Origin of the sequence: Rugamonas brunnea (assembly GCF_014042345.1) — a bacterium.
Lineage (GTDB): Bacteria > Pseudomonadota > Gammaproteobacteria > Burkholderiales > Burkholderiaceae_D > Rugamonas > Rugamonas brunnea.
The window spans coordinates 1-43,989 of sequence record NZ_JACEZT010000027.1; the positions used below are offsets into that span (position 1 = coordinate 1).

General features: G+C 65.7%; 42 protein-coding genes and 1 pseudogene. 17 read left to right on the forward strand and 26 right to left on the reverse strand.

What is annotated here, in order from left to right; all coding sequences use genetic code 11:
- Positions 1–804, reverse strand: an 804-nt coding sequence (gene tssA / locus H3H37_RS24175; RefSeq protein WP_182167347.1) for a type VI secretion system protein TssA, incomplete at its 3' end; no start/stop codon positions are given.
- Between the two features lie 354 nt (positions 805–1,158).
- On the reverse strand, positions 1,159–1,938 hold the full coding sequence (locus tag H3H37_RS24180; RefSeq protein ID WP_182167349.1) for a serine/threonine-protein kinase: 780 nt from the start codon (positions 1,936–1,938) through the stop codon (positions 1,159–1,161).
- A gap of 98 nt (positions 1,939–2,036) precedes the next feature.
- On the opposite strand from H3H37_RS24180, the gene H3H37_RS24185 reads away from it, so the two are divergent.
- The 6 genes from H3H37_RS24185 (at position 2,037) to H3H37_RS24210 (ending at position 9,851) form a co-directional block, all read left to right on the forward strand.
- Positions 2,037–2,975 (forward strand): 5'-nucleotidase, encoded by a 939-nt coding sequence (locus H3H37_RS24185; protein WP_182167351.1) that lies wholly within the window; start codon positions 2,037–2,039, stop codon positions 2,973–2,975.
- 127 nt (positions 2,976–3,102) lie between these two features.
- Positions 3,103–6,546, forward strand: coding sequence for a transcription-repair coupling factor (mfd, locus tag H3H37_RS24190; RefSeq protein WP_182167353.1), 3,444 nt, complete (start codon positions 3,103–3,105; stop codon positions 6,544–6,546).
- Between the two features lie 39 nt (positions 6,547–6,585).
- Entirely contained in the window at positions 6,586–7,428 is an 843-nt protein-coding gene (serB, locus tag H3H37_RS24195) for a phosphoserine phosphatase SerB (RefSeq protein WP_182167412.1), read from the forward strand.
- Between the two features lie 157 nt (positions 7,429–7,585).
- Positions 7,586–7,948 (forward strand): DUF4870 family protein, encoded by a 363-nt coding sequence (locus H3H37_RS24200; protein WP_182167355.1) that lies wholly within the window; start codon positions 7,586–7,588, stop codon positions 7,946–7,948.
- A gap of 126 nt (positions 7,949–8,074) precedes the next feature.
- Complete coding sequence (locus H3H37_RS24205; protein WP_229219021.1) at positions 8,075–8,884, forward strand: transporter substrate-binding domain-containing protein; 810 nt, start codon at positions 8,075–8,077, stop codon at positions 8,882–8,884.
- A complete protein-coding gene (locus H3H37_RS24210) occupies positions 8,868–9,851 on the forward strand; it encodes an AraC family transcriptional regulator (protein ID WP_182167357.1) in 984 nt (327 codons plus the stop codon). Before H3H37_RS24205 ends, H3H37_RS24210 begins: the two co-directional genes overlap by 17 nt.
- An 80-nt stretch (positions 9,852–9,931) precedes the next feature.
- Here H3H37_RS24210 and H3H37_RS24215 read toward each other — a convergent pair whose 3' ends face one another.
- The gene (locus tag H3H37_RS24215) at positions 9,932–11,098 is read right to left on the reverse strand and encodes a cystathionine beta-lyase (protein WP_182167359.1); all 1,167 of its coding nucleotides are present in this window, start codon (positions 11,096–11,098) and stop codon (positions 9,932–9,934) included.
- 136 nt (positions 11,099–11,234) lie between these two features.
- Entirely contained in the window at positions 11,235–11,675 is a 441-nt protein-coding gene (locus H3H37_RS24220) for a cupin domain-containing protein (protein ID WP_182167361.1), read from the reverse strand.
- 189 nt (positions 11,676–11,864) lie between these two features.
- Here H3H37_RS24220 and H3H37_RS24225 point away from each other — a divergent pair, with 189 nt between their 5' ends.
- Positions 11,865–13,157, forward strand: coding sequence for a hypothetical protein (locus tag H3H37_RS24225; protein ID WP_182167362.1), 1,293 nt, complete (start codon positions 11,865–11,867; stop codon positions 13,155–13,157).
- A gap of 85 nt (positions 13,158–13,242) precedes the next feature.
- Here H3H37_RS24225 and rimO read toward each other — a convergent pair whose 3' ends face one another.
- Positions 13,243–14,643: a 30S ribosomal protein S12 methylthiotransferase RimO gene (gene rimO / locus H3H37_RS24230; RefSeq protein WP_182167363.1), complete on the reverse strand. Its 1,401-nt coding sequence runs from the start codon at positions 14,641–14,643 to the stop codon at positions 13,243–13,245.
- A 221-nt stretch (positions 14,644–14,864) separates the two neighbouring features.
- On the opposite strand from rimO, the gene H3H37_RS24235 reads away from it, so the two are divergent.
- The gene (locus H3H37_RS24235) at positions 14,865–16,070 is read left to right on the forward strand and encodes a cyanophycinase (protein ID WP_182167364.1); all 1,206 of its coding nucleotides are present in this window, start codon (positions 14,865–14,867) and stop codon (positions 16,068–16,070) included.
- Here H3H37_RS24235 and H3H37_RS24240 read toward each other — a convergent pair whose 3' ends face one another.
- The 3 genes from H3H37_RS24240 to phaC form a co-directional block, all read right to left on the reverse strand.
- Positions 16,071–16,391, reverse strand: coding sequence for a PilZ domain-containing protein (locus tag H3H37_RS24240; protein WP_182167365.1), 321 nt, complete (start codon positions 16,389–16,391; stop codon positions 16,071–16,073).
- Positions 16,392–16,532: 141 nt separating this feature from the next.
- On the reverse strand, positions 16,533–17,084 hold the full coding sequence (phaR, locus tag H3H37_RS24245) for a polyhydroxyalkanoate synthesis repressor PhaR (protein ID WP_182167366.1): 552 nt from the start codon (positions 17,082–17,084) through the stop codon (positions 16,533–16,535).
- A 230-nt stretch (positions 17,085–17,314) separates the two neighbouring features.
- Entirely contained in the window at positions 17,315–19,057 is a 1,743-nt protein-coding gene (gene phaC / locus H3H37_RS24250) for a class I poly(R)-hydroxyalkanoic acid synthase (RefSeq protein WP_182167367.1), read from the reverse strand.
- 45 nt (positions 19,058–19,102) lie between these two features.
- On the opposite strand from phaC, the gene H3H37_RS24255 reads away from it, so the two are divergent.
- Positions 19,103–19,339: a hypothetical protein gene (locus H3H37_RS24255; RefSeq protein WP_182167369.1), complete on the forward strand. Its 237-nt coding sequence runs from the start codon at positions 19,103–19,105 to the stop codon at positions 19,337–19,339.
- Between the two features lie 17 nt (positions 19,340–19,356).
- Here the strand turns inward: H3H37_RS24255 and pgeF are convergent, their stop codons facing one another.
- Positions 19,357–20,172: a peptidoglycan editing factor PgeF gene (gene pgeF / locus H3H37_RS24260; RefSeq protein WP_182167371.1), complete on the reverse strand. Its 816-nt coding sequence runs from the start codon at positions 20,170–20,172 to the stop codon at positions 19,357–19,359.
- Positions 20,172–21,236, reverse strand: coding sequence for an RluA family pseudouridine synthase (locus H3H37_RS24265; protein ID WP_182167373.1), 1,065 nt, complete (start codon positions 21,234–21,236; stop codon positions 20,172–20,174). Before H3H37_RS24265 ends, pgeF begins: the two co-directional genes overlap by 1 nt.
- A gap of 66 nt (positions 21,237–21,302) precedes the next feature.
- Here H3H37_RS24265 and H3H37_RS24270 point away from each other — a divergent pair, with 66 nt between their 5' ends.
- Entirely contained in the window at positions 21,303–22,100 is a 798-nt protein-coding gene (locus tag H3H37_RS24270; RefSeq protein WP_182167375.1) for an outer membrane protein assembly factor BamD, read from the forward strand.
- A 96-nt stretch (positions 22,101–22,196) separates the two neighbouring features.
- Here the strand turns inward: H3H37_RS24270 and yaaA are convergent, their stop codons facing one another.
- A complete protein-coding gene (yaaA, locus tag H3H37_RS24275) occupies positions 22,197–22,967 on the reverse strand; it encodes a peroxide stress protein YaaA (RefSeq protein ID WP_182167377.1) in 771 nt (256 codons plus the stop codon).
- Between the two features lie 36 nt (positions 22,968–23,003).
- Here yaaA and H3H37_RS24280 point away from each other — a divergent pair, with 36 nt between their 5' ends.
- The 3 genes from H3H37_RS24280 (at position 23,004) to H3H37_RS24290 (ending at position 25,876) form a co-directional block, all read left to right on the forward strand.
- The gene (locus H3H37_RS24280; RefSeq protein ID WP_182167379.1) at positions 23,004–23,441 is read left to right on the forward strand and encodes a putative toxin-antitoxin system toxin component, PIN family; all 438 of its coding nucleotides are present in this window, start codon (positions 23,004–23,006) and stop codon (positions 23,439–23,441) included.
- Between the two features lie 100 nt (positions 23,442–23,541).
- A complete protein-coding gene (locus H3H37_RS24285; RefSeq protein ID WP_182167381.1) occupies positions 23,542–24,720 on the forward strand; it encodes a pyridoxal phosphate-dependent aminotransferase in 1,179 nt (392 codons plus the stop codon).
- A 58-nt stretch (positions 24,721–24,778) separates the two neighbouring features.
- The gene (locus tag H3H37_RS24290) at positions 24,779–25,876 is read left to right on the forward strand and encodes an HD-GYP domain-containing protein (RefSeq protein ID WP_182167383.1); all 1,098 of its coding nucleotides are present in this window, start codon (positions 24,779–24,781) and stop codon (positions 25,874–25,876) included.
- A gap of 27 nt (positions 25,877–25,903) precedes the next feature.
- Here H3H37_RS24290 and H3H37_RS24295 read toward each other — a convergent pair whose 3' ends face one another.
- From H3H37_RS24295 to H3H37_RS24365, 15 genes are all read right to left on the reverse strand, one after another.
- Positions 25,904–27,142 carry a tetratricopeptide repeat protein gene (locus H3H37_RS24295; protein WP_182167385.1) on the reverse strand — a complete coding sequence of 413 codons (1,239 nt, stop codon included), beginning with the start codon at positions 27,140–27,142 and terminating at the stop codon, positions 25,904–25,906.
- Entirely contained in the window at positions 27,139–28,032 is an 894-nt protein-coding gene (locus H3H37_RS24300; RefSeq protein ID WP_182167414.1) for an ExeA family protein, read from the reverse strand. Before H3H37_RS24300 ends, H3H37_RS24295 begins: the two co-directional genes overlap by 4 nt.
- 2 nt (positions 28,033–28,034) lie before the next feature.
- Entirely contained in the window at positions 28,035–29,807 is a 1,773-nt protein-coding gene (gene mshL, locus H3H37_RS24305) for a pilus (MSHA type) biogenesis protein MshL (protein WP_182167387.1), read from the reverse strand.
- Positions 29,808–29,815: 8 nt separating this feature from the next.
- A complete protein-coding gene (locus tag H3H37_RS24310) occupies positions 29,816–30,193 on the reverse strand; it encodes an MSHA biogenesis protein MshK (protein WP_182167388.1) in 378 nt (125 codons plus the stop codon).
- 80 nt (positions 30,194–30,273) lie between these two features.
- Positions 30,274–31,080: a type II secretion system protein M gene (locus H3H37_RS24315; RefSeq protein WP_182167390.1), complete on the reverse strand. Its 807-nt coding sequence runs from the start codon at positions 31,078–31,080 to the stop codon at positions 30,274–30,276.
- Entirely contained in the window at positions 31,077–31,796 is a 720-nt protein-coding gene (locus H3H37_RS24320; RefSeq protein WP_182167392.1) for a hypothetical protein, read from the reverse strand. Before H3H37_RS24320 ends, H3H37_RS24315 begins: the two co-directional genes overlap by 4 nt.
- Positions 31,793–32,620, reverse strand: a complete 828-nt coding sequence (locus H3H37_RS24325; protein WP_311197586.1) for an agglutinin biogenesis protein MshI — start codon at positions 32,618–32,620, stop codon at positions 31,793–31,795. The genes H3H37_RS24320 and H3H37_RS24325 overlap by 4 nt, the downstream gene beginning before the upstream one ends.
- A 248-nt stretch (positions 32,621–32,868) precedes the next feature.
- Entirely contained in the window at positions 32,869–33,351 is a 483-nt protein-coding gene (locus H3H37_RS24330; RefSeq protein WP_182167396.1) for an agglutinin biogenesis protein MshP, read from the reverse strand.
- Entirely contained in the window at positions 33,348–34,235 is an 888-nt protein-coding gene (locus H3H37_RS24335; RefSeq protein WP_182167398.1) for a type II secretion system protein, read from the reverse strand. Before H3H37_RS24335 ends, H3H37_RS24330 begins: the two co-directional genes overlap by 4 nt.
- Positions 34,235–34,858, reverse strand: coding sequence for a prepilin-type N-terminal cleavage/methylation domain-containing protein (locus H3H37_RS24340; RefSeq protein ID WP_182167400.1), 624 nt, complete (start codon positions 34,856–34,858; stop codon positions 34,235–34,237). Before H3H37_RS24340 ends, H3H37_RS24335 begins: the two co-directional genes overlap by 1 nt.
- Positions 34,848–35,447 carry a pilus assembly FimT family protein gene (locus H3H37_RS24345; protein WP_182167402.1) on the reverse strand — a complete coding sequence of 200 codons (600 nt, stop codon included), beginning with the start codon at positions 35,445–35,447 and terminating at the stop codon, positions 34,848–34,850. The genes H3H37_RS24340 and H3H37_RS24345 overlap by 11 nt, the downstream gene beginning before the upstream one ends.
- 48 nt (positions 35,448–35,495) lie before the next feature.
- Positions 35,496–36,026 (reverse strand): type II secretion system protein, encoded by a 531-nt coding sequence (locus H3H37_RS26185; protein WP_311197588.1) that lies wholly within the window; start codon positions 36,024–36,026, stop codon positions 35,496–35,498.
- A 70-nt stretch (positions 36,027–36,096) separates the two neighbouring features.
- Positions 36,097–36,552, reverse strand: a complete 456-nt coding sequence (locus tag H3H37_RS24355; RefSeq protein WP_182167404.1) for a type II secretion system protein — start codon at positions 36,550–36,552, stop codon at positions 36,097–36,099.
- A gap of 68 nt (positions 36,553–36,620) precedes the next feature.
- Complete coding sequence (locus H3H37_RS24360; RefSeq protein ID WP_182167406.1) at positions 36,621–37,856, reverse strand: type II secretion system F family protein; 1,236 nt, start codon at positions 37,854–37,856, stop codon at positions 36,621–36,623.
- Position 37,857: 1 nt separating this feature from the next.
- Positions 37,858–39,561 (reverse strand): GspE/PulE family protein, encoded by a 1,704-nt coding sequence (locus H3H37_RS24365; RefSeq protein ID WP_182167408.1) that lies wholly within the window; start codon positions 39,559–39,561, stop codon positions 37,858–37,860.
- Between the two features lie 210 nt (positions 39,562–39,771).
- Here H3H37_RS24365 and H3H37_RS24370 point away from each other — a divergent pair, with 210 nt between their 5' ends.
- The 4 genes and pseudogenes from H3H37_RS24370 to H3H37_RS24385 all read left to right on the forward strand — a co-directional run.
- A complete protein-coding gene (locus H3H37_RS24370; RefSeq protein ID WP_182167409.1) occupies positions 39,772–40,488 on the forward strand; it encodes an ABC transporter ATP-binding protein in 717 nt (238 codons plus the stop codon).
- A 10-nt stretch (positions 40,489–40,498) separates the two neighbouring features.
- The gene (locus H3H37_RS24375) at positions 40,499–41,512 is read left to right on the forward strand and encodes an ExeA family protein (protein ID WP_182167410.1); all 1,014 of its coding nucleotides are present in this window, start codon (positions 40,499–40,501) and stop codon (positions 41,510–41,512) included.
- A 91-nt stretch (positions 41,513–41,603) separates the two neighbouring features.
- On the forward strand, positions 41,604–43,517 hold the full coding sequence (locus tag H3H37_RS24380; protein ID WP_182167411.1) for a pilus (MSHA type) biogenesis protein MshL: 1,914 nt from the start codon (positions 41,604–41,606) through the stop codon (positions 43,515–43,517).
- Positions 43,514–43,989, forward strand: a pseudogene (locus tag H3H37_RS24385) (hypothetical protein); the annotation flags it as partial. The gene H3H37_RS24380 and the pseudogene H3H37_RS24385, both read left to right, overlap by 4 nt.

The following is a 43,989-nucleotide window of genomic DNA, read 5'->3' on the forward strand; positions in this document are numbered from 1 at the left end:
CGCGCCATCGGCCGGCGCGGCGGCCGCGGCGCCGCCCGATTCGTCGGCCGCCGGCGCGGGCGCCTCGGCCTCGGGCAAACCGGCGTTGGCGAAATCGCGCGCGCGGCGCAGGTACTTGACCAGCACATCGAGGTTGAGCGCCTGCGAGGACCCCACCTGGCGCACCAGCAGGGCTTCGATGTTGACGGCGCTGTCATGGGCCTGGGACAGGGCCGCGCTCAGCGCCTGCACCCGCTCCGGGTCGGCGTCGCGCAGGGCCGCTTCGATCGACGACAGTTCGATCTTGGCCTCGCCCTCGGGCGGCGGCACTTCGCCGCTGGCGATATCGAGCGTGCGCAGGCTCACCGGGCCCAGCGCCGGCAGCACGATCAGCGGCGCCTCCTTCAGTTCACGCAGCAGCGTGGCGCCATCAGCCAGCACGGCCAGCGAATTGATGCGCAACATGGGATCGTTGTCGTCGTCCGGATCGAGCTGGGGATGGACGCTGTCCCAGCGCTGCACCAGCAGGCATTCGATCAGGCGCAGGCCGTCGGCGCAACCCGTCATGCCCTGCAGCGCCAGCTGGGCGCGCAGCATGGCCACGGCCAACCGCAGGTCGCGGCTGCGATCCAGCAGCTCGCTGGCCAGGCGCTGCACATGCTTCCAGTCCGGCGGCACGGCCGGGGTGATGGTGTCGCCGTACTGGACTTCGGGCTTGCCCTGCAAGGCCTGCTCCAGCTCCAGGAAAGCCGGGTCATACTCAAGATTGGGACCGCACGGATTGGCGGGGTCCACCTCCTGCAACAGCGCATCTATATTCAACATACCCATCTTGATCCAGAACCTCGCGTTGACGACGATCAGAATTGCGGAATGAAGCAGCGAAACAGAAACCGGACGACAGAAACTGGTGGAACAGAAGCGAATACTGGAACGAATACCACCGCCTCACCGGGCACGTGGTCCGGCGGGCGAAGCTTGAAGGCGGGTGAGGCTGAAACTGGTGAGGCTGTGTTCGCCTGTCAAGTTTTCAACAATGTGTTCGACTATACTCGAAAACCCAATAAATATCGGAAAAATAATTTTAGGTCGATTCAACTGGCTTGTGTGTCAGTGTTGTAGAAAGGTAACTCCCTCATCCAGGGGAGGCCGGGCGGGCCGTACTGCGGCGCAGCAAATTCAGGCCGCGGCTATTTCAGAGATCGCCGCGGCGAACTGGCTGGCGCTCTGGAAACGCTGCCCGGGGTCGCGCGCCAGTGCCCGCGCCAGCACGCCATCGAAACGGCAGCCCAGCGCCGGATGCCGGTGCGACGGCGCCGGCGGCGCGGCAGGTGCGGCGGCCAGCACCTGCTGCACCACGGCGCCGGCGTTGCCCTCGAACGGCAGGCGCCCCGTCAGCAACTGGAACAGCACCACGCCGGCCGCATACAGGTCGGCGCGGGCATCGGCCGGCGCGCCGCGCATCTGCTCGGGCGCCATGTAGGCCGGGGTGCCGGCCGCGCTGCCGCCCTGCCCTGCGCGCGCCGCCAGGCCAAAATCGGTGACGACTAGCTGGCCGTCCGGCGTGATCAGCAGGTTGGCGGGCGTGATGTCGCGGTGGACGATGCCGGCGCCATGCAGGCACGCCAGGGCCGCCAGCAACTGCGCCATCCAGGCCAGGGCCTGAACCTGCGGCGGCACGCCATCGGCCAGCACGGCGCGCAGCGGCCGGCCCGCCACCCATGCCAGCGCCGACCAGGGCTGGCCGTGTTCCTCGCCGGCCGCCAGCACGGCGGCCAGATGAGGATGACGCAAACCGCCCAGCAGCGCGTCGCCGGGGCTGCCCAGCTTGAGCAGCAGCGGCGCGCCCGTGGCCGGGTCGGCTCCCGCGCAGGCGCAGCGCCCCGCCCGCGCTGCCAACAGCGCTGTGACGGGGAAGCCGCCGATGGTGGCCGGTGGCGTGAACGGGGGAACAGGCATGGACAACGCGCTGGGTGCAGGGTGCGAGGTTGGGGTCGCCCCATGATAGCCCGGATTTGCTTTACACTTGGCCTTTTCGACAAGCTTAACCGCGCTCCATGGTTTATCCGATCCAGCATAAACTCGTCATCGGCATCGCCTCCAGCGCCCTGTTCGACCTGACCGATTCGCACCAGGTCTATCTGGAACAGGGCGAGGAAGCCTACCGCAAGTACCAAGAACAGCACCACGACGTCATCCTCGGCAAGGGCGTGGCCTTTCCCTTCATCCGCCGTTTCCTCAACATCAACAAGCAGTTCGCGCGCCAGTTGCCGGTCGAGGTGGTGCTGTTCTCGCGCAATTCGCCGGAGACGGGCCTGCGCGTGATGCACTCGATCGCCCACTATGGCCTCGATATCACGCGCGCCTGCTTCGTCACCGGCAAATCGGCCCACGCCTACCTGCCCGCGTTTAACACGGCCCTGTTCCTGAGCGCGAACGAGGACGACGTGCGCAGCGCGCTGGCGGCCAACCACCCGGCCGGGCTGGTGCTGCCGTCGCGCACGGAGGACGACGAGGCCGACGGCGAGCTGCGCGTGGCCTTCGACTTCGACGGCGTGATCGCCGACGACGAGGCCGAGACCGTCTTCAAGCGCAACAACGACGTGGACGAATTCCACGCCCACGAACGGCGCCACGTGGCCATCCCGCACCGTCCCGGCCCGCTGGCCGACCTGTTCCAGAAGCTGGCCCTAATGCAGCGCATGGAGGAAAAGCAGCTGCGGCGCGACCCGGGCTACCGCAAGATCCTGCGCATCGCCATCATCACGGCCCGCAACGCGCCCTCGCACGAGCGCGTCGTCACCACGCTCAAGAGCTGGGGCGTGTCGGCCAACGAGACCTTCTTCCTGGGCGGGATGGAAAAGGCGCGGGTGCTGGAGGTGTTCCGGCCCCATATCTTCTTCGACGACCAGCTCAGCCACCTCAAGTCGGCCGGCGGCACCATCCCCATGGTGCACGTGCCGTTCGGCGTGGCCAATCTGCGCCGTCCCGCCTGAGCCGGTCGCCGCACTGGCCGGACTACGCCGCCCGGGCGACGGGCCAGGGTAGCATCGTCTATAATGTCGCCTGCGGCATTGCCACGGTCGGCAGTGCGCCTAACCGTACTATTGTGTTGCAGCCTGCATGTCCTTCGACCTGAAAAAATCCCTTCCCAAGTCCGGCACCCGCTTCGCCCTTCCCGCCCTGCATGGATCGTCCGATGCGTACGCGCTGGCGCAATGCGCGCTTGAGCTGAAGGCGCAGGGCCGCATGCTGGCCGTGGTGGTGGCCGCCGCTAGCGACGGCCAGCGCCTGCTGGACGAGATGCCGTGGTTCGCCGAAGGCCAGCTGCGCTGCCACCTGCTGCCCGACTGGGAAACCCTGCCCTACGACGCCTTCTCGCCGCACCAGGACCTGGTGTCCGAGCGCCTGGCCACGCTGCACGAAGTCAGCGCCGGCCAGTGCGACGTGCTGATCGTGCCGGCCACCACGGCGCTGGTGCGCATGGCGCCGCCCTCGTTCCTGGCCGCCTACACCTTCTTCTTCGAGCAGGGCGAAACGCTGGACGAGGCGCGCCTGAAATCGCAGCTGACGCTGGCCGGCTACGCCCACGTGGCGCAAGTGATGTCGCCCGGCGAATACTCGGTGCGCGGCGGCCTGCTCGACCTGTTCCCCATGGGTTCGGCCCTGCCCTACCGGCTCGACCTGTTCGGCGACACCATCGAATCGATCCGCACCTTCGACGCCGACACCCAGCGCTCGCTGTACCCGGTCAAGCAGGTGCGCCTGCTGCCGGGCCGCGAATTCCCGATGGACGACGCGGCCCGCACCACCTTCCGCAGCCGCTGGCGCGAGCAGTTCGAGGGCGACCCGTCGCGCGCCGTCGTCTACAAGGACATCAGCGCCGGCATCGCCTCGGCCGGCATCGAATACTATCTGCCGCTGTTCTTCGAGCAGACGGCCACCCTGTTCGACTATCTGCCCGACGGCGCCCTGGTGGCCACGGTGGGCGACATCGACAGCGCCATCGGCCGCTTCTGGACCGACACCAGCTCGCGCTACCGCTTCCTGAAGGCCGACCGCGAGCGTCCCATCCTGGCGCCGGAAGCGCTGTTCCTGTCGGACGAGCAGTTCTACACGCTGGCCAAGCCCTTCGGCCGTCTCGCCATCGCGCGCGAAGCGGGCGCGCCCGCCTCCGAGCTGTCCGCGCCGGTGCCCAACATCGCCGTCAACCGCCACACGGAAGACCCGCTGACCAACCTGCGCGCCTACCTGCTGCAGGCCGGGCGGCGCGTGATGATCTGCGCCGAATCGAACGGCCGGCGCGAAACGCTGCAACAGTACTTCAACGAATACGACCTGGCGCTGACGCCGGTAGAAGGCTACGCCGGCTTCCTGGCGTCGGACGCCAAACTGGCGCTGGGCGTGGCGCCGCTGCATGCCGGCTTCGAGCTGTCCACGCCGGACGAGAACCTGATCTTCATCACCGAGACGGAACTGTACGCGGGCTCCGGCCGCCGCGCCGGCAAGAAGAAGCAGGAAGGCGTGACCCAGGTCGAATCCATGGTGCGCGACCTGTCGGAGCTGAAGATCGGCGACCCGGTGGTCCACATCAACCACGGCATCGGCCGCTACATGGGCCTGACCAGCATGGACCTGGGCGAAGGCGAAACCGAGTTCCTGCACTTGGAATACGCCAAGGACACCAAGCTGTACGTGCCCGTGTCGCAGCTGCACGTGATCTCGCGCTACTCGGGCGCCTCGCCGGAGGACGCGCCGCTGCATTCGCTCGGCTCGGGCCAGTGGGAGAAAGCCAAACGCAAGGCCGCCGAGCAGGTGCGCGACACGGCCGCCGAGCTGCTCAACCTGTACGCCCGGCGCGCGCTGCGCCAGGGCCACGCCTTCGAATACTCGGCCCACGACTACGAGCGCTTCGCCGACAGCTTCGGCTTCGACGAGACGCCGGACCAGGCCGAGGCCATCAGCAACGTCATCAAGGACATGACCTCGGGCAAACCGATGGACCGCCTGGTGTGCGGCGACGTCGGCTTCGGCAAGACGGAAGTGGCGCTGCGGGCCGCCTTCATCGCCGTCATGGGCGGCAAGCAGGTCGCCATCCTGGCCCCCACCACGCTGTTGGCCGAGCAGCACGCCCAGACCTTCGCCGACCGCTTCGCCGACTGGCCCGTGCGCATCGCCGAAATGTCGCGCTTCCGCACCGGCAAGGAGATCGCGCAGGCCATCAAGGGCATGGCCGATGGCACGCTCGACATCGTGATCGGTACCCACAAGCTGCTGTCGGACGAGGTCAAGTTCACCCGCCTGGGCCTGGTCATCATCGACGAGGAACACCGCTTCGGCGTGCGCCAGAAGGAGGCGCTCAAGGCGCTGCGGGCCGAGGTCGACGTGCTGACGCTGACGGCCACCCCGATCCCGCGCACGCTGGGCATGGCGCTCGAAGGCCTGCGCGACTTCTCCGTGATCGCCACGGCGCCGCAGAAGCGGCTGGCCATCAAGACCTTCGTGCGCAGCGAGGGCGAGGCCATCATCCGCGAAGCGTGCCTGCGCGAGCTGAAACGGGGCGGCCAGGTCTACTTCCTGCACAACGAGGTCGAGACCATCGAGAACCGCATGGCCATGCTGACCGAACTGCTGCCCGAGGCCCGCATCGCCGTGGCCCACGGCCAGATGCACGAGCGCGACCTGGAGAAGGTGATGCGCGACTTCGTGGCCCAGCGCTTCAATATCCTGCTGTGCACCACCATCATCGAGACCGGCATCGACGTCCCCACGGCCAACACCATCATCATGCACCGCGCCGACAAGTTCGGCCTGGCCCAGCTGCACCAGCTGCGCGGGCGCGTGGGCCGCTCGCACCACCAGGCCTATGCCTACCTGCTGGTGAACGACGTGCAGGGCCTGACCAAGCAGGCGCAGCGCCGGCTGGACGCGATCCAGCAGATGGAAGAACTGGGCAGCGGCTTCTACCTGGCCATGCACGACCTGGAAATCCGCGGCGCCGGCGAAGTGCTGGGCGACAGCCAGTCCGGCGAGATGACCGAAGTCGGTTTCCAGCTGTACTCGGACATGCTCAACGAGGCCGTGCGCGCGCTCAAGAACGGCAAGGAGCCGGACCTGGCCGCGCCGCTGTCGACCACCACCGAGATCAACCTGCACGTGCCGGCCCTGCTGCCGGCCGACTTCTGCGGCGACGTGCACGAGCGCCTGTCGATCTACAAGCGCCTGGCCAACTGCGAAGCCCCGGGGAAGATCGACGACATGCAGGAAGAATTGATAGACCGCTTCGGCAAGCTACCCGACGCCGTCAAAGCGCTGGTGGAGACCCACCGCCTGCGCATCGCCGCCCGCACCGTGGGCATCGTCAAGATCGACGCCCACGGCGAGGCGGCCACGCTGCAATTCATGCCCAAGCCGCCTATCGACCCGATGCGCATCATTGAGCTGATCCAGAAGAACCGCCAGATCAAGCTCAATGGCCAGGACAAGCTCAAGATCACGGCCGCCATGCCGGACCTGGCCGCGCGCGTCACCCACATCAAGAACGCCATCAAACAACTGACCGCCTAGCGCGAACGAACTGACTTTATGACCGACGCCACCACCTCCATGAACCTGGTCCTGCAAGGCCTGGACGACTGCAAGGCCCGCCTGGAGCGCATCGCCGCGCTGACCGCCCCCACCAACCTCACCTGGCTGAGCGACCGTGCCGTGCGCTGCGAGGGCATCGCCTTCTCGCCCGCGCTGCGCCAGACCATCGAAGTGGCGGCCCACGCCGCCCAGCTCGACGCCACCTACATGGTCGGCATCCGCCACCTGAGCGAATTCAAGCTGGTGGCGATGGACATGGACTCGACCTTCATCACCATCGAATGCATCGACGAGATCGCTGACATGCAGGGCCTCAAGCCGCAGGTGGCGGCCATCACCGAGGCGGCCATGCGCGGCGAACTCGATTTCTCGGCCAGCCTCACGCGCCGCGTGGCCCTGCTCGAAGGGCTGGACGCGTCGGCCCTGGAGCGCGTGTACGAGGAGCGTTTGCGCCTGTCGCCGGGCGCCGAGACCATGCTCAAGGCGGTGCAGGCGGCCGGCCTGAAGACGCTGCTGGTGTCGGGCGGCTTCACCTTCTTCACCAGCCGCCTCAAGGCCCGCATGGGCCTGGACTACACCCACGCCAACGAACTGGAGATCGTCGACGGCAAGCTGACGGGCAAGGTCCTCGGCGGCATCGTCGACGCCGACGAGAAGAAGCGCACCGTGGAGCGCGTGTGCGCGGAGCTGGGCATCGCGCCGGCCCAGGCCATCGTCATGGGCGACGGCGCCAACGACCTGAAGATGATGGGCATCGCCGGCCTGTCGGTGGCGTTCCGCGCCAAGCCCGTGGTGCGCGAGCAGGCCAGCGTGGCCCTGAACTTCGTCGGCCTGGACGGCATCCTGCCCCTGCTGGCCTGAGGCCGCGACCGGCGGCGCAAGCGATAACGGCGGCGTGGCGCGCCCGCGCCGCCGCGGCGACCGGCCGCCCCAGGGACGCGCCCCACGGTGACGCCCCTTTGCCGCGGCCCGCCATTGTGAGAAAATAAAAATTGTTCATCTCACCAAGGAAGCCGCCATGTCGCAACAACTGATCCTCGACGACCGCCTGGACGCGGCCAAGAACCTCGCCTGGTGGCTCTACCTGGGCCACGCGCTCAGCTTCCTGTTCTCGCTGGGCGCGTTTTCCTTCATCCCGCTCATCATCAACTACGTCAAGCGGCCCGAGACGGAAGGCACCTTCGTGCACAGCCACCACAGCTGGCAGATCCGCTCGTTCTGGTGGTATCTGATCTGGATGGCCGTGGGCGTGGCCCTGTTCCTGACCATCATCGGCATCCCGCTGGCCTGGCTGGTGTGGGTGGGCGCATGGCTGTGGAAAGCCTACCGGCTGATCGCCGGCATCAGCGCCCTGAACCAGAACCGTCCCATGCCCGAGTGAAGCGGACCGCGCGCGCCGCCGCGGCACCGTGCCAGCCGGCCGGTCTGCGGCATAGCGTGCCAGGGGAACGTGCTGTCCGAAAGCGCATATAATTCATGCAATTGATTGCCTGAGCGTCCGCGCCGTATGTCTCGCCTGTTCCCGACCGCCCTGCTTTGCCTTGGCCTGCTCTCCCTTGCCCTGTGCAGTACCGGCGCCCGCGCCGCCTGCGCGCCGCTGCGCATCGCCTATCCCGACCAGCACTATCCGCCCTACTGGCTGGGCAACGGCGACCAGGTGCCCGAACCACCGGGCGCCGGCGCGGAATTGCTGCGCAGGTTCGGCGCCAGCGCCGGTTGCCCCGTCACGCTCAAGCGCTTGCCGAACGGCCGCATCCTGCCTGCCCTGATGGAAGGCCAGGTCGAATTCGCTCCCCAGGGCGCGACCAGCGCCAGCCAGCCCGAACTGGCCTTCCCGCGCGACAAGGCGGGCCAGCTGGACCAGGAACGGTCGCTGCCGCAACTGCTGGTGGTGTTCGTGCGGGCGGCCGACGGCCCCGGACGCGACGCCGATCCGGCACTGTATTTCCGCGACCATGTGCTGGCCAGCGTGCTCAGTTCCGCCTATCTGCCGCGCATGCGGCGCGACGGCCTGCGCGTCGACAGCGGCGCCACCAACATCACCAGCAATCTGGAAAAGCTGCGCCTGCGCCGCGTCGATGGCGTGGCCGTGTCGATGATCTCGGCCGGCGATATGGACAACTTCATCGCCACCCACTACGGCACGGCGCTGGTGCGGCTGAACCAGTCGCTCTACAGCGACCGCGTGTGGCTGGCCGCCCATGCCCCGTACTACGCGGCCCACCAGGTCCAGGTCGAAACCATGTGGACCTGGCTGGCCGGCCCCGGCAAACAGCAATTTGCCCGCCTGCTCAGGAAATATGCCGACCATCCCTGAATCGCCAGCCGCCAGCCGCGCCGAATACGCGCGCCGCATCAACCTGGTGCTCGACTACATCGACCGCCACCTCGACACGCCGCTGGAACTGGCCACGCTGGCCGACGTCGCCCACTTCTCGCGCTTCCACTTCCACCGCATCTTCACCGCCTGGATGGGCGAGACCGTGGGCGACTACGCGCGCCGCCGCCGGCTGGAAGTGGCAGCCTTCCGGCTCTCGCGCAACACCGGCGAGACGGTGCTCGACATTGCGCTGGGCACCGGCTTCGGCTCGGGCGAAGCGTTCGCGCGCGCGTTCAAGCTCAAGTTCGGCTGCACGCCAAGCACCTGGCGGCAAGCCACTCCCGCACGCATGGCGCAGCAGGTGGCCGCGCTGGGCGAACACAAATTCACCCTGCATAGCAATCTGGATCAGGCCCTGGGCAAGCCCGGTCAGGCGCGCGCGCCGCACTTGGGCGAAGATGGCCACTCCCATCCAACCCAAGGAGCAAACAGCATGGAAGTTCAAGTGATCGATTTACCGCCTGTGCGCGTCGCCTGGCAGCGCCGCATTGGCGCCTACGGCCCCGGCATCGGCGCATTCTGGCGCGACACCATGGCGCCGTGGATGCAGTCGCACGGCCTGATGGAGCAGACCTGCTACGGCGTGGGCCTGGACGACCCGGTGCTGACCCCGGCCGACAAGTGCCGCTACGACGCCTGTGTGGCCCTGCCCGGGCATTTCCAGGCCAACGGCAACACCGCCACCACGATGCTGCCGGGCGGACGCTACGCCGTGGCCCGCTTCCGGGGTCCCACCACCAGCATCGCCGCCGCCTGGATGACGCTGACACGCGAATGGCTGCCGTCGAGCGGCCTGCAATGCGACGAGCGGCCATGCTTCGAGCGCTTCCACGCCACCACCGCGCTCGATCCTGCCACCGGCGAGTTCACCTGCGACATCTGCATTCCGGTGCGCCCGCTCTAGCCGCGCCAGCGCCAGCGCGAGCACCGGTACCGGCACTGGAACCCGCAGCAACAGCGGGCACCGGGCGCCGGGCCTGCTGCTTACATCGCCGCCAGCGCCTGTTCGATGTCGGCGATCAGGTCCACCGTGTCCTCCAGGCCGACGTTGAAGCGCACCAGGATGCCCTGGTCGCGCCAGGCCTGCCGCATGTGGGCGATCCGGTACGGCATCACCAGGCTGTTGGCGCCGCCCCAGCTGTAACCGATCTTGAACAGCTTGAGCGCATCCACGAAGCGGTCGGTGCGTGCCTCCGGGATGGACGGGTCGAACAGCACGGAGAACAGGCCGCCGGCGCCGCTGAAGTCGCGCTGCCAGATGGCATGGCCGGGGCAATCCTCGAACGCCGGATGCAGCACCTTGCTGATCTCGGGCCGCGTGCGCAACCATGCGGCCAGCTTGCGCGCGCTGGCGTCGTGCGCGTCGAAGCGCAGTTTGAGGGTGGGCAGGCCGCGCAGCACCAGGTAGGCGTCGTCCGCGCCCACGCCCATGCCCAGCCGCATGTGGGCCATGCTCAGGCGCTCGTGCAAGGCGCGGTCGCGCGTGATCAGGGCGCCCATCAGCACATCCGAACCGCCCGACTGGTACTTGGTCAGCGCCTGCATGATGATGTCCGCACCGAGCTCGAAGCCGCGCAGCGCCAGCCCGGCCGACCACGTGTTATCGAGCGCCACCAGCACCCCGCGCGCATGCGCGGCCTGGCAGATGGCCGGCAGGTCCGACACTTCCATCGACACCGAACCGGGCGCCTCGGTCCAGATCAGTTTCGTGTTGGGCTGGATCATGTCCGCGATGCCGGCGCCGATCAGGGGATCGTAGTAGCGGGCCGTGACGCCGAAGTCGGCGCTGAGCCACTTGCCTAGTTCGCGGTTGGGGTTGTAGACGTTATCGGGCAACAGCACATCGTCGCCGCTCTTGAGCAGCGCAAAGTCCACCATCGCGATCGCGGCCAGGCCGCTGGGCGCCAGCAGGCAGTGCCGGCCGTCCTCGATCTCGGCCAGCCGCGCTTCCAGCGTGAACGTGGTCGGCGTGCCGTGCAGCCCGTAGGTATAAGCGTTCTTCTCTTTCCAGTCACCCGAGCGCATGGCCGCCACGTTCTTGAACAGCACGGTGGAGGCATGGTGGATGGCGCTGGGGAAGGCGGCGAAACCGGGCGGCGCCTGGTAATCGGTATGCACCAGCGCGGTCTGCGGGGATTTTTTTGCGGTCATGGCGAAGTGGTGGCGGTTGCGGGAAGTTGCGAATCCGGGCCGGCGGTGTGCCAGCCCGTTGGCGATTATAGGAGCTAACGCCGGATTTGTCCGCGCAGCGCCGTCCGCGGCCGCCTCACATTACTTGCGCACGCACTTACTTCGCTGGCGGCGTGAATTCCGGATGGGGCACGGTCAGCTTCTTCTCCGACGAACCCGTGTACAGCACCAGCAGCTTGACGGGCTTGCCATCGAGCGCGCGGCCGTTGTGCAGCGTGTCCACCACTTCCGGCAGCACGTCGCCCACGTGCAGCACCTTGGTCTCACCGGTGGCGCGGGTCACCTCCAGCGTGCCCTCCATCACGTAGGCGAACGACGGCACCTGGTGTTCATGCCAGCCGGTCTGGCCGCCGGCCGCGATTTCGACCATCAGCGCCGTCACTTCGGCCGCGCCGGCGGGATAGGTGATGGGCTTGGCGTCCCAGCTGGTGGACGTCTTCAACAGCGGCGTCACCTTGACGGCGGCAGAATTGTCGAGCGCATACGCGCCCTGGATGGCGCCGACCAGCATGGCCGACGCGAGCAGCAGGTGTTTCATGGGCTTCCTTTCGTGAGAGCGAGCCAGTCTATACGAAATATGCTACATTGCGCAGATAATAATTGCCGCAGGTGCAATATTGAGCCGTCATGATCTGCGCACTGTTGCAAATGTGACGACAGGCTTATGCTATCGACTGGACAGCGCTGCCGACCTGCGGCGCGCACGTCCAGCGGGAGAGAAAACCGGATGAACGACCTGACCTGCCACATGGCCCCCGTCGCCTTGCGCAACAGCGCCTGTTTCTGCGTCAGCCTGGACGAGGAAGCGCTGCGCCAGGCCCTGCAAACACAACTGGACCAGCCCGACATCTATGCGCTGGTGCGCGAGCGCTGCCCCTACCTGTTCGCGGCCCGTCCGGTGTTCATGTCCACGGCGCGGCTGATGCGCATGGAGGAACTGGTGCAGACGATCGAATCGGTGGTCGCCCTGCCCGCCTACCGCGAGCGCGTGCTGGCCTACGCGCCCGAGATCGCCCACCACGACACGGGCGCGCGCGGCGTCTTTATGGGCTACGACTTCCACGCCGACGAGCAGCAATTCGGTCTCATCGAAATCAACACCAATGCCGGCGGCGCCATGCTCAACGCCGTGCTCGCGCGCGCCCAGCGGGCCTGCTGCGCCGAGGCCGAATTCCTCGTGCCGCCGGTGGCCACGGCCGGCGCGTTCGAACGGGAAATGATCGCCATGTTCCGGCGCGAGTGGGCGCTGGCCGGGCACCAGCGGCCGCTGCGCAGCATCGCCATCGTCGACGACGCGCCCGAGCAGCAATACCTGTACCCCGAATTCCTGCTTTTCCAGCAGCTGTTCGAGCGCCACGACCTGCGCGCCGTGATCGCCGCGCCGGAGCAGTTCAAGCTCGAAGGCGGCACCCTCTGGCACGATGGCCAGCCCATCGACCTGGTCTACAACCGGCTGACCGACTTCGCGCTGGCGGCGCCGGCCAGCGCCGTGCTGCGCGACGCCTGGCTGGCGCGCGCCGCCGTGCTCACACCCCACCCGCGCGCCCACGCGCTGTACGCGGACAAGCGCAACCTGGCCTTGCTCAGCGATGAAGACGAACTGCAGCAACTGGGTGTGCCGCCGTCGCAGCGCGCGATCCTGCTGGCGGGCATCCCCCGCACGGAACTGGTGCAACCCGAGCACGCCGAGCGCCTGTGGAAGGATCGGCGCGGCCTGTTCTTCAAGCCCTATGGCGGCTATGGCGGCAAGGCCGCCTACCGTGGCGACAAACTGACCCAGCGCGTCTGGCAGGAGATCCTGGCCGGTGGTTACGTCGCGCAGGCGCTGGTGGCGCCGGGTGAGCGCACCATCAGCTCGGAAGACCCGCCCCAGAAGCTCAAATTCGACGTGCGCAACTACGCCTACGACGGCGCCGTCCAATGGGTAGCCGCGCGCCTGTACCAGGGCCAGACCACCAACTTCCGCACCCCGGGCGGCGGCTTCGCGCCCGTCTACGAGAACGTGCTCTCCCCTGCTTAAATGCAAAACCGGGGTCAGGTCATGCCGGCGCGCAAAATGCGCACCGGCATGACCTGACCCCGGTTTCTTTTAACGCCGACGTGGCTTACTGCGCCTCGCCCCACAAATCGTGCGCGTCCGATGCGGTGATGGTCACGTCGACGAACTGGCCCACAGCCAGCTTCTTGTGCGGCTCGTACGGCGGCTTGACGTAGACCACGCCGTCGATTTCCGGCGCGTCGGCGGCCGAGCGGCCCACGCCGCCGCTGCGCGTCACTTCGTCGATCAGCACGCGCACGGTCTTGCCGACCTTGGCCTTCAGGCGCTGCTTCGAAATCTCTTCCTGCAGCAGCATGACGCGGCCACGGCGTTCCTCGCGCACTTCGTCCGGCACCTGGTTTTCCAGTTCGTTGGCGGTGGCGCCTTCCACCGGCGAGTAAGCGAAGCAACCGAGGCGGTCGATCTGCGCTTCCTTCAGGAAGTCCAGCAGGTATTCGAATTCCGCTTCCGTCTCGCCGGGGAAGCCGGCGATGAAGGTGGAGCGGATGGTCAGATCCGGGTTCATCTTGCGCCAGGCCTGGATGCGGTCCAGGTTCTTTTCGCCGCTGGCCGGACGCTTCATGCGCTTGAGCACCTCGGGATGGGCGTGCTGCAGCGGCACGTCCAGGTAAGGCAGGATATGGCCACCGCTCATCAGCGGGATAATCTGGTCCACGTGCGGGTACGGGTACACATAGTGCAGGCGCACCCACGCGCCGTAGGACTTGGCCAGCTCGCCCAGCGCTTCGGTCAGCTGGGTCATGTGGGTCTTGACGGGACGGCCGTTCCAGAAGCCGGAGCGGAACTTGACGTCCACGCCGTAGGCCGAGGTGTCCTGAGAAATGACCAGCAGTTCCTTGACGCCGGACTTGAACAGGTTCTCCGCCTCCAGCATCAGTTCCGCGATCGGGCGCGACACCAGGTCGCCGCGCATGGACGGGATGATGCAGAAGCTGCAGCGGTGGTTGCAGCCTTCGGAAATCTTCAGGTAGGCGTAGTGCTTGGGCGTGAGCTTGATGCCCTGCGGCGGCAGCAGGTCGATGAACGGCTCGTGCGGCTTGGGCAGGTGGGTGTGCACCGAGTTCATCACTTCGCCCAGCGCGTGCGGGCCGGTCACGGCCAGCACCTTCGGGTGCACCTTGGTGATGATGTCGTCGCCAGCCGCATCCTTCTTGGCGCCCAGGCAGCCGGTCACGATCACCTTGCCGTTTTCGGCCAGCGCTTCGCCGATGGCGTCCAGCGACTCCTGCACGGCCGCGTCGATGAAGCCGCAGGTGTTGACGATGACGAGGTCGGCGCCGTCATACGACTTGGCCGTTTCGTAGCCTTCGGCGCGCAACTGGGTCAGGATCTGTTCGGAATCGACCAGCGCCTTGGGGCAGCCGAGCGAGACGAAGCCCACTTTCGGCGCCGCGCCGGGCGTGGCGGGCGTGCTGTCGTCCTTGGGAATGCGGGAGATGGAATGCATGGTAACTTTGCTCAGGAAATTCAGGCCAATCGGACATTATACAGTGTTCCGCCCCGTGCTGGATGGCAACAACGCGGCGGCCACGGCCAGGCGCACCTGACGGGAAAGCCACAGCGACCCCACTTTGCCGCCGCACTTGAGCGGACAACGCTTGCGTCCGCCCAAAACGGTGTAACAATGACATGACACTTCATCCATACCAGTGACCACCCGAGGCCTCCATGACCAAGCTGCCCAACCCGACACCGCGCGCCGCCTGGCGCTCCCTCACCGCCCTGCTCCTGGCCGCCGCCTGTGCGGCGCCGGGCTTGGCCAGCGCCGCCAAGGGCGCCGCCAAGCCGTCGTATGAATACTATGCGACGGGCAATCCGCAGGCCACCGTCACCCTGCCCACCTCCTACGCCACCACCTCGCTGGTGCTGATGGGCGGCGGGCCGGACGTGGACGAAGCGTTCCGCTGGATGATCACGCGCGCCGGCATCAAGCCCGGCACCGGCGGCCGCTTCGTGGTGATCCGCGCCACCGGCACCGACGCCTACGATCCCTACCTGTACTACAGCGACGCCTCGCTCAGCACCTCCACCACCGTCGCCGACCAGTGGGTGGGCGGCGCCTCGCTGGGGCTGACGTCGGCCGAAACGCTGGTCATCCCCAGCGTGTCCGCCGCCAACGATCCGACCGTGAACGCCATCGTGGCGCGCGCCAACGCCGTGTTCATCGCCGGTGGCGACCAGAGCGACTACATCAACTACTGGAAAGGCACGGCGCTGGACCAGACCCTGCGCGGCCTGCTGGCCCGCAACGTGCCGGTCGGCGGCACCAGCGCCGGCCTGGCCGTGCTGGGCCAGTTCGACTACGCGGCGCTCAAGGGCTCCGTCACCACGGCGCAGGCATTGTCCAACCCCTACCACCGCTACATCACGCTGGACCCGAACCCGCTGGCGCTGACGGGCGGCTTCATCGCCCCGCCGGCCCTGAACAGCATGATCCTCGATTCCCACCTGGACGCGCGCGACCGCATGGGCCGGCTGGTCACCTTCGTGGCGCGGCTGGTGGCGCAGAACGGCAGCACCGGCTGCCCCGGCGGCGTGCTGCCGGCGTCCAGCAGCGGCGCGGCCACGGCCCGCGGCATCGGCGTGGATGTGGAAACGGCGCTGCTGGTGCAAGGCAACCAGGCCACCGGCGGCGTGTCGGCGCGCCGCGTGACCAATGTCTCGACCACGACCGAGAGCGCGGTGTACTTCGTGCGCCCGGCGGTAGCGCCATCCACCTGCGTGGCGGGCGCGCCGCTGGCCATGTATGGCGTGGAGATCCGCAAGCTGGCCGATTCGGCCACTGTGTTCGACCTGGGCAACTGGAGCGGCCTGCCCGTCTACAAGACGGTGGACGCGGTGGCCGGCCAGCTGTCGCCGGCCAACCCCTACTGATCAGGCCATGTGCATGCCGTCGGACGTGACGTAATCAACGATGCGCTCGACGGCGTCATCGGAAATGGAGAGGAAACGGGCGCCGTTGCGGAAGCGCCCTTCCGTGCCAAAGGGCGCGCTGTGCACGATGGTCAGCAGCACCTCGTTGCGCACGCTGCTGCCGGGGAAGCAGAAACTGAACAGGAACGGCACGTCGGTCGGGAACTGGTGGTAGCTGACGAAGGCCACGCCCATGCGCGCGATGTCGATGATCTGCACCGCCCATTGCTGCGAGCCGAATTCGTCGGCGATCGACGCGTCGACCTGCAGCAAGCGCCGCACGTGGGCTCTTCTTGGATCCGTTTGCACTGCCTGTCCCTGCTGTTTGTTTGATACCGGATGAGTCGGTGGCGGCCGCGGCCGCCCCTGAAAAAACGGCACAGGCACTCGCGTGCTGTGCCGTCTGGCCGCGCGGGACGAGGATTACTTCTTGTCGGTCGGCGGGGTCGGCACGAACGGGAAGGCGCCAAATATCGTCTTGCTCTGGTTCTGCATCTGTTCTTGCATCTGCACGAACAGGCTCTTGCTCTGGTCGATGTAGTTGTTCATCATGCCCTGCATCATCGGCCCCTGCACATTCATGAACTGGGTCCACATTTCCGGGCTGAACGGCTTGCCCTCGAAGGTGCTGCCCGTGAATTTGCGCTGGATGTCGGTGAAGGCCTGGATATTCTTTTCCAGATACGAGCCCATCATACCCTGCATTGCATGACCGTAGTAGCGGATGATCTGCGCCAGCACGGCGCTGGAGAACATCGGCACGCCGCTCGCTTCTTCTTCCAGGATGATCTGCAGCAGGATACTGCGGGTCAGGTCTTCATTGGTCTTGGCGTCGACCACCGTGAATTCTTCGTTGTCGAGCACGAGCTGCTTGACATCGGTGAGGGTGATGTAGGAACTGGTCTGCGTGTCATACAGACGGCGGTTGGGATATTTCTTGATCAAACGGTCTGCATTTTTTTTCGCACTACTCATCACAAGTCCACTTATTGCGCCGCAGCGCGTACTTTAACAAATCGAAAAAAAAGCGAACTTCGGTCCGCTTTCCCACCCGCCTACTTTGCCTATTATAGAGTGGAAAAACTGGTATATGCACGTCCACTTATAACTTTTGAGCTTTTATTGCAACGCAACGGGAATTGCAGGCAACCAATTGACGCGGCGCGCGCGGGGCCAAAGCGCAGCCCCGCGCGGTGCGCCAGTGCTTAGCCGGCCTTTACCTTCACGTAGCGGCCGGGCGCCGCCTCGATCGGCTGGTACTTGGCATTGCCATGCTGGGCCGGGGCCTTCACGTCCTTGCCGCCATGTTCGGCCAGGAATTCGGCCCACTGCGGCCACCAGCTTCCCTTGTGCTCGGTGGCGCCAGCGAACCAGTCTTCGGCCGCCACCGGCTTGGCGTTCTTGCCGCCTTTGGCGGGCGTGTCGTTGACCCAGTAGCTGCGCTTGCCCTTGGAAGCCGGATTGATCACGCCGGCGATGTGGCCCGAGGCGCCCAGGATGAAGCGGTTGGCCTTGCCCTTGCCCGGATTGAGGATGCCCAGCGAACCGTAGGCCGAGGTCCACGGCACGATGTGGTCTTCGCGCGACGCGTAAATAAAGGTGGGCGCATCGATCTTGCCCAGGTCAACTTTCTGGCCGGCCACGGTCAGCTTGCCCGGCACCTTGAGGCTGTTCTCCAGGTAGGTGTTGCGCAGATACCAGCAGAACATGGGGCCAGGCAGGTTGGTGCTGTCCGAGTTCCAGTACAACAGGTCGAACGGCGGCGGCTCGTTGCCCTTCAGGTAGTTCGACTGCACGTAGTTCCACACCAGGTCGTTCGGACGCAGGCTGGAGAAGGTGCTGGCCAGGTCGCTGCCCTTCATCAGGCCGCCCTTGCTCAGCATGCTCTCGCGCATGGCCACCTGGCTTTCATCGACGAACACGCTGATCACGCCCGTGTCGCTGAAGTCGAGGAAGGTGGTCAGCAGGGTCAGGCTGGCGGCCGGGTGTTCGCCACGGCCGGCCAGCACGGCCAGCGCCGTGGAAATGATGGTGCCGCCCACGCAGAAGCCCAGCATGTTCATCTGGTCCTGGCCCGAGATCTCCTGCACCACGCGGATGGCCTCGATCACGCCCTGGTCCACGTACTGGTCCCAGGTGGTCTTGTCCAGCGACGGATCCGGATTGCTCCACGAGACGAGGAACACGGTATTGCCCTGCTCCACCGCGTACTTGACCAGCGAATTTTCCGGCTGCAGGTCGAGGATGTAGTATTTGTTGATGCACGGCGGCACCATCAGCAGCGGACGCTGGTGCACGGTGGCCGTGGCAGGCGTGTACTGGATCAGCTGGAACAGCGGATTCTCGTACACCACCTGGCCCGGCGTGGTGGCCAGGTTGCGGCCCACTTCGAACGCCGTCTCGTCCGACAGCGAGATATGGCCCTTGTTCATGTCGGCCAGCATATTGGCCAGGCCGCGCGCCAGGCTCTCGCCCTTGGTTTCGATCAGCTTCTGCTGCGCTTCCGGGTTCGTCGCCAGGAAATTGGCGGGCGACATGGCGTCCACAATCTGCTGCACGGCGAACTGGATGCGCTGCTTCTGCTGGGGCGCCGCGTCCACCGCGTCGGCCATGGCGGTGAGGAAACGGGCGTTAAGCAGGTATGATGCTGCACTGAACGAGGACATGGCGCTGCCCTGCCATGCCGGCGTGGTGAAGCGGCGGTCGGCCATGGCTGGCGGCTTGCCGGCCATGAACTGCTGCCACAGCTCACCGACATTGGCCATGTAATCGTTTTTGAGTTGCTCGATGGTTTCAGGTTCGATGGCGGCGCCCACTTCCTTGAGCAGCGCGGCGACCGGGTTGGCTTCCGCCTCCGGCACCATTTTGAACCAGGATTGCCATTGGCCGGGGTCGCGCAGGTGCGACATCCATGCGTTGGCAATGACTTGAGGATCGGGCAAATTCATGTGTGATTCCCTAAAAATAGTTAAATTTTCTTACCAAGACTGCTTATGCTGATTGTCGCTATCGCATGGATCTACGTCGTGGGGCTGATGGCCCTGACGGAACCCACCGTTGTTGCCGGGATTGTAACGTTTTTGTTCTACTGCGTGGTGCCACTGGGGATATTGTTCTATCTGGCCGGCTCGCGCAAGCGCAAGGCGCGCCGTGTGGCCCAGGAACAGGCGGCCCATGCGGCCCGGATGGCGGCCCGCGAAGCTGGCGGGGATCAACCCGCCAAGGACTGAAGCGGCCGCCCCCGCCCTCATTTGAGCCACACCAGGCTCGCCTGCCGCCCCGTGACGCGGTCGCGCCGGTAGGAATAGAAGCGGCTGGCGTCCGTCACCGTGCAGTATTCGCCGCCGGCCACGCGCTCGACGCCATCGGCGCGCAGCATGTGGCGCGCCAGCGCGTAGATGTCGGCCAGGTATTTGCCGGGCTGGCCGGGCCTGGCGACGAAGGCCGAGTGCACCCGCTGCCGGCCTTGCGCATCGGCGGCGCCGGCCAGGAAGGCATCGAGCACATCGGCGCCCACCTCGAACTGCGACGGGCCGATGGCCGGTCCCAGCCAGGCAAGAATCTCGTCCGCGCCGGCCGCGCGCATGGCCGCCACGGTGCGGCCCACCACCCCACCAGCCAGCCCGCGCCAACCCGCGTGCGCCGCCGCCACCACCGTGCCGGCCCGGTCGCAGAACAGCACGGGCAGGCAGTCGGCCGTCATCACGACGCACACGGCGCCGCGCGTGGTGGCGATGCTGGCATCCGCCTCGAACGCGCCGGCGTAGTTGTCCGCGCCGGCCGCCTGGGCCGCCGAGACGGCCGCCGCGTCGGCCACCACCGTGCCATGCACCTGCGTCAGCCAGGCCGGCTCGGCCGGCAGCACGGCGCGCAGCCGGGCGCGGTTTTCCAGCACGTGCGCGCGCGTGTCGTTGACGTGCACGCCAAGATTGAGGCCGCCCCCGCCCGCCCCGTCATCGTACGGCGCAGGACTCACGCCGCCCTGGCGGGTGGTGGACAGCGCCCCCACGCCGGCCGGCAGGTCCGGCCAGTGGGGGATCAGCCACGATGGATGGTCCGGCATCAGTCCTGGCCCGCCTCGTCATCAGGCTCACGGCCCGGTTCGGCGATGCCGGCCTTGGCGATCAGTTCCGCGAAGTCGTCGGCCAGCGGCACCGTCCACTCGCAGTGCTCGCCCGTGGCCGGATGCACCAGGCCCAGGCGGCGCGCCTGCAGCGCCTGGCGCGGGAAGATGTTGGCCAGGTGCTGCTTGCCGTAGGTAACGTCGCCCACCAGCGAAAAGCCGATCGACATCATGTGCACGCGGATCTGGTGGGTGCGGCCCGTCTCCAGGCGGCACTGCACCAGGCTCACGGGACGGCGGTCCAGCTCGCCCGACGCCAGCACTTCGTAGTGCGTGATGGCGGGCTTGGAACCCATGCTGGTGGACACGGCCATCTTGATGCGGTCCTTCGGATGGCGGCCCATGGAGGCGTCGATGGTGCCGCTCTGGCGCGGGGTGCCCCACACCAGCGCGTAATACTCGCGCTTGACGGTGCGGGCGGCCAGCTGGCGCACCAGGTCGGTCTGCGATGGCAGCGTCTTGCCGACCACCATCAGGCCGCTGGTATCCTTGTCCAGCCGGTGCACGATGCCGGCGCGCGGCACGCCCGCCAGCTGCGGGCAATGGTGCAGCAAGCCGTTGAGCAGGGTGCCCGACCAGTTGCCGGCGCCCGGATGCACGACCAGCCCGGCCGGCTTGTTGATGACGATCAGGTGCTCGTCCTCGTACACGATATTCAGCGGCACCGGCTCGGGCTTGAAGGCCACGTCCTCGGGCGCCGGCTGCGGCAGGATGACGATGTGCTCGTCGCCATACACGGTATCCTTGGTGCTGCGGGCAGGCTTGCCGTCCACGGTGACGAAGCCGTCCGTGATCCACATTTGCAGGCGGCCGCGCGAGAATTGCGGCACCAGGTGGGAAATGACCTTGTCGAGACGCTGGCCGCAGACGTCGGACGTCAGTTGCAGTTCGATCGGCGCCAGGCCGTCGTCGCCGTCATCGGCCAGCAGCTCGCCCTCGAAATCATGGTCAAATTCCGTATCGGAGGTAGAATCGGCCGGATTCGGCTTTGGAGTTAATATCACAGCATTCCCATCGGCTATAATCAGCCCATTGTAAAACTTTGGTTAAACAGCTTCTTGCACAACTTTATGCAAAAAAAATTATCGGTAGTCGCAGCAACTGTCGTTCTGCTTGGTTTGTCCGGTTGCGGTCTCCTGCCCGAGAAAGTCGATGAGACCAAAGGCTGGAGCGCTTCGAAATTATACTCGGAGGCGATGGAAGAACTCGAGGGTCAACATTACGAACGTGCGGTGCAATTGTTCGAGAAGCTGGAAGCGAGCTATCCGTTCGGCACCTACGCGCAACAGGCGCAGATGGAAATCGCCTACGCTTACTACAAGTCGCAAGACCAGGCCCAGGCGCTGGCGGCCGTGGAGCGCTTCATCAAGCTGCACCCGAACCACGCCAACGTCGACTATATGTACTACCTGCGCGGCCTGATCAACTTCAACGACCAGATCGGCTTCCTGAATTTTGTCTACGAACAGGACCCGACCGAGCGCGACCCGAAGGCCACGCGTGAAGCGTTCACCGCCTTCAAGGCCCTGGTCGACAAGTTCCCGAACAGCAAATACACGCCCGACGCCATCGATCGCATGAAATACCTGATCAATGCGATGGCGTCGTATGAAGTGCACGTGGCGCGTTACTACTACCGTCGTGGCGCCTACCTGGCGGCCGTCAACCGCGCCATGGGCGCCGTCAACGACTACCGCGACTCGCCGGCCATCGAGGAAGCGCTGTACATCATGTACCGTGGCTACGACAAGATGGGCATGACCGTGCTGCGCGACGACACCCTGCGCGTGCTCAAGCTGAACTACCCCAAGACCGCTTTCCTCGACGAAGGCGTGAAGGCCGAGCGCCACTGGTGGAAGATCTGGTAAAGAAGATTGTCGTTGCTCCCCCGGAGCAACGACTTCCCGCGCAGGCGGGAACGACGCATAGAGCTTGGCGTTAGGATGGATTGACCCCGGTTTGGGTCAATCAGCCACGCGGCGGCGGAAGATCCAGGTCTTGGCGTTGGAATCTTCCGCATGGAAGGCATAGCCATCGACCGTGAAGTCCTTCAGCCGCTCGGGGTCGGTGATGCCGTTGACGGCCGCGTAACGGGCCATCAACCCGCGCGCCCGCTTGGCATAGAACGAAATGATCTTGTACTTGCCGTTCTTCCAGTCCTCAAACTGGGGCGTGACGACCGGCATCGCCAACTGGCGCGGCTTGACGGACTTGAAATATTCCTCTGACGCCAGGTTGACCAGCGTCTTCGCGCCCTTCTCCTCGGCCGTACGGTTTAGCGCGTGGGTGATGGTGTCGCCCCAGAACGCGTACAAGTCCTTGCCGCGCGGATTGGCCAGCCGCGTGCCCATCTCCAACCGGTGCGGGTGGATCATGTCCAGCGGGCGCAGCATGCCGTACAGGCCGGACAGGATGCGGATGCGCGATTGCGCATAATCGAGCTGGCCCGGCGTCAGCGTGCGCGCCTGCAAGCCGGCGTAGACGTCGCCGTTAAAGGCCATCACGGCTTGCCGGCCTTCCGCCGGGTCTGGCGACCACGAAGCGTAGCGGGTCACGTTCAGGTGCGACAGCGCGTCGGAGATATCCATCAGGCTGCCCACTTCGGCCGGCGAGAATTCGCGCAGGCGGGCTATCAACTGGGCCGAGTGATCGAGAAAATCTGGCGTGGTTTGCAACTTGGTGGTGGGAGGCGTCTCCAGGTCGAGACTTTTGGCGGGCGAAAGCACTATCAGCATAAGAATCCAGAACAACACATTTACAGAATTGCCGACATGATACCTGTTCCACCGAAACGCATCGTGCTAGACACCAATGTCTGCCTCGACCTGTTCGTCTTCAACGACCCGCGCTGGTCCGCGCTGCTGGCCGCCATTGAGAGCGGCGCCGTGGAAGCGATCACGCGCGAGGATTGCCGCGCCGAATACCGGGTCGTGCTGCACTACCCCCACCTGCCGCTGGACGAAGCAAGCCGTCCCGTGAGCGAAGCGCGCTTCGACGCGCTGATCAAGGTGGTGGCGCCGCCCGTCTCCGGCGTGCGCCTGCCCGTGTGCAGCGACCGCGACGACCAGAAATTCCTGGAACTGGCGCGCGACGCCCAGGCCGACATCCTCATCACCAAGGACAAGGCGCTGCTCAAGCTGGCCCGCCGGCTGGCCAAGGCCGGCATGTTCCGCGTGATGGTTCCGGAAGCCTGGTCGCTCGAAGGCTGATACCGGCAGTCCCGCGCGGCTCGCCAGGCCGCCTTTTTGGCAACACGCGTGCTGGTGCCCTGCGCTAGAATAAGCACAAGCCCATCACTTGCACTCCGTCATGAACCAGCCGCACCACCCGCCCGTCACGCCCGCCCTGACCAGCCGTTTGCCCAAGGTGGGCACGACGGTGTTCACCCGCATGTCGCAACTGGCGGCTGAATCGGGCGCGGTCAACCTCGGCCAGGGTTTCCCCGACTTCGCGTGCGAGCCGGCGCTGGTGGACCTGGTCACGGAAGCCATGCGCGGCGGCCATAACCAGTACCCGATGATGACGGGCGTGCCCGCGCTGCGCGCCGCCATCGTCGCCAAGATCGCCGCGATCTACGGCCACCAGTACGACGCCAACACGGAAATCACGGTCACGGCTGGCGCCACCGAGGCGCTGACCACGGCCATCCTGTGCTGCGTCCACCCGTGCGACGAAGTGATCGTGATCGAACCGGCCTACGACAGCTACCTGCCCGCCATCGCGCTGGCCGGCGGCGTGCCGGTGCTGGTGCAGATGACGGTGGACGCGGACGGCTACCGCGTGCCCTGGGACCAGGTGGCCGCCGCCGTCACGCCGCGCACCCGGCTCATCATCGTCAACACCCCGCACAACCCCACCGGCAGCGTGCTGCGCGCGGCCGACCTGCAAGCGCTGGCCGACATCGTGCGCGGCACCAACATGCTGATCCTGTCGGACGAAGTGTACGAACACATGGTCTACGACGGCCAGCGCCACGAATCGATGTGCCGCTACCCGGAACTGGCGGCGCGCAGCTTCGTCGTCTCCAGCTTCGGCAAGACCTACCACGTCACCGGCTGGAAGGTCGGCTACGTAGCCGCGCCGGCCGCGCTGAGCGCCGAGTTCCGCAAGGTCCACCAATACAACGTGTTCAGCGTTAACACCCCCATGCAGCACGGCCTGGCCGGCTACATGGCAGATCCGGCGCCCTACCAGCAATTGCCCGCGTTCTACCAGCGCAAGCGCGACCTGTTCCGCGACGGCCTGAGGGGCAGCCGCTTCGAACTGTTGCCGGCCGACGGCACCTATTTCCAGTGCGTGCGCTATGAACGCATTTCGTCGCTGCCCGAAGCGCTGTTCGCGGAGTGGCTGACGAGCGAAGTGAAAGTGGCCGCGATTCCGGTCTCGGCGTTTTACCAGCGCAGCCAGGAGTCGGGCATCGTCCGCTTCTGCTTCGCCAAGAAAGAGGAGACGCTGGCACTCGCCTTGCAGCGATTGACCAGCCTATAAAAATCAGCCTGCCGGTCCCCCATGCGGGCGCAGGCAGGCCAGCAGGACGGGAAAGATCATGGTGCAACGTCGCATTACCCTCAAGGATCTGGTGCTGGGCGAGCCGCTGCGGTGGGACTTGTTCGGCGCCGACTCGGGCGGCCGCCCGCTGCTGCACAAGGGCCAGATCGCGGCCGACGACAAACAGCTGCACACGCTGATCGACGCCGGCCTGTTCGCCGAGGAAGAACCGCCGCCCTCGGTGCTGCACCAGCTCAACCAGTGCAACCGGCGGCTCGAACGCATGCTGCGCGACCTGCGCAACGAGCACAACGCGGAAGCGGAACTGCGCGACATCGCACGCGACGTGATCGCCGCCGTCGAACTCAATCCCGACATCGCCCTGGCCTGCATCTTCCTGGCCCAGATCGCCGGCACCTATGCCGTGCGTCATTGCATCGAGACGGCCGTGGTGGTGGTCGTCGTCGCGCGCGGCATGGGCAAGCCGCCGGCGGAAATCCTGACCGTCACAGCCGCCGCGCTGACCATGAACGTGGGCATGCTGCGCCACCATGACACCTTCCAGAACAAACGCATGCCGCTCACGCGCGAGGAAATGGCCATCGTGCGGCGCCATCCCGAAGACAGCGCCGACCTGCTCAAATGCGCCGGAGTCAAGGATGAGGAATGGATTTCCTGCGTGCTGCTGCACCATGAGAACGACGACGGCAGCGGCTATCCGGCCGGCGTGGCACGTCCCGCCGTGACGCAGAACGCCAAGCTGATCAGCCTGGCCGACCGCTACTGCGCCCAGGTGTCGGCCCGCAATTACCGCTGTTCCATCCTGCCCGACCAGGCCCTGCAGGCGGTACTCACCGATCCCGCCATCCCGGTCGACAAGGAGCTGGCCGAGCATTTCGCGCGCGAGCTGGGCAGCTACCCGCCCGGCTGCCTGGTGCGCCTGCAGAATGGTGAAATCGGCGTGGTACGCCAACGCAGCGGCAATGGCGCGCTCGGCATATCCAGCCTGCGCGACGGCGCCGGCATCGTCCTGACGCCGGCCGCGCCCCGCAGCACGCAGGATGCGCAGTGCGCCATCGCGGCTGTACTCAGCGAGGATGAAGCGGCGGTACGCTTCAGCATGAAACAGATCTGGGGCGCACAGGCCAGCCTGTAGCGACGACAACCGGCGCCAAAACCGGTGTCAACGCCCCAGCGCTTCCAGCTTGCGGTCGATGAAGGCCTGCAATTCGGGCGTCAGGCCGCCGGCTGCCTTGGCGCGCGTGTAGGCGACGCGCGCTTCGGGCAGGCGCTTTTCGGCTTGCAGGGAAATGCCAAGGCCCATCCACCACACACCTTTCTGCGGCGCCAGCTTCAACGCGGCTTGATAGTGCTCCGCCGCTTCGCCATGGCGCTGCGCCCGTTGCAGCACGCCGGCCACAAAGCCCTGGTATTCGGCGTTGTCGCCCGCATAGGGCAGCGTGCGCAGCAAGGTGTCCAACGCGGGACCGCCGTTTTCCAGTTGCAGACGGGCCAGCAGCATGGCCATGTCCGGCTGGCGGGCGTCCAGTGCCAGCGCTTGCTGCAACTGCTGGATCGCCTCGTCCGTGCGATGGTTCTCGATCAGCAGCGTGACCAGCGTCTGGCGCGCTGCCTCGTGGCGTGGGGCAAGTTCGACGGCCCGCTGTAATTCCGCCATCGCTTCCGCATTGCGGCCTTCCTGCAAATCCTGCAGCGCACGGCGGTATCGGTTTTCAGCCAGCTGAGCCGGGCCGAGGTCGCGGCTGACGCCTCCAGCCGCCTGCGCGCCCTCCTCCTTGTTCGCCGGCTTGGACTGTGGCTTGGCCTTCTCGCCGTGGCGGCTGGCCAGCCCGTCCTTGTGACGTTCCGCTTTGCTGTGCGCGTTGGCTTCGCGCGCGTCGTGCTTGTGCGCGTCATGCTTGCGCTGGTGTGGGCGCGGCGCAGCAGCACTGTCCACGTCGTCGCTCAAGACAGGCCCGGTCGTGTCCGCGCCTCGGTGACGTGCGGGGGCGGACGCTCCGGCAAGGTGACTTGCGGGAACCGCCATCTCGGCAGCGGCTGCCACGGGCGCAGGAGCGGGTACAGCGGCAGCATCGCCGCCGGCATTGACTACCGACGCCTGCTCGGAGGCCGCCGCCGGCGCGGGCGCGGGCGCAGACGCCGGCGCCTGCGCCTGCGCCTGCGGCACCACCACCATCACCGGCGCCGGGCGTGGCTTCACGGTGTGGCTGGTGAAATAATGCCAGCCCCACCAACTGCCCGCCGCCAACCCCACCATCCCCACGGCGCCGACGCCCAACAACACCGGCAGCATGCGCTTGCGCGGCGCAGCCACGGGACGCAGTTCCTGTTCGCCGGGCGCCGCGCCGGGCTTGCCGCCGCGCGCGTCCAGATCTTGCAACATCTTGTTAATCAGGCTCATTTGTTCAGCGCCCACGTCAATCCGCACGCCGCCACCAGCGCACTGGTGGCAAGGGCGGCCATCCACGGCCAGCGCGCGCGGCGCACGCCGATGGTGTCGGCAGCAGCCAGCTGCACGTGACTGCGCGCCACCTGCTGCTTGCCCTGACCATACGCCAGCATCAGCGACTTATGGGCCATGATGTTGATCAGCCGGGGAATCCCGCCGCTGGCACGGTACAGCACGCTGATGGCGCCACGGCTGAACAGCCGGCTGCCGGTAAAGCCCGCCACCCGCAGGCGGTGCGCCAGGTAATATTCCATGTCGTCGCGCGTGAGCGGTCCCAGGTGGTAGTGGAAGGTGATGCGCTGCGCCAGCTGGCGGATGGAATCGAGCTGCAAATGCTGGTTCAATTCCGGCTGGCCGAACAGCACGATTTGCAGCAGCTTGCGCTTTTCCGTTTCGAGGTTGGTCAGCAGCCGCAAGGCTTCCAGGCTCTCCAGCGGAATCGCCTGCGCCTCGTCCAGGCACAGCAGCACGCGCTTGTCCTGCGCCGCCAGTTCCATCAGGCGCGAGGTGATCGCCTTGAGCAACTGGTGCTGGTCCACGTCGCGCGCCAGCGTGAGCGACAGTTCATCGGCCAGCGCCAGCATCAGCGAGCGCGGTTCCAGATAGGGATTGGGAATGTAGGCGGTGACGAATTCCTCGCCCAGCGTGGTGATGAACTTGCGGCACAACAGCGTCTTGCCCGTGCCGACTTCGCCGGTGATCTTGATGAAGCCTTCCCCGCTGCGGGCCGCCACCAGCAAGGTGTTGAGCGCCTCCTGCGAATGCGGGCTGGTGAAGAAGAAGCTGGTGTCGGGCGTGATGCCGAACGGCGCCTCCTTCAGGCCGAAGTGCTGCAAGTACATCATCAGTTGCGCTCCTTCAGGCCGCGCGGGTCGAGCTCCTTGACGCGGCGGCCCGTCTCCAGCAAGTCTTCGTTCCAGTCGCTGCCCTCGGCCACGATGGTGGGCTTGATCAGCACCACCAGTTCGCGCTTCTGCATCACGTCGCTGGTGTTGCGGAACAGCGCGCCCAGCACTGGCACATTGCCCACGCCCGGCACCTGCGAACGGTCGGTGGTCGTGGCTTGGCGCATCAGGCCGCCAATCGCGACCACCCGGCCATCCTGGCCGCGCACCATGCTGTCCATTTCGGAAGTGGACGAGGCGGCCAGCGGCAGGCTCAAATTGCCCGCCGTGCCCAGGTTGATGCCCTTGTTCACGGTCGACACCTGGCTCACGGACGGGTGGACGTGCAGCGTCACGTTGCCATGGTCGTCGATCTGCGGCGTCACGTCCAGCACCACGCCGGAGAAGAACGGCTGCAGCGTCACACTGGGCGACACCACGCCGCTGCCGGTGCCGTTGGTGGTGGTGGTGGTGCTCACGCCGGTGACGAAGAATTCATCGGTACCGATTTTCAGCACGGCTTTCTGGTTGTTCAGCGTGGCGATGCGCGGGCTGGACAACACGTGCACCGTGCCCTGCGATTCCAGGAACGAAATCAGGGCCGCGAAATTACTGGTCTGGAACGCCAGTCCGAACAGCGAGCCGGCCGCGTCGGCCGCGCTGCCCAGCGACACGCCGGTGGTGGCCGTAATGCCGCCCTTGCCCGCGCTGGCGATGGCCGTCTGCGGCGAGTTGAGCGGATTGAGCGAGGTGCCGGGCGTGAGGAAGCCGCCCGAAATCTTGTTGTTGCCATGGCCGTCGCGGAAGTTGGCGAAGCCGGCCCAGTTGATGCCGGTCTGGTAGCCGCTGTTCAGTTCAACTTCCAGGATCTTCGCTTCCAGGATCACCTGGCGGTCGACGGAAAGCTGGGTCGCTTTCAGGTACTGGTCCACGCTGCGCAGTTCATCGGGCATGGCCTTGATCAACAACACGCCCGATTGCGGGCTGATGACGACCTTGCGGCCATCCTTGCCCACCGGGACGATGGCTTCCAGCGCATCCTTCAGCTCGCCCCAGAAATCGCTGTTCGACGCGGTGCTGACGTTGCTCGCGTCGCGCTGGCGCTGACCGCCGGCGGTTGGATTGGCGGGATCGGTGGGGACGTTGTTGTTCTGGTTATTCTGGTTGTTCTGATTATTCTGGCCGCCGCTATTGCTGGTTCCGGCGTTGGCCACCGAGGTGGACGTCACGCGCAGGCTGGAACTGCCCTTGCGCGTCGCATTCAGATACTGGACGCGGAACATGCGGGTCTGCATGGTCAGCGGACGGATGTAGATGCGGCTGCCTTCCACGCGGTAATCGTAGCCATACAGTTCGCGCACCGCATCCAGCGCCTCGAACAGCGTCACATCCTTGAGGTTGGCCGTGATGGTGCCGCTGACGTTGGGATCGATCAGCATGTTGTAGCGGGTGCCGGCCACCAGCGAATTGAAGAACTGCTGCACCGGCACGTTGTTGAATGAGACGTTGAAACGCTCCTCCAGCACCGTGCGCGACTTGGGCAATTGCTCGGCCAGTTGGGCGGCAGGCGGCAGCAAGGCGCTGGCCACGGCATCGTTCTGCGACGGCGCGGCCGGTTTTGCGGCAGCCGACGCCAGCTCGGCGCCGATCTTGTCGTAGGTGTCGCGAGTGGACTGGGTGGCGCAGCCGGCCAATGCCAGGGCCATGGTCGGCACGATCAGTAATTTATGCATAATCAATCTCAGTCTATATTCGCTGGCGGTTGCGTTGCCTGTTGCGCTGGCTGCTGCGTTGCTTGTTGCGCCGGTTGTTGCGTTGGCATTTTAGTGATGTGCCGCTTGCCGGCCTTGGCGCCATGTTCGGCGCTATCCGGGTACAGCGTCAGCACCTGGGTCTTGCCGCCACGGCGCAGCACCGCATGGTTCTTGTCCACCTTGACCAGCAAGGCGCCATTGAACTTCTCGCCGCGCCGCACGGTCTGGCCGTCGATCACGGCCACTTGCCGCCCGTTGCTGCCCACCAGCACGGATTGCAGTTGCGGCCCCTTGGTTTCGGGTGGCGCCGCCTCCACGCCCATCGCCTGCCGGGCTTCCGGTGGCGGCACGGTGGGATCGGGCAAACCTTGGGCGCAAGCGCATGAAGCCCACAGCAGTATGGGCAACAACGCCGGCAGTCGCTTGCGCATGTGCGATGGGCGGCTCACAGTTTCATCCATTTCGTATCCAGGCTCAGGGTGTACAGGGTCAGCGTCAGGCGCGAGCTCGGGTACTGGCCCGCGTCCAGCTTCGCCTTGCCCCAGAACAGTTGGCTGGGCAACGCTTGCAACGCATCCATGTACTGGACCATGTCGGCATAGCTTCCTTGCAGGACAATTTCTACACCGTGCCGGTACAGCAGTTCCCTCGGCTTGGACGCAGCCGGTGCAGCAGCCACGGCGTTCGCGGGCTGGGCCGCCGCGTTGGTGGCCGGTGCGCCGGGAGCCGCCTGCGTGCCAGCCTGCCCAGCTTGGCCGGCCACGCCAGCCGCAGCGGGTTGCTGCGGCGAGGTGATCGCCGGCGCGCCCGTTTCCAGCCTGGCTTCGCTCAAGCCGCTGACCGGCAAGGTCTTCATGGACAACAAGCGCAACTTGCCGTTGCCGCGGAGGATATGCTCAAGCAGCGGCGCGATCTTCTCCGGCGCCACCAGTCCCTTTTGCATGTTCTGCAGCGCGGCACTGCCCTCGTCGATTTGTTTTTGCAACGATTGCAGGCGCGCGCGCCCTTCAGCATCGGGATCGACCACGAAGGCGGCTGCCATCTGCGCGATCTCCCGGTCGATGCCGGCGATCTGGTTCTGTTGCTGGTTGATCTGCGCCAGCAATACCTTCTGCTTCGCCAGCAACGGTTCCATCACCATCGTAAAGGCGAGGAAAACGATGCTGGCGGCGACGGCTGCGAACACCATCACGCGCTCGCGCAAGGTCATGGCGTCGAGCCGGGTGCACAACTTGATCCACTGTGCTTTCATTTGGCGGCCTCCGGCATGGCCGATTGCAGGCTGAATTCAACGTAAGGCGACAAGGCCGCGCCCTGCCCGGCCCCGGCGCCCGAGACCGGCTTTGCACCTGCTACCGGCGTCGTTGCGCCCGCCGCCGGTGCCGCGCCCGCCACCTGCGCAGCCGCCGCTGGTGCGCCCTCGGGCCGCGCGATCTGCAAACTGGCGAAAGTACGGCCGTGCATGACCTTCTCCGTCGTCAAGCGCGCGATATAGCTGGGAATCAGCGTCGGCTGCATGGCCTTGCCTTGCAGGCCTATGCCGTTGCCCGCACCTTCGATCGTCAGCCCCGTCAGCCACAAGCCGCTGACGTTCTGGCGCGCGAACGCGCGGAAATACTCGGCGTAGCCGGTCCGGTCACCCAGCGCGCCGCTGCGCAGCACCCCTTCCACGTCATGCAGCGACGCCAGCCGCGCCTCCGCTTCCGCGATGTTGGCGGCGATCACCGGGCTCTTGGGACGCGGCGCGAACTGGGCCACCGCCTTGTTCAGCATCGTCTCACGCCCCGCCAGCACGGTCTTGCCGGTGGCCGCACTGCGTTCGAGCATGCCGACCTTGTACGATGCGTACCACGTCAACGCGACCGTGCCGACCAGGATCAGCGCCAGCGATTCCAGCATGGGAACGGCGCCGAACACCTTCTTCTGTTTCAGGAAGATGGGATTGAACAGGTTGATCTGCTGGCTCACAGCGCCACCTCCTCAACCCGCAATGCCGCGCCCAACGTGAGGAAGAAACGCTGCTGCTGCGCCACGTCCTGCAATTCCGGGTGCTTGCCCAAATCAAAGACATCGCTGAGCTCCATCGCCTCGACCGGCATGTACATATTGCTGGCCAGGTGTTCATGCAGGCCTTCCGCACCAGTGGGCGCCAGCAGCAGCTTGGAGACGCTGACGAAGTTGAACTGGCGGTCGAAGTGGTCAAGCGAGCGTTGCAGTTCCAGCGTGATCTTGTCGAAGCACGCGTGCTGCTTGTCCGTATCCGGCTCCAGCAATTGCGGCAGCGTCACCTCGATCCGGCGCGCCAGGTACAGTTCACCCTTGAAAGTGATGGTCAGCAAGCCACCATCGTCGTGGAAAGACAGCATCGCCAGACCGCGTCCCGGCGGCTCCAGCAAGGCCGAGATGTTCCGCTGCGCCATTTCGGGAATGTCGATCACGGTCAGCGGGATCTTCGCCTCGCTGAACAATTCCTGGCACGACTGGATCAGGCTGTTGCGCGCGGCCACGGCGAACATGGAATGGCTGCGCGATCCGCCGGCGCTGTCGATGGGTATGTCGAGCACGTCGATGGTGGCGTCGTCGATATGGAAGTCCAGCATGTCCTTCAAGCGCCAGCGCACGGCCGTCTTCAGTTCTTCCGGTGGCACGTTGGGCGCCTCCACGGTGAGCAACTGGTATTCGCCGCCGGACAGCAAGGTGCCGCAGTGCTTGCGGGCGGCGTGCAGTTCCTTGCCGCCCCGTTCCAGGGCCTCGGCGGACCGGCTTGGCTGGGCCGGGAAAAAGGCCGCCACGTCCACCGTCGGTTTACCATCGCGGGCGCGCTTGACGCTGCCTGCGCATATGCCCTCGCTGTGAAACGAGAGCGTCAGCCAGCCATCATTTTTTTTTGCTTTAGAAAAGAAACCCATGCCGGCCATCTAGTGATTGAGCGCGCCGCAAAAGGCTGCGCTGCGCTTGATTATATTCAAAGCACATGGAAAATTTGCGGGATTGTTGCATTCCGCCCCCAAAAACGTCAGCTTTTTCACGCCTGTCCTCATCAAAGCTGCGCCTCCACCACGCGCTGCGCGTAATCGGGTCCCTTGCTCGCATTCGGGCAGCCGCTGGCGCCCGGCTGATTGCAGGCCGTGGCCCGTATCCAGAAGTGCTCCGTGCCGCCCGCCAGGCCCGCGTTCGCGCCGCAAGTGATCGTGACGCTGAAGGCCGACAAGGTGGTGTTGGCCGGCAAGGGGAACGTGACGCCGGAGCCGGCCGCCTTGGGGCAGCCGAGGCTGGCCGATGGTCCTGCGCCGGCGCCGCTGCGCAAGGCCCGCCACAGCGCCCATTCCAGCCCGGCCCGCGCGGCCTGGTAGGCGCGCGCGCCCTGCTGGTCCTGCGCGGCGCCCGCTTGCTGCGACGTCACCACGGATACGATGGCCACGCCGAGCCCGGCAAGGGCCACCAGCAGGAAGATGGCGGTCACGATACCGATGCCGGCCGCCCGCCGCATGGCCCGGATGCGCGAATAGTGTGGATGGATCATGGCGTATTCTCCACGGCGGCCTGATGCGCGAGCGTGACCGTTTCGTTGCTGTTGGCGCGGCCCACGATCAAGGTGATACCGACCAATCCGCTATGCACGTTCTGTAGCTGCGTGTACGAAAAATTGCAGCCCGCGACGTTGCTGGCCAGGATGGCGTGCTGGATGGTCTGGCCCGGCGGATTCGACATGGACGACGGATCGGTCTGGCTGGTATTGAATTGATAGTTCCAGTAGCGCGTCAATTCCATGCCGCCCGTGGCCGCCGGCGCGCAGCGGAACGTAACCGGCTGCGTGGCCACGCTGAAGCGCTGCGTGGGCGAGGTGTTCGGAATGCCATTGACGGGCACGGCGAACGGATTGCTGACCAGCGTCACCACATTGTTCACCGGTGCCGATGCCACCTGCGCCCGGTTGCCGCCGGCGTAGGCATCGGCCGTCACGTAATCGGGTCCCAGGTTATAGATCACGATGTAGTCGCCGGCCACGATGTTGTACGGGAAGGCGGGCATGTCGCCCACCACCTTGAAGGTCTTGTTGGCCGCATTCTGGAAGTCCAGCGCCGGGCTGCCCGCGTTGTCGTCCACGGACAGATAGGTGCCAGCCGCCTTGGTGGGAATGAATTCCAGCAGCACCACGCTGCCCGACGTCATCACGCGCACGCTGTTCGGCAAGGCGCTGTGCAGTTCGCGGGTGATGCGGCGCAGCGCCAGATCGGCCACGTCGCTCATTTCCGCCCTGCCCGCCGCGTCCACGTAATTCTGCACGGGACGGCGGATGAACAGCACCATGATGCCGGCCAGGATGCTCGTGATCACCATCACGACGATCATTTCGATCAGCGTGAAGCCGCGCGCCGTCGAGGGAGGGATACGGATGGCCATCATCAGTCCGTCGTCCTCGGTGCATAACGCGTGCGGTAGCCGTCCAGCGTGACGTCGTTGCCACTGCCGTAGTTGACGTTGATCGTGATGTGCAGCACCTCCATGTTGGCCGGCGTATCATCGCCCGTCACGGCCATGCCGGACGGGCCCAGCGTGGCCGGTTCCATGGCGACCGTGGCCGTGAAGCCCGTCAACGGTGTGCCCACGCCACCCATGGCGGTGCCGGCCGCGTCCACCAGCTGGCTGCCGCTCAGAAAGGATTGCTGGGCCGTGCTTTTGGCTGTCACGTAATCATTCACGTTGTTGTAGGGACGGGTTTCGCCATTCTCGGGGCCGAAGGCTTCCACTGTCGTTGCGCATTTGGTGGTGTCGCCGGGCGCGCCAACGGCGGCGCTGGTGGCCGTGGCGGCGTTGGCGTCGGACGGGTCGCAGAACGTGAAGCGGGCTTGCTCCACTTCCTCCATCAGTGCCTCGGCCAACAGCAGGGCCTGCTTGCGGCGGGCCGGCTCGGCGCTGGCCTTGGTGGACATGTTCAGCAGTTGCAGCACCGTGACGGCGGCCACGCCCATGATGACCATGAACATCACCAGTTCGATCAGGCTCAGGCCGCGTTGCTTAGTGTACATAGCCCGTCTCCGCTTCCACGACGACGTTGACGCTCGTGCCGCCACCACTGACGGTGATGATGAGCGGCGTGGTGAAGGTGGAAGCCGTGCCCAGAGGATTGGCGGCATCGGCCGCGTTGTAGGGACGGCCCATGGCATCGAAGAAGAACATGCCACCCGCGCCCACTTCGGTGGCACGGCTGGCGGTCACGGTGAGGGTGTCCGGTTTGCCTTCGCACATCCAGGTGGACAGGTAGCTGCCGCCGATCTGGCACTGGGCCTTGGTGTAGGAGCTGCCGCTGTTGTTGCCGCCCGGCGCGGGGATGGCATCGGTCGCCGCACAGGCCGCTTGCACGCACAGTCCGAAACGGTTGCCGGTCGCGCTCACGTACACGGGGCGGTTCTGGGCAATCGCCAGCTTCTGGCCATAACGGATGACGGCCTTGGCCTGGTCCGCATATTCGCGCGCCTGGATAGGTCCATTGTTGAAGAAGCGCGCCACAGCGACTGCAGCCAGCACGCCCATCACCACCATCACCGTGACGAGTTCGACGATGGTGAAGCCGGCGGCGCGGCACTCCTGCCCCACCGCGCCGCCTCGCCAATTCATGCGGGCCAAATTTCCAGACTCAGCCACAGGCCAGGGCCTGGCTAGTGCTTATTGGCAGGTGCTCTTAGTGAGCGTCACCACGGGCGGCGTATTGGCGTTTGCTGCTTGCTGATACGACAGGAAGCACGTTTCCGCCGTAGCCGTTCCCTTGATGCTGTTGGGAACCACCACAAATCCGTTGGCCGGAATGGCCGGCACGTGTGCCGCTGTGGCGCTCGTAGCCGAGCCGGTGGGATTGGCCGTGATTTCGTAATCGTTGGAGGTCAGACCTGCCGCGTTAGCCGTGTTGACGTCCGCTGCCGGATACGACGAGGCCAGGTTGATCTGGATGCTATCGTTGGTGATCGTGGTGGCCTGCGGATTAAGCAGCGACTGTCCATGCACCATGGCCGCCGTCGTATTCAGCGCGCCTTGCGCCGCCTGCAACGATGCAATGCGCGCATCGCCCCCAAGGCTCGCGAATCGTGGCAAGGCAGTCGCCGCCAGAATCCCCAGGATGACAATCACGACGATCAGCTCGATCAGGGTGAAACCAGCCTGTGCGGACGGACGGACGCTGTGCATTGCTTGCTTGTTCATTGACTTCTCCAAATCGCCATTCAAATCAGAAATTCACAAGGGACAGGGCGCGGCGAGCAGTTGGGCGGCGCTAGTCATTCACTTGCTCAAAGGTCACACCTGCGTTCTCAGATGCTCCTGACGGCTTGGCGACTTTTGTGGGCAAGCGCAACAATTTTACCTTGAATTTCAATAGTTTCGCGGGAGCATTTCCAAAAGATTCGCGGTTATTTAACAAATAAATCAGCGTCTTATCATGCCGGTCGAAGTACCAGTTTCCAGGTGGCAATTCGTTGTTGTCAGGAGAGAAATATTCCCCTAGGTAATTTGCTGGTTTGCGGTCCAGCAGCGCGATGGGATTTTGCGCCGCCAGCACACCGAGGTCGACCGCCCGGCCCGGCAATTGCGCCTGCGTCAGCTCGACATCCAGCGCTGCGCGGATGTTGGACGCCACTTCCTGCACGGCCACCAGTTCCGCCTGTTCCTGGTAAAACGCCACCCGCTCCAGCAACACCCCGGCCAGGATGGCCAGGATGGCGACCGCCACGGCGAACTCGAAGCGCGTCGCGCCGCGTTGCCGCCACCGTTGCAATCGCCCAACAGGCGGCCGCGTTTTCATTTGTGCAGGGCCACTTTGCCCAGGTCCCAGATCGGCAGGAAGATGCCCAGCGCCAGCACCAGCACCAGCACGCCCAGGAAAGTGATCAGGATCGGTTCGATCTGGGCCGACAAGGTCTTCAATTCATAATCGACTTCGCGCTCGTACATCTGGGCGATCTCGTCCATGAGGTCGTCGAGCGCGCCGGTCTCCTCGCCCACCGCGATCATCTGCAGCACCACGGGCGTGAACACGCCGGCCGCCGCCGCCGTGCGCAGGATGCTGTCGCCGCGCTCCACGCCGTCGCGCATCTGCTCCACGCGGGCGGCCAGGTAGGCGTTGTCCACCGTCTGCGCCACCACCGTCAAGCCCTGCACGATGGGCACGCCGCTGCGGGCCGACAGCGCGAAACTGCGCGCGAAGCGGGCCATCGTGCCCTTGAGGATGATCTTGCCCGCCACCGGCACCTTGAGCTTGAACTTGTCCCAGCGGTAGCGGCCCTTGGCCGTGGCGATCCAGGCCCGGAAGCCGAACACGGCCGCCACCACCATCGCCACCAGCAAGGGCCAGTAATGGACGGTGAAATTGGAACTGCCGATCAGGATGCGCGTCATCAGCGGCAATTCGGCATGGAACGATTCGAACACCTTGACGAAGGCGGGAATCACGAAGATGTTCACGATTACCATGGCCGCTACCATCGCCACCACCACGAAGGTCGGGTAGCGCATGGCCGTCTTGACCCGCTCGCGCATGTCGCGGTCGAACTCCATGTGGTCGAACAGGCGCAGGAACACTTCCTCCAGCCGGCCCGTCATCTCGCCCACCCGCACCATGGACAGGTAGAACGGCGTGAACACAGTCGGATGGCGGCGCATCGCGGCAGACAGCTCGCGGCCCGAATCGAGCGATTCGCGCATGTCCTTGATCACCCGGCCGAAGGCCTTGCTGACGGCCGACTCCTGCAGCCCGGCCAGCCCGCGCATGATGGGCACGCCGGCCTTGAGCAAGGTGTACAACTGGCGGCTGAACAACTGCACGTCCATCGCCGTCACCTTCTTCTCCATCAGCTTGACCCACCACGCGTCGCCGTTCGAGGCCTCCGTGGCGGCGCGCTTGGTGACGCTGATGTCGATCGGCGTCACGCCCGTATTAAAAAGCTGGTCGGCCACGGCGCCGCTGTCGGCCCCTTCCAGTACACCCTGCATCAGTTCGCCGCGCGCGTTGCGGCCCTTGTAGGCATAAAGCGGCACGTCAATCCTCGAACTGGTTGCTGATACGCATGGCTTCGGCCACCGTCGTGCGGCCCTGCACCACCAGTTGCACGGCGTGGCGGCGCAAGGTGTTGCCGGCCATCTGGGCCGCGGCCGCCTTCAGGAAGGCGTTGGCGTCGTGGTGGTTGGCCGCGTCCACCACGGCGCTGGTCATCTCCAGCAATTCGTAGACGCCGGTACGGCCCCGGTAGCCCATGCCGTTGCAGTGCGAACAGCCCTTGCCGTGGAAATAATGTCCGGCGCCGGCCTGGTCACCCAGTTCCAGCCGCAGCCATTCCGTTTCCGTGGGGCTGGGCTCGTAGGGCGTGGTGCAGCTTTCGCAGATCACGCGCACCAGGCGCTGGGCCAGCACGGCTTGCAGCGAGCTGCCCACCATGTAGCGCGGCACGCCCATGTCCATCAGCCGCAGCGGCGTGCCCAGCGCGTCGTTGGTGTGCAGCGTGGACAGCACCAGGTGGCCCGTCATGGCGGCCCGCAGGCCGATCTGGGCCGTTTCCTGGTCGCGCATCTCGCCCACCAGCACGATGTCCGGGTCCTGGCGCAGGGCCGAGCGCAGCACGCGCGCGAAATCGAGGTCGATCTTGTCGTTGACCTGCACCTGGTTGATGCCGCGCAGCCGGTATTCGATCGGGTCTTCCACCGTGATCAGCTTCTTTTCCACGGAATTGAGTTCGGCCAGCGCGCAGTACAAGGTCGTGGTCTTGCCGCTGCCGGTGGGTCCCGTCACCAGCACCAGGCCGTTCGGGCGCTGGATGATGGCGCGGAATTTGTCCAGGATGGGCTTGGGCATGCCGATCGCATCGAGCCGCAAGGTGGTGCCGGCCTGGTTGAGCAGACGCATCACCACCGATTCGCCGTACTGGGTGGGCATGGTGGAGATACGCACGTCGATGCGCTGCTGCTTCACGCGCACGGCGAAGCGGCCATCCTGCGGCAGCCGCTTCTCGGAAATGTCCAGGTCAGACATCAGTTTCAGGCGCAGCGCCAGCGCCGGCGCGATCTTGATGTCGGCCTCGGTCTGCAGGTGCAGCACGCCGTCGATGCGGAAGCGGATCTGCAAACGCCCTTCCTGCGGCTCGATGTGGATGTCGGACGCGCCCACCTGGGCCGCGTCGTCGAACACCGATTGCAGCAGCTTGACGATGGGCGCTTCTTCCAGGTTCGGGTTGACGGCCAGCGCGCCGAAGTCCACCGACACGTCGCCCAGGTCCTGCTCCAGCTCGCGCGCCAGGTCGGTGATGTCGTCCGTGCGGCGGTAGATGCGGTCGATGGCGCCCAGCACCTCGGTCTCGTTGACGACGGCCAGTTGCACCGTCTTCTTGAGGATGCGGGAAATCTCGTCGTAGGCGAACAGGTCAGTCGGGTCGGACATGCCGACCAGCAGCGCGGCGCCGCGGTCTTCCAGCGCCAGTGCGCGGAAGCGGCGGGCCTGGGTTTCGGGCAGCAGCCGCACCACGTCCGGGTTGATGTTGTAGAACTTCAGGTTCAGGTAGGGAATATCGAGCTGGCGCGCCAGGGCGCCGGCGATCTGCTCCTCTGTCACGTAACCGCTCTCGATGAACAGCCGGCCCAGCTTGCGCCCGCTGCGCTTTTGCTCGGCCAGGGCCAGCCCCAGCTGCTCCTCGGACAGCAGCTTTTGCTGCACCAGGATTTCTCCCAGGCGGACTTTTTCCGGCCTTGCCATGTATTCTCCTCGTCATCAACCGCACCCGCGCGCGCGTTGCGGCCATTCTAGTCCAGAAAATTGTCCTTGCCAGCAATCTACACTACGGAAAATCATGAACGTCGCCAGAATGCCGCTGCATAGGGGAATTTCGCGTTTGCACTAGCAAAATCCCCGGGGAATGCGCTACAGTGTGGGTCGCTCACCACTCGCGCGCCCAGACCGCCACACATGACCGACCCCGCATTGCGATTTCACCAGCTTGCCAAGCGTTATGGCGACACCAGCGTATTGCAAGGCGTGGATCTGGAAGTGGCACCCGGCGAATGCGTGGCACTGGTGGGCGTGAACGGCGCCGGCAAGACCAGCCTGATGAAATGCCTGCTCGATTTTTGTGCGCTCGATGGCGGCAGCATCACCATTTTCGGCCAGGACCACCGCCAGCCGGCCGCGCGTGCGCCGCTCGGTTTTCTGCCCGAACGCTTCATCCCGCCCTATTACCTGACGGGAGCGGAATTTATACAGTACATACTGACCCTGCAGGGACAGGCGGTGGAACCGGCCGCCGTCACCGCCATGGTGCAGGCGCTGGACCTGGAGGTATCAGCCTTGAAACGTACGGTACGCAGCTATTCCAAGGGCATGACCCAGAAACTGGGCCTGGCGGCCTGCCTGCTGGCGCCCAAGGCCCTGTATGTGCTCGACGAGCCGACCAGCGGCCTCGACCCGAAAGCGCGCGCGCTGCTCAAAGCCCAGCTGCTGGCCAGGCGCGCCGCCGGCAGCGCCCTGTTCTTCACCTCGCACCTGCTGGCCGACGTGGATGAACTGTGCGACCGCATGGCCATCCTGCACGACGGCCGTATCCGCTTCGCCGGCACCCCGGCCGAATGCCGCGCCCGCTACCAGGCCGACACCCTGGAGCAGGCTTTCCTGCGCTGTATCGCCTAAGGCCGCCACCATGTACCGTTCCCATTTCGGCCTGCAGGAATCGCCGTTCGGCATCACGCCGAACCCGGCCTTCTTTTACGCCGGCAACACGCGCGGCGAAATCCTGCAGGCGCTGCTGTACGTCGTCACGCATGGCGAAGGCATCATCAAGGTCACCGGCGAGGTCGGCAGTGGCAAGACCATGCTGTGCCGTATGCTCGAAAGCCAGTTGCCGCCCCATATAGAAGTGATCTACCTGGTCAACCCCAGCTTGTCGCCGCTGGAAGCGCTGTTCGCCATCGCCAGCGAGCTGGGCCTGCAACCGGCTGGCAAGCGCGGCGACGAGGTGCTGCGCGAACTGCACGCGGACCTGATCGCCAAGCACAGCGCCGGCAAGCAGGTGGTGCTGCTGGTGGAGGAAGCGCAGGCGATGCCGCTGGCCACGCTGGAGGAAATCCGGCTGCTGACCAACCTGGAGACGGCCCGCAACAAGCTGCTGCAAATCGTGCTGTTCGGCCAGCCCGAGCTCGACGAGCACCTGGACCTGGCCAGCATGCGCCAGTTAAAGGAGCGCATCACCCACAGCTTCGAAGTGCCGGCCATGGCGCCGGAACTGGTGCCCGAGTTCCTCGACTTCCGGCTGCGCGCGGCCGGCTACGCGGGGCCACCCCTGTTCAGCCAGAAGGCGGCGCTGCGCGTGGCCCGCGCCTCGGGCGGCATCGTCCGGCGCATCAACATCCTGGCCGACAAGGCCATGCTGGCCGCCTACGCGGCCGACGCGGACCGGGTCGAGGTAGCCCACGTCAACAATGCGATACAGGAATCACCGTTCAAGAAGAAAAACAGTATCGTATCGCACGCCACCACGGCGCTGTCGCTGATCATCGTGCTGTTGTTGGCCGGCATCGCGTGGCTGCTATGGCGTCCGCCGCAAGCGGCCCAGGGGCCGGCCCGGCCGGCCGCCGCGGCCCAGGCCGCGCCGCCGGCCACCGCCACAAGGGCTGCCACAACGGTGGCCGCGGCGCCGAAATATTTGCCGCAATGAAACGTAATAGTTGCTGGACAGATTAAATTGTAAGATCATGTCGACTAGAATTCCAAAAGCACAACATTCAGCACAAGGGGCGGACAAGAGAATGAAAAACCATGTTGCTCCCTTGATCCCGGCCCTGTGCGGCATGCTGCTGGCCGGTTGCGCCAGCGCGCCCATGCCCGACTCGCGCAGCCACATCACCGAGCCGGCCCGTCCGGCCGGCGCCATTCCCGAACCGGTGCAGGAAAGCGTGGCGCTGGCGCCGCCCAAGCCGGCCGCCAAGGTGGAAACCTACAGCGTGACCGTGCACAAGGTGCCGGTGCAATCGCTGCTGTTCGCGCTGGCCCGCGACGCCGGCCTGAACGTGGACATCCACCCCGGCATCGAAGGCACGGTCACGCTCAACGCGCTGGACCAGACCATGCCCCAGCTGCTGAACCGCATCGCCAAACAGGTCGACATGCGCTACGAGATCGACGGCAACAACCTGGTGGTGCAGCCGGACACGCCTGTCTGGCGCAACTACAAGATCGATTACGTCAACATCGCCCGCAGCACCAGCAGCAGCGTCAACATCGCCACCCAGATCTCGACCACCGGCGGCGGCTCGTCCAGCAACGTCAACACGGGCTCGACCAACAGCCCCAGCACCCTGAACAGCACCAACAATGGCGGCTCGGGCAACAACAATTCGACCACGGCCGTCAACAACCGTTCGGACAACAATTTCTGGTACAGCCTGGAAAAGAACATCCGCGACATGCTGCGCCCGTCCAACCTGTACGACACGCCGATCGACCCGCTGGCCGCCTTCCACGAGCAGCCGGCCAACGCGGCCGCGCAAAGCCAGGCGATGGCCATGCAGCAGCAAAACAACCAGAGCAACCAGATGACGCCGGCCGTGTTCAATCCGCAGGGCGCGCCCGCTTTCAACGCCAATCCGGCCGCCCAGCAGCAGCAGCAATTGCAGTTGCAGGAAAAGCAGGCCGCCATCAAGAACCAGGCCTCCGTCATCACCAACATCGAAGGCGGGCTGATCGCCGTGCGCGCCACCGCGCGCCAGCATGAAAAGATCCAGGAATTCCTCGACATCGTGCTGGGCGCGGCCAAGCGCCAGGTGCTGATCGAAGCGACCATCATCGAAGTGCGGCTGGGCGACCAGTACCAGCAAGGCATCAACTGGAGCAGCCTGGGCAAAGGCGGCCTCAAGCTCACGCAGGGCCAGGTCGGCAACGCCACCCTGCCGTCCGACGTCACCCCCGGCACCTCGCCCGGCGTCTTCGTGCTCAATTACGCCAACCCCACTTCGCGCCTGGGCAACATCGCCACCACCATCCAGCTGCTGGAGACGTTCGGCAAGGTCAAAGTGCTGTCCAGCCCCAAGATCAGCGTGCTCAACAACCAGACCGCGCTGCTCAAGGTGGTGGACAACAACGTGTTCTTCACCATCAAGGTCACGCCGGCCGTGCTGGGCACCAATGGCTCGATCAGTACCCCGGCCACCTATGAATCGCGGCTGGAAACGGTGCCGGTGGGCTTCGTGATGAGCGTCACGCCGCAGATTTCGGACAGCGACGAGGTCACCCTCAACGTGCGTCCCACCATCACCCGCATCGTCGGCTACGTGCAAGACCCCAACCCGGCGCTGGCGGCCGGCCAGGTGGTCAGCAAGGTGCCCGTGATCCAGGCCCGCGAACTGGAATCGATCATGAAGGTATCGAGCGGCCAGGTGGCCGTGATGGGCGGCCTGATGCAAGATTCGGTCGACAACACCAAGGATGGCGTGCCCGGCCTGAGCGCCCTGCCCGTGGTGGGCAACCTGTTCTCCTACCGTAACGAAAACAATGTGAAGACGGAGCTGGTCATCTTCATGCGGCCGGTGGTGGTCAAGGACGCCAGCCTCAATGGCGACTTCAAGGATTACCGCTACCTGCTGCCCAACCAGGACGCGGCGGCGCCCCCGGCCCCGGCCGCTAGCGCCGCCCCTGTCGCACCCTTGAAGGCGGACGGAACATGAGCCTGCTGATGCAAGCGCTGAAAAAAGCTGAGCGCGCCAAACAAAACAGCATTCCCGAAACGGAACTGGAAAAACCGTCCGAGGCCTTCGACGACCTGCTGGCCCTGACGCCGCAGGAAACGACACCCCCGGCCCGCGCCAGCGGCGAGTTCATGCTCGACCTGGAGCCGCTCGACGGCCCGGCCACGATCGGCACGACCGCGACGCCAGCGCCCGTCCCCAGCGCGCCGCCACCGGCCGCGCTCGACGCGGCGCTGGAACCGATGTCGTTCGACACGGAACCGCCGATTCCGGTGCTGTCCGTGGCCGACGAAGCGATCCACGACCCGGTGCCGCCCCAGGCGCGCCACCAGGAACAGCCACGGCCAGCGCCGCCAGCAGCGGCGCAGGCGGCGGCCCAAGCCGCCCAGGCCAGCCAGAACGCTGCGGCCGATGGCCGCGCCCGCGCCACCGCCAAGCCCGACGCCCCGCG

Excerpts from the sequence above, each read along its gene's own strand:
- phaR (WP_182167366.1), bottom strand. The coding sequence starts at position 17,084 with ATGAGTAGTGCGAAAAAAAATGCAGACCGTTTGATCAAGAAATATCCC.
- H3H37_RS24280 (WP_182167379.1), top strand. The coding sequence starts at position 23,004 with ATGATACCTGTTCCACCGAAACGCATCGTGCTAGACACCAATGTCTGC.
- H3H37_RS24180 (WP_182167349.1), bottom strand. The coding sequence starts at position 1,938 with ATGCCTGTTCCCCCGTTCACGCCACCGGCCACCATCGGCGGCTTCCCC.
- serB (WP_182167412.1), top strand. The coding sequence starts at position 6,586 with ATGAACCTGGTCCTGCAAGGCCTGGACGACTGCAAGGCCCGCCTGGAG.
- H3H37_RS24340 (WP_182167400.1), bottom strand. The coding sequence starts at position 34,858 with ATGTACACTAAGCAACGCGGCCTGAGCCTGATCGAACTGGTGATGTTC.
- H3H37_RS24365 (WP_182167408.1), bottom strand. The coding sequence starts at position 39,561 with ATGGCAAGGCCGGAAAAAGTCCGCCTGGGAGAAATCCTGGTGCAGCAA.
- phaC (WP_182167367.1), bottom strand. The coding sequence starts at position 19,057 with ATGAATTTGCCCGATCCTCAAGTCATTGCCAACGCATGGATGTCGCAC.
- H3H37_RS24220 (WP_182167361.1), bottom strand. The coding sequence starts at position 11,675 with ATGAAACACCTGCTGCTCGCGTCGGCCATGCTGGTCGGCGCCATCCAG.
- H3H37_RS24210 (WP_182167357.1), top strand. The coding sequence starts at position 8,868 with ATGCCGACCATCCCTGAATCGCCAGCCGCCAGCCGCGCCGAATACGCG.
- mfd (WP_182167353.1), top strand. The coding sequence starts at position 3,103 with ATGTCCTTCGACCTGAAAAAATCCCTTCCCAAGTCCGGCACCCGCTTC.
- H3H37_RS26185 (WP_311197588.1), bottom strand. The coding sequence starts at position 36,026 with ATGAACAAGCAAGCAATGCACAGCGTCCGTCCGTCCGCACAGGCTGGT.
- H3H37_RS24225 (WP_182167362.1), top strand. The coding sequence starts at position 11,865 with ATGAACGACCTGACCTGCCACATGGCCCCCGTCGCCTTGCGCAACAGC.
- H3H37_RS24330 (WP_182167396.1), bottom strand. The coding sequence starts at position 33,351 with ATGATCCATCCACACTATTCGCGCATCCGGGCCATGCGGCGGGCGGCC.
- mshL (WP_182167387.1), bottom strand. The coding sequence starts at position 29,807 with ATGCATAAATTACTGATCGTGCCGACCATGGCCCTGGCATTGGCCGGC.
- H3H37_RS24235 (WP_182167364.1), top strand. The coding sequence starts at position 14,865 with ATGACCAAGCTGCCCAACCCGACACCGCGCGCCGCCTGGCGCTCCCTC.
- H3H37_RS24375 (WP_182167410.1), top strand. The coding sequence starts at position 40,499 with ATGTACCGTTCCCATTTCGGCCTGCAGGAATCGCCGTTCGGCATCACG.
- H3H37_RS24215 (WP_182167359.1), bottom strand. The coding sequence starts at position 11,098 with ATGACCGCAAAAAAATCCCCGCAGACCGCGCTGGTGCATACCGATTAC.
- pgeF (WP_182167371.1), bottom strand. The coding sequence starts at position 20,172 with ATGCCGGACCATCCATCGTGGCTGATCCCCCACTGGCCGGACCTGCCG.
- H3H37_RS24255 (WP_182167369.1), top strand. The coding sequence starts at position 19,103 with ATGCTGATTGTCGCTATCGCATGGATCTACGTCGTGGGGCTGATGGCC.
- H3H37_RS24295 (WP_182167385.1), bottom strand. The coding sequence starts at position 27,142 with ATGAGCCTGATTAACAAGATGTTGCAAGATCTGGACGCGCGCGGCGGC.
- H3H37_RS24370 (WP_182167409.1), top strand. The coding sequence starts at position 39,772 with ATGACCGACCCCGCATTGCGATTTCACCAGCTTGCCAAGCGTTATGGC.
- H3H37_RS24205 (WP_229219021.1), top strand. The coding sequence starts at position 8,075 with ATGTCTCGCCTGTTCCCGACCGCCCTGCTTTGCCTTGGCCTGCTCTCC.
- H3H37_RS24200 (WP_182167355.1), top strand. The coding sequence starts at position 7,586 with ATGTCGCAACAACTGATCCTCGACGACCGCCTGGACGCGGCCAAGAAC.
- rimO (WP_182167363.1), bottom strand. The coding sequence starts at position 14,643 with ATGCATTCCATCTCCCGCATTCCCAAGGACGACAGCACGCCCGCCACG.
- H3H37_RS24270 (WP_182167375.1), top strand. The coding sequence starts at position 21,303 with ATGCAAAAAAAATTATCGGTAGTCGCAGCAACTGTCGTTCTGCTTGGT.
- H3H37_RS24345 (WP_182167402.1), bottom strand. The coding sequence starts at position 35,447 with ATGAATTGGCGAGGCGGCGCGGTGGGGCAGGAGTGCCGCGCCGCCGGC.
- H3H37_RS24290 (WP_182167383.1), top strand. The coding sequence starts at position 24,779 with ATGGTGCAACGTCGCATTACCCTCAAGGATCTGGTGCTGGGCGAGCCG.
- H3H37_RS24380 (WP_182167411.1), top strand. The coding sequence starts at position 41,604 with ATGAAAAACCATGTTGCTCCCTTGATCCCGGCCCTGTGCGGCATGCTG.
- H3H37_RS24300 (WP_182167414.1), bottom strand. The coding sequence starts at position 28,032 with ATGTACTTGCAGCACTTCGGCCTGAAGGAGGCGCCGTTCGGCATCACG.
- H3H37_RS24335 (WP_182167398.1), bottom strand. The coding sequence starts at position 34,235 with ATGATGGCCATCCGTATCCCTCCCTCGACGGCGCGCGGCTTCACGCTG.
- H3H37_RS24185 (WP_182167351.1), top strand. The coding sequence starts at position 2,037 with ATGGTTTATCCGATCCAGCATAAACTCGTCATCGGCATCGCCTCCAGC.
- H3H37_RS24285 (WP_182167381.1), top strand. The coding sequence starts at position 23,542 with ATGAACCAGCCGCACCACCCGCCCGTCACGCCCGCCCTGACCAGCCGT.
- H3H37_RS24315 (WP_182167390.1), bottom strand. The coding sequence starts at position 31,080 with ATGAAAGCACAGTGGATCAAGTTGTGCACCCGGCTCGACGCCATGACC.
- yaaA (WP_182167377.1), bottom strand. The coding sequence starts at position 22,967 with ATGCTGATAGTGCTTTCGCCCGCCAAAAGTCTCGACCTGGAGACGCCT.